The sequence below is a fragment of the Lentzea sp. JNUCC 0626 genome (assembly GCF_043632865.1).
Classification (GTDB): domain Bacteria; phylum Actinomycetota; class Actinomycetes; order Mycobacteriales; family Pseudonocardiaceae; genus Lentzea.
Genome location: NZ_CP171635.1, coordinates 9,283,049 through 9,339,968 on the forward strand (window position 1 = coordinate 9,283,049; position 56,920 = coordinate 9,339,968).

At 68.6% G+C, this 56,920-nt stretch carries 49 protein-coding genes, 1 pseudogene and 2 riboswitches (1 of these 52 only partly in view); of the genes and pseudogenes, 34 read left to right on the forward strand and 16 right to left on the reverse strand.

From position 1 onward, the window contains the following. On the reverse strand, positions 1 to 1,944 hold the 5' portion of the coding sequence (locus tag JNUCC0626_RS43605; protein WP_394616475.1) for an NACHT domain-containing protein. The gene continues 921 nt to the left of window position 1, outside the view; 1,944 of the gene's 2,865 nt are visible here — the first part of the coding sequence; the start codon lies at positions 1,942 to 1,944; its stop codon lies off the left edge, out of view. Between the two features lie 80 nt (positions 1,945 to 2,024). After that, the gene (locus JNUCC0626_RS43610) at positions 2,025 to 3,941 is read right to left on the reverse strand and encodes a helicase-associated domain-containing protein (protein ID WP_394616476.1); all 1,917 of its coding nucleotides are present in this window, start codon (positions 3,939 to 3,941) and stop codon (positions 2,025 to 2,027) included. A 156-nt stretch (positions 3,942 to 4,097) separates the two neighbouring features. On the opposite strand from JNUCC0626_RS43610, the gene JNUCC0626_RS43615 reads away from it, so the two are divergent. Continuing rightward, on the forward strand, positions 4,098 to 5,306 hold the full coding sequence (locus JNUCC0626_RS43615; protein WP_394616477.1) for an RNA-guided endonuclease InsQ/TnpB family protein: 1,209 nt from the start codon (positions 4,098 to 4,100) through the stop codon (positions 5,304 to 5,306). Continuing rightward, positions 5,275 to 5,985: a DUF2461 domain-containing protein gene (locus tag JNUCC0626_RS43620; RefSeq protein ID WP_394616478.1), complete on the forward strand. Its 711-nt coding sequence runs from the start codon at positions 5,275 to 5,277 to the stop codon at positions 5,983 to 5,985. Before JNUCC0626_RS43615 ends, JNUCC0626_RS43620 begins: the two co-directional genes overlap by 32 nt. Positions 5,986 to 6,001: 16 nt before the next feature. Here JNUCC0626_RS43620 and JNUCC0626_RS43625 read toward each other — a convergent pair whose 3' ends face one another. Together JNUCC0626_RS43625 and JNUCC0626_RS43630 are read right to left on the reverse strand one after the other, a co-directional pair. Then, on the reverse strand, positions 6,002 to 7,204 hold the full coding sequence (locus tag JNUCC0626_RS43625; protein ID WP_394616479.1) for an RNA-guided endonuclease InsQ/TnpB family protein: 1,203 nt from the start codon (positions 7,202 to 7,204) through the stop codon (positions 6,002 to 6,004). 55 nt (positions 7,205 to 7,259) lie between these two features. Continuing rightward, positions 7,260 to 7,610, reverse strand: coding sequence for a VanZ family protein (locus tag JNUCC0626_RS43630; RefSeq protein WP_394616480.1), 351 nt, complete (start codon positions 7,608 to 7,610; stop codon positions 7,260 to 7,262). 64 nt (positions 7,611 to 7,674) lie between these two features. Between JNUCC0626_RS43630 and pyk the strand changes: the two genes are divergently transcribed. The 3 genes and pseudogenes from pyk (at position 7,675) to JNUCC0626_RS43645 (ending at position 10,555) form a co-directional block, all read left to right on the forward strand. Next, complete coding sequence (gene pyk, locus JNUCC0626_RS43635) at positions 7,675 to 9,099, forward strand: pyruvate kinase (protein WP_394616481.1); 1,425 nt, start codon at positions 7,675 to 7,677, stop codon at positions 9,097 to 9,099. 9 nt (positions 9,100 to 9,108) lie between these two features. Further along, positions 9,109 to 10,011 carry an acyl-CoA thioesterase II gene (gene tesB / locus JNUCC0626_RS43640; RefSeq protein WP_394616482.1) on the forward strand — a complete coding sequence of 301 codons (903 nt, stop codon included), beginning with the start codon at positions 9,109 to 9,111 and terminating at the stop codon, positions 10,009 to 10,011. 125 nt (positions 10,012 to 10,136) lie between these two features. Further along, positions 10,137 to 10,555, forward strand: a pseudogene (locus tag JNUCC0626_RS43645) (Uma2 family endonuclease). Here the strand turns inward: JNUCC0626_RS43645 and JNUCC0626_RS43650 are convergent. Next, a complete protein-coding gene (locus JNUCC0626_RS43650; protein WP_394616483.1) occupies positions 10,552 to 11,058 on the reverse strand; it encodes an Lrp/AsnC family transcriptional regulator in 507 nt (168 codons plus the stop codon). The pseudogene JNUCC0626_RS43645 and the gene JNUCC0626_RS43650 sit on opposite strands and share 4 nt — an antisense overlap. A gap of 60 nt (positions 11,059 to 11,118) precedes the next feature. Here JNUCC0626_RS43650 and JNUCC0626_RS43655 point away from each other — a divergent pair, with 60 nt between their 5' ends. Next, a complete protein-coding gene (locus tag JNUCC0626_RS43655) occupies positions 11,119 to 11,712 on the forward strand; it encodes a LysE family translocator (RefSeq protein WP_394616484.1) in 594 nt (197 codons plus the stop codon). On the opposite strand, the gene JNUCC0626_RS43660 is transcribed toward JNUCC0626_RS43655, so the two are convergent. Beyond that, complete coding sequence (locus JNUCC0626_RS43660) at positions 11,695 to 11,997, reverse strand: DUF2218 domain-containing protein (protein ID WP_394616485.1); 303 nt, start codon at positions 11,995 to 11,997, stop codon at positions 11,695 to 11,697. The genes JNUCC0626_RS43655 and JNUCC0626_RS43660 overlap by 18 nt on opposite strands. A 120-nt stretch (positions 11,998 to 12,117) precedes the next feature. Between JNUCC0626_RS43660 and gndA the strand changes: the two genes are divergently transcribed. Next, entirely contained in the window at positions 12,118 to 13,548 is a 1,431-nt protein-coding gene (gene gndA / locus JNUCC0626_RS43665) for an NADP-dependent phosphogluconate dehydrogenase (RefSeq protein WP_394616486.1), read from the forward strand. Further along, entirely contained in the window at positions 13,545 to 15,080 is a 1,536-nt protein-coding gene (dacB, locus tag JNUCC0626_RS43670; protein WP_394616487.1) for a D-alanyl-D-alanine carboxypeptidase/D-alanyl-D-alanine endopeptidase, read from the forward strand. The genes gndA and dacB overlap by 4 nt, the downstream gene beginning before the upstream one ends. Positions 15,081 to 15,138: 58 nt before the next feature. Here the strand turns inward: dacB and JNUCC0626_RS43675 are convergent, their stop codons facing one another. Further along, entirely contained in the window at positions 15,139 to 17,352 is a 2,214-nt protein-coding gene (locus JNUCC0626_RS43675; RefSeq protein WP_394616488.1) for a SulP family inorganic anion transporter, read from the reverse strand. 381 nt (positions 17,353 to 17,733) lie between these two features. Then, positions 17,734 to 18,051: a hypothetical protein gene (locus JNUCC0626_RS43680; RefSeq protein ID WP_285639035.1), complete on the reverse strand. Its 318-nt coding sequence runs from the start codon at positions 18,049 to 18,051 to the stop codon at positions 17,734 to 17,736. A 166-nt stretch (positions 18,052 to 18,217) separates the two neighbouring features. Between JNUCC0626_RS43680 and JNUCC0626_RS43685 the strand changes: the two genes are divergently transcribed. From JNUCC0626_RS43685 to JNUCC0626_RS43735, 11 genes are all read left to right on the forward strand, one after another. After that, positions 18,218 to 19,063, forward strand: a complete 846-nt coding sequence (locus JNUCC0626_RS43685) for a helix-turn-helix domain-containing protein (protein ID WP_394616489.1) — start codon at positions 18,218 to 18,220, stop codon at positions 19,061 to 19,063. Between the two features lie 23 nt (positions 19,064 to 19,086). Continuing rightward, positions 19,087 to 19,278 carry a DUF397 domain-containing protein gene (locus JNUCC0626_RS43690; protein ID WP_394616490.1) on the forward strand — a complete coding sequence of 64 codons (192 nt, stop codon included), beginning with the start codon at positions 19,087 to 19,089 and terminating at the stop codon, positions 19,276 to 19,278. A 328-nt stretch (positions 19,279 to 19,606) separates the two neighbouring features. Further along, positions 19,607 to 22,453 carry an AfsR/SARP family transcriptional regulator gene (locus JNUCC0626_RS43695; protein WP_394616491.1) on the forward strand — a complete coding sequence of 949 codons (2,847 nt, stop codon included), beginning with the start codon at positions 19,607 to 19,609 and terminating at the stop codon, positions 22,451 to 22,453. Between the two features lie 157 nt (positions 22,454 to 22,610). Then, entirely contained in the window at positions 22,611 to 22,763 is a 153-nt protein-coding gene (locus JNUCC0626_RS43700; RefSeq protein WP_382439927.1) for a hypothetical protein, read from the forward strand. A gap of 14 nt (positions 22,764 to 22,777) precedes the next feature. Beyond that, on the forward strand, positions 22,778 to 25,747 hold the full coding sequence (locus JNUCC0626_RS43705; RefSeq protein ID WP_394616492.1) for a helix-turn-helix transcriptional regulator: 2,970 nt from the start codon (positions 22,778 to 22,780) through the stop codon (positions 25,745 to 25,747). Positions 25,748 to 25,867: 120 nt separating this feature from the next. Then, a complete protein-coding gene (locus JNUCC0626_RS43710) occupies positions 25,868 to 26,620 on the forward strand; it encodes an ABC transporter ATP-binding protein (RefSeq protein ID WP_394616493.1) in 753 nt (250 codons plus the stop codon). A gap of 6 nt (positions 26,621 to 26,626) precedes the next feature. Continuing rightward, positions 26,627 to 29,143 carry an ABC transporter permease gene (locus JNUCC0626_RS43715; RefSeq protein WP_394616494.1) on the forward strand — a complete coding sequence of 839 codons (2,517 nt, stop codon included), beginning with the start codon at positions 26,627 to 26,629 and terminating at the stop codon, positions 29,141 to 29,143. Positions 29,144 to 29,625: 482 nt separating this feature from the next. Further along, a complete protein-coding gene (locus JNUCC0626_RS43720; RefSeq protein WP_394616495.1) occupies positions 29,626 to 30,888 on the forward strand; it encodes an extracellular solute-binding protein in 1,263 nt (420 codons plus the stop codon). 77 nt (positions 30,889 to 30,965) lie between these two features. Beyond that, positions 30,966 to 31,865 (forward strand): carbohydrate ABC transporter permease, encoded by a 900-nt coding sequence (locus JNUCC0626_RS43725; RefSeq protein WP_394622235.1) that lies wholly within the window; start codon positions 30,966 to 30,968, stop codon positions 31,863 to 31,865. Positions 31,866 to 31,869: 4 nt separating this feature from the next. Further along, a complete protein-coding gene (locus JNUCC0626_RS43730; protein WP_285639049.1) occupies positions 31,870 to 32,694 on the forward strand; it encodes a carbohydrate ABC transporter permease in 825 nt (274 codons plus the stop codon). Continuing rightward, positions 32,691 to 34,109 carry a GH1 family beta-glucosidase gene (locus tag JNUCC0626_RS43735; protein ID WP_394616496.1) on the forward strand — a complete coding sequence of 473 codons (1,419 nt, stop codon included), beginning with the start codon at positions 32,691 to 32,693 and terminating at the stop codon, positions 34,107 to 34,109. The genes JNUCC0626_RS43730 and JNUCC0626_RS43735 overlap by 4 nt, the downstream gene beginning before the upstream one ends. A gap of 78 nt (positions 34,110 to 34,187) precedes the next feature. On the opposite strand, the gene JNUCC0626_RS43740 is transcribed toward JNUCC0626_RS43735, so the two are convergent. Continuing rightward, positions 34,188 to 35,375 (reverse strand): esterase-like activity of phytase family protein, encoded by a 1,188-nt coding sequence (locus tag JNUCC0626_RS43740; protein WP_394616497.1) that lies wholly within the window; start codon positions 35,373 to 35,375, stop codon positions 34,188 to 34,190. A gap of 72 nt (positions 35,376 to 35,447) precedes the next feature. Between JNUCC0626_RS43740 and JNUCC0626_RS43745 the strand changes: the two genes are divergently transcribed. Next, positions 35,448 to 36,470 carry a GNAT family N-acetyltransferase gene (locus tag JNUCC0626_RS43745; RefSeq protein WP_394616498.1) on the forward strand — a complete coding sequence of 341 codons (1,023 nt, stop codon included), beginning with the start codon at positions 35,448 to 35,450 and terminating at the stop codon, positions 36,468 to 36,470. Positions 36,471 to 36,544: 74 nt separating this feature from the next. Further along, positions 36,545 to 37,573: a LacI family DNA-binding transcriptional regulator gene (locus tag JNUCC0626_RS43750; protein WP_394616499.1), complete on the forward strand. Its 1,029-nt coding sequence runs from the start codon at positions 36,545 to 36,547 to the stop codon at positions 37,571 to 37,573. 545 nt (positions 37,574 to 38,118) lie between these two features. Here the strand turns inward: JNUCC0626_RS43750 and JNUCC0626_RS43755 are convergent. Together JNUCC0626_RS43755 and JNUCC0626_RS43760 are read right to left on the reverse strand one after the other, a co-directional pair. After that, the gene (locus JNUCC0626_RS43755; protein ID WP_394616500.1) at positions 38,119 to 38,424 is read right to left on the reverse strand and encodes a hypothetical protein; all 306 of its coding nucleotides are present in this window, start codon (positions 38,422 to 38,424) and stop codon (positions 38,119 to 38,121) included. A gap of 262 nt (positions 38,425 to 38,686) precedes the next feature. Beyond that, positions 38,687 to 39,037 carry a hypothetical protein gene (locus JNUCC0626_RS43760; protein ID WP_191302757.1) on the reverse strand — a complete coding sequence of 117 codons (351 nt, stop codon included), beginning with the start codon at positions 39,035 to 39,037 and terminating at the stop codon, positions 38,687 to 38,689. Positions 39,038 to 39,098: 61 nt separating this feature from the next. Here JNUCC0626_RS43760 and JNUCC0626_RS43765 point away from each other — a divergent pair, with 61 nt between their 5' ends. Next, positions 39,099 to 39,647, forward strand: coding sequence for a DM13 domain-containing protein (locus JNUCC0626_RS43765; RefSeq protein ID WP_394616501.1), 549 nt, complete (start codon positions 39,099 to 39,101; stop codon positions 39,645 to 39,647). Positions 39,648 to 39,860: 213 nt separating this feature from the next. After that, a complete protein-coding gene (locus JNUCC0626_RS43770) occupies positions 39,861 to 40,811 on the forward strand; it encodes an AraC family transcriptional regulator (protein ID WP_394616502.1) in 951 nt (316 codons plus the stop codon). A gap of 1 nt (position 40,812) precedes the next feature. On the opposite strand, the gene JNUCC0626_RS43775 is transcribed toward JNUCC0626_RS43770, so the two are convergent. The 4 genes from JNUCC0626_RS43775 to JNUCC0626_RS43790 form a co-directional block, all read right to left on the reverse strand. After that, a complete protein-coding gene (locus tag JNUCC0626_RS43775; protein WP_394616503.1) occupies positions 40,813 to 40,938 on the reverse strand; it encodes a hypothetical protein in 126 nt (41 codons plus the stop codon). 60 nt (positions 40,939 to 40,998) lie between these two features. Continuing rightward, positions 40,999 to 42,981: a 3-hydroxyacyl-CoA dehydrogenase NAD-binding domain-containing protein gene (locus JNUCC0626_RS43780; RefSeq protein WP_394622236.1), complete on the reverse strand. Its 1,983-nt coding sequence runs from the start codon at positions 42,979 to 42,981 to the stop codon at positions 40,999 to 41,001. Positions 42,982 to 43,047: 66 nt separating this feature from the next. Beyond that, positions 43,048 to 44,250 (reverse strand): acetyl-CoA C-acetyltransferase, encoded by a 1,203-nt coding sequence (locus JNUCC0626_RS43785; RefSeq protein WP_394616504.1) that lies wholly within the window; start codon positions 44,248 to 44,250, stop codon positions 43,048 to 43,050. Positions 44,251 to 44,305: 55 nt separating this feature from the next. Then, positions 44,306 to 44,740 carry a GNAT family N-acetyltransferase gene (locus JNUCC0626_RS43790; RefSeq protein ID WP_394616505.1) on the reverse strand — a complete coding sequence of 145 codons (435 nt, stop codon included), beginning with the start codon at positions 44,738 to 44,740 and terminating at the stop codon, positions 44,306 to 44,308. A 106-nt stretch (positions 44,741 to 44,846) separates the two neighbouring features. Between JNUCC0626_RS43790 and JNUCC0626_RS43795 the strand changes: the two genes are divergently transcribed. The 8 genes from JNUCC0626_RS43795 (at position 44,847) to glyA (ending at position 51,773) form a co-directional block, all read left to right on the forward strand. Beyond that, entirely contained in the window at positions 44,847 to 45,983 is a 1,137-nt protein-coding gene (locus JNUCC0626_RS43795; protein WP_394616506.1) for an acyl-CoA dehydrogenase family protein, read from the forward strand. Next, entirely contained in the window at positions 45,980 to 47,104 is a 1,125-nt protein-coding gene (locus JNUCC0626_RS43800) for a CaiB/BaiF CoA transferase family protein (RefSeq protein ID WP_394616507.1), read from the forward strand. The genes JNUCC0626_RS43795 and JNUCC0626_RS43800 overlap by 4 nt, the downstream gene beginning before the upstream one ends. Before the next feature lie 337 nt (positions 47,105 to 47,441). Next, complete coding sequence (locus JNUCC0626_RS43805) at positions 47,442 to 47,621, forward strand: hypothetical protein (protein WP_266041674.1); 180 nt, start codon at positions 47,442 to 47,444, stop codon at positions 47,619 to 47,621. 164 nt (positions 47,622 to 47,785) lie between these two features. Beyond that, on the forward strand, positions 47,786 to 48,277 hold the full coding sequence (locus JNUCC0626_RS43810; protein WP_382439946.1) for a helix-turn-helix transcriptional regulator: 492 nt from the start codon (positions 47,786 to 47,788) through the stop codon (positions 48,275 to 48,277). 124 nt (positions 48,278 to 48,401) lie between these two features. Beyond that, a complete protein-coding gene (locus JNUCC0626_RS43815; protein WP_394616508.1) occupies positions 48,402 to 48,755 on the forward strand; it encodes a hypothetical protein in 354 nt (117 codons plus the stop codon). 14 nt (positions 48,756 to 48,769) lie between these two features. Next, complete coding sequence (locus tag JNUCC0626_RS43820; RefSeq protein WP_363776122.1) at positions 48,770 to 49,072, forward strand: DUF3817 domain-containing protein; 303 nt, start codon at positions 48,770 to 48,772, stop codon at positions 49,070 to 49,072. A gap of 45 nt (positions 49,073 to 49,117) precedes the next feature. Further along, positions 49,118 to 49,208, forward strand: a riboswitch (glycine riboswitch). A gap of 1 nt (position 49,209) precedes the next feature. Then, a riboswitch (glycine riboswitch) is annotated at positions 49,210 to 49,300 on the forward strand. 99 nt (positions 49,301 to 49,399) lie between these two features. Further along, positions 49,400 to 50,494, forward strand: coding sequence for a glycine cleavage system aminomethyltransferase GcvT (gene gcvT / locus JNUCC0626_RS43825; RefSeq protein ID WP_394616509.1), 1,095 nt, complete (start codon positions 49,400 to 49,402; stop codon positions 50,492 to 50,494). 13 nt (positions 50,495 to 50,507) lie between these two features. Then, positions 50,508 to 51,773, forward strand: a complete 1,266-nt coding sequence (gene glyA / locus JNUCC0626_RS43830; RefSeq protein ID WP_394616510.1) for a serine hydroxymethyltransferase — start codon at positions 50,508 to 50,510, stop codon at positions 51,771 to 51,773. Positions 51,774 to 51,937: 164 nt separating this feature from the next. Here the strand turns inward: glyA and JNUCC0626_RS43835 are convergent, their stop codons facing one another. Continuing rightward, positions 51,938 to 52,615 (reverse strand): COG4315 family predicted lipoprotein, encoded by a 678-nt coding sequence (locus tag JNUCC0626_RS43835; RefSeq protein WP_394616511.1) that lies wholly within the window; start codon positions 52,613 to 52,615, stop codon positions 51,938 to 51,940. A gap of 154 nt (positions 52,616 to 52,769) precedes the next feature. Here JNUCC0626_RS43835 and JNUCC0626_RS43840 point away from each other — a divergent pair, with 154 nt between their 5' ends. The 3 genes from JNUCC0626_RS43840 to JNUCC0626_RS43850 all read left to right on the forward strand — a co-directional run bounded on the left by JNUCC0626_RS43840 (position 52,770) and on the right by JNUCC0626_RS43850 (position 56,891). Next, positions 52,770 to 53,996, forward strand: coding sequence for a class I SAM-dependent methyltransferase (locus tag JNUCC0626_RS43840; RefSeq protein WP_394622237.1), 1,227 nt, complete (start codon positions 52,770 to 52,772; stop codon positions 53,994 to 53,996). Beyond that, positions 53,993 to 54,763 (forward strand): DUF1295 domain-containing protein, encoded by a 771-nt coding sequence (locus JNUCC0626_RS43845; protein ID WP_394616512.1) that lies wholly within the window; start codon positions 53,993 to 53,995, stop codon positions 54,761 to 54,763. The genes JNUCC0626_RS43840 and JNUCC0626_RS43845 overlap by 4 nt, the downstream gene beginning before the upstream one ends. 79 nt (positions 54,764 to 54,842) lie before the next feature. Next, the gene (locus JNUCC0626_RS43850) at positions 54,843 to 56,891 is read left to right on the forward strand and encodes a S9 family peptidase (protein ID WP_394616513.1); all 2,049 of its coding nucleotides are present in this window, start codon (positions 54,843 to 54,845) and stop codon (positions 56,889 to 56,891) included. The last annotated feature ends 29 nt before the right edge of the window (positions 56,892 to 56,920 follow it).

The window sequence follows — 56,920 nt, forward strand, 5'->3', positions numbered from 1 at the left end:
GATCACGTCGGCCTGGTCGAGGCACGCCAGGGCGAGCAGCCGCAGCTTGTCGCGGCCGCGTTCGTCCTTGCGCGTGTCGTCGTTGCCCGCCAGCAGGTCCATCAGCACGCGGGCCCGTTCGCGCGGCCGGGCGTGCGCGACCGCCATCACCACGACGTCGTGCCACTCGTCCAGATGTGCCCTGTCCACCAACAGGTTCAGGTCACCCGCGTCCACGACCTCCTTGGCCGCCAGGTAGTCCCGGAACGTCCGGTGCACGAACTGCACGCGTTCGCCCGACACCTCGCGCAGCAGCCCGGCTCGTTCGAGCAGGCGTTGCATGGCGTCGGCCGGGTCGGTCTCGTGCGAGCGCAACCCGCGCATCGCGTTGCCGAGCCGGTGCACGGCCTCCTCGCGCGGCACCATCAGTTCCCGGTTGCGCACCAGCGAGTACGCGAACCGTTGCAGCAGAACGAGTTGTTCCTCCTTGGAGAACGACGGCAGCGCGAGCCCCCTGTCCTCGTCCCAGCGCACCAGCAGCAGGTCCAGCGCCGCCTCGTAGAGCGACCGCCGATCGCGCGGCAGGTGCATGTTGCGGTCCTGGTGCAACGCGCACAGCAGGCCCGCCAGCAGCGGGCTCGACGCGAGCCGCCGCAGGTCCGGCCGTTTCGCGAGGGTCGCGACCAGCCTGGCCTCGCAGTCGGTGAGCCACACCCGTGCGTCGCGGGTCAGCCCCGGTTCGTCGCGGGCCGCGGTGTGCCAGGCCTCCACGAAGTCCCGCACGCCCTTGTCGCTCAACGCCAACAGGTCGAACGCCGCGAACCCGGCGTCCTCCAGCCAGTCCTCCGGCACGGCGGCGGGCCGCGTCGTGATCGCGTACCGGGCGTCCGGATAGGCCGTGACCAGCTTCTCCAGCCACTGCCGCGCCTCGGCCCTGCGTTCGGACACCAGCTCGTCCACGCCGTCGACGAGGACGAGCGCGCGCCCCTCCTTGAGCCGCGCGGTGACCCAGCCTGCTGGCTTCTCCTCCTCGATCATCGAGGCGGTCGACGAGATGAACTCCTCCGGCTTCGGCAGCGCCGTGTACTGCCGCAGCGGCACGAAGAACGGCACCAGCCCCAGCCACTCGTTGCCCGACGTCCTGGTCTGGCCGAGGGCGTTCATGGCGAGCCAGCGCAGGAACGTCGTCTTGCCCGCGCCCGCACCGCCCCTGATCAGCACCCTCGGGGTGTCCGCGAGCGCCGCGGCCACCGGCAGTCCGGCGCCGGTCAGCTCGTCGGTGTCGCCGACCCGCGCGACCGCCAGCGACACGTACGAGGTGTCGAACGACTGCCGGCGCGGTGCCCGGCCCCGCGACACCCCGAACAGCTCCAGCCCGCCCAGCGCGTGCGCGACCTGGTCGGCGTAGCGGTCCTCGAAGTCGCGGTGTGCTGTCGTGAGTGCCAGTTGTTGCTGGTCAGCGAGCCGTGCCACGGCGTCGGCGGTCGCCCGGCCCATCCGGAACATCTCCACCGCGAGCCGGCGCGCGTACTCCGGCTGCGACCACACGAGCTCCACGACCGCGACGCAGACCCGCAGCAGCAACGCGTCGTACACGGCCGTCGCCTGCTCGGACAGTCCCGCTGCCCGGCGGATGCGGTCGGACTTCGACAACACGTGGGCCCGCAACGACTCGGGCGTCAGCATGATCCGCAACGCCTCGTCGGGCCGCAGCGGGAGGGAGGCCTCGATCGACTCGCGCACCGCGTCCACGGCGGCCTGCCACTCGTGCTGCTCGACGGCGCTGAGCTCGCCGCGCGCCAGTTCCGCGCTGACCCGCTCGACCAGCGGGCCCGGCCTGGTCAGCTCACGTTGGCGCTTCTTGTCCCTGGCGCCCTTGTGCACGACGTCGAAGAGACCGAGGAGCACCCGCTCCAGCACGGTCTCCAGCACCATCAGCAGGCCGGCGGAAAACGGATCAGCCACCACTCCAGTATCGGCACGTGATCAGGTGGTGCCGCAGGACTTCACCAGCTGTTCATCCGGGATGGCCGACCAGGGCCGGTTCACTCGGGGAGGGCGACCTTGCGGACGTGGCCGATCTCGAAGTCCCTGCTCGTGCCGTCGGCGAGGTCCGCGCTGACCACGCCTTCGAGGTGTTTGGTCGGCACGATCACGTGCGTCTCGGTGTTGCGCGGCCCCGTCGCGTACTTGATCTCGACGTGACTGCCGTCGACCAGTGCCGACGACAGCAGCACGACCTCCTCGTCGCGCAGGAAGACGTTCTGGTCGCGCAGCATCCGCGCCGCCGTGGCCCTGGGCGAACCCCGCCCCGCGCTCGGCCGTTCCTGCTCGACCAGCCGGACCGCGAGCTGCGTCAGCTCCAGGTCGTCCATCTCGGTCCGCCAGCGATCGGGCTTGCGTTCGCCCCGCGCGTGCGCCCGCTTGCGTTCGACGGCCTCCACAATGGACTGTTCGCCCGCGTCGAGTCCTGTCGGCGCGTATCCGCAGCGGCGCAACGCGGTGAGCGTCTCGGCCATCGGCTGGGCCGAGGCCAGCACGGTCGGCGCGAGGAACCGCAGCTTCAGCGACGCGAGCCGCTTCGACTTCACGATCTCCTGCAGCAGCACCGGATCGGTGGCCCGCACGCAGCTCGCCACGTCCGTCACCGTCAGATGCCCGTGTCGCCGCGCCACGTCCTGGATCTGGTACTCGATCACCTGCGGCAGCGCGGCCTCGGACACCGCCGCGAGTTTCTGCAGCACCTCGTCAGCGGACAGTCCCGTGTCGAGCGCGCGTCGCACCGACCCGGCCGACATCCGCCACACCCGTGCGGCGTCGTTGTCCTCCAGGTCCGCCACCAGGTTCAGCGTCGCGCTCAGCTCCGGCGACGGCAGGCCGTTCACCACCGCCGTCATGTCCGTCTGGAACGCCGCCTTCTCCGTCGCCGGCGGCATCAACTCGCTCGCGGCGGCCTCGACGTCACCGCCGTCCCGCACCGCCACTCCTAACGGCGTGAGCGCACCCCCGGCCACGATGCCCAGCGATTCCAGTTCGCCGATCACCGCCGCTGTCGCACGGTGATCGTGCACCGCAGGCCGTTCCCACGAGAGATCCGCGACCAGTTCGCTGGTGTGGGTGAACGCCTCGTCAGCTTGGAAGCGCTCCAACGTGCTGCGCCGCAACAGGAGTCCGGCCGCCCCGGTGTAGTCGCGCAACGCGGCCCGCGCCTGGTCCGGTTCCGGCCGCCAGTCCATCCGCTGCCACGCGTGGACCAGCGCCGCGAGCCGCGGCCCCGGCTGCGAGTCGAGCCACGCGTCCCCGCGCTTGGTGGGCAGCAACCGCCCCCGTTCGACCCCGACGAGCTGGGCCTCCGCCGCGAGCTCCAGCCACAACCGCAACACGCCGTCCGAGACCCGCAACGCCCGCGCCACCCGGCGGATCTCCACGGTCGCCACACCGCCGGTGTACCGGGCGTCGAAGTTGTCCTGCTCGCAGTGCGCCAGCAGCCGCGCCACACCGTCCACAGTGGACATGACGGGCACGATCGGCGACACCGCGGACGCCTTGCGCTTGGTGGGTGCCTTGGGCCGCAACGTCAACTTCCCCTGCGCGGCCCCGGTCGTGCGCACCGAGTTGATCGCCGCCAGCCGAGACCCCTCCGGCCACGCCAGCGCACGCTGCTTGAGCTCGCCGAACGCCCGCTCGAAGTCACCGACGGAGCACCGCAGTTCGGCGCAGACCGTGTCGATGGTGCCGGAGTTCCCCTGCGCCACGATCGCTCCGAGCACGTCGAGCGCGCCCTGGTCCAGCGTGTCCTCCCCGGCGTGCACCGAATCGGAGTCGGTCAGCTGCGTGGCGAGGTCCTTCAACGTCCGGATGTAGCGGTCGGCGACATCGCGGCGGTACAGCAGGATCGCGGCCACCTCGTCCGGCTCGAGTTGGAGGAGCCAGGTCGCGAGCGCGTTGATACGGCGTGGCATTCATCGGATTATGGCCTGATTGTGTGCGCTCAAACGAATTTTCACCGGCATGGGCGATCCGCGGGTCACGAGTTCGGAGGGTTGACAGCTTCCACGCGTTGTGCGGTCCGCAGGCCTGAAGCCATCAGTCGAATGGGTGTTCGATAGGATGGGCTCGTGCAAGTCCGCTATCGCTACCGGATTGAACCCGACTTGGTTCAGAGGCAAGTGCTTGCACGGACGTTCGGATGTGCTCGGGTCGTCTTCAACGACGTCATCCGTTGTCAGGACGACGCGCTCCGCGCCGGGGAGAGGTTGTCTCCGTCCGAGGTGCAGCGAAGGGTGATCACGGAGGCCAAGGGCTCCGCGCAACGGGAGTGGTTGGCCGAGGTCGCCAGTGTCGCGCTGGTGCAGTCGGTGCGCGATGCCCACCGGGCTTACCGGAATTTCTTCGACTCGGTGAAGGGCAAGCGCGGCGGCAGAAAGGCCGGTAGGCCGAGATTCAAGTCGCGCAAGGACACGCGTCAGTCGTTTCGGCTGACGCGCAACGGGTTCTCGATTCGACCCAACGGCCGGCTGTACCTGGCGAAGGCCGGTGAGGTGAGGGTGCGCTGGTCGCGAGATCTGCCGTCTGAACCGACTTCGGTCACGATCATCCGAGATCCCGACGACCACTTCTACGCGAGTTTCGTGGTCGAAGTTCAGCAACGACAGCTGCCCGTGGTCGAGCGGGAAGCCGGTGTCGACCTCGGAATCACCACGTTCGCGACCGTTGCCGACAGCCGCGGTGGGCATTGGGGTGTGAGCAACCCGAGACATCTCGCGCACAAGCGGCGCAAACTTGCGCGTCTGGAGCGGGAGAAGTTTCGCAGAGGCAAGGGGACCGCGAACCGGGCCAAGACCAGGCTGAAGATCGCCGTGCGGCACGGCAAGATCGCGCGTGCTAGAAAAGACTTCCATCACAAGCTGGCCCTCGAGTTGATCCGCGAGAACCAAGCGGTCTACCTGGAGAACCTGAACGTCCTGGGGATGTTCAGGAACCGCCGGATGGCGAAGGCCATCTCCGATGCGGGGTGGGGACAGTTCGTCCGGATCGTGGAGGAGAAGGCCGAGCGGCACGGCCGTTCAGTGGTGAAGGTCTCTCGCTGGTTGCCGTCCAGCAAGTTGTGCTCGGGGTGCGGCCATGTGATGGACGGAATGCCGCTGAAGATAAGGGCCTGGCGTTGTCCGATGTGCTGTGAAGTGCATGATCGGGACGTCAACGCTGCCAAGAACATCCTCGCCGCAGGGCTTGCGGAGAGGCAAAACGCCGGTGGAGCCCGGGTAAGTCCTTCTGATGTGGAGGTGCAGGGCGATGAAGCAGGAAGCACTCCCGGCGCGGCGTAGCCGTGCGGGAAGTCCGGACGTTCAGTCCGGGGAGCAGGTCAAGTTCAGCGGTTTCGGCGAGTACGCCATTGACTTCTACGACGGTCTGGTCCTGGACAACTCGAAGGCGTACTGGGACGACCACAAGGAGACCTACCTGCGCGACGTGCGCGCCCCGATGGAGGCGCTGCTGCTGGCGCTGGACCAGGAGTTCGGCGAGGGCAAGGTCTTCCGCCCGTACCGCGACGTGCGGTTCGCCAAGGACAAGACCCCGTACAAGGACCACTGCGGCGGCGTCGTCGAGAAGGGACGCGGCGGCGGCGCGTACTACGTGCAGATCAGCCCGGAAGGGATCATGGTCGGCGGCGGCTCGTTCCACATGCAGTCCGACCAGCTCGCCCGCTACCGCGCCTCGGTGGACGCGCACGGGATCCTGCTGCGCAAGATCGTGGACAAGCTCGTCCGGCAGGGGTGGACGGTCGCGGGGGACGTGATGAAGTCGAAGCCCCGCGGGTTCGCCGACGACCACCCGCACCTCGACCTGCTCAAGCACCGGTCGATCTACGTGCGCAAGGTGTGGGAGCCGGACGACGTGCTGCACGAGCCGGGGTGCCTGGACCGGGTGCGCAAGGCTTGGAGGCAGCTCAAGGATTTCAACGCGTGGTGCGAGGACCACGTCGGCTTGACCCTTCCCCGCTGAAGCGGGGATTTCTGGCTCACGCTGCCTGACCGTCCGGCGGACGGTCAGGTCTTGTGCGATCGGCACCAGCCGGGACGAGACCTGCCCGGTTGAGCATGACGTGTGCGGAGTTCACGTCGCGAGGTTGAGCGTTTCCGCAGGTGTCGCAGGTGTAGATACGTTGACTGAGCGGCAGCGCGTGCTTGTTTCTCGCTCCGCATCGCGCGCAGTCCATGGTCGTGTGGTGCGGATGCACGAGGCGCAGGTCCCGTCCGTGCTTGGCCGCCATCGTGATCAGCTCGCGCTTCGTTGCGCCGATCGAGGCGTCCGCTGCCTTGCGGGCCATCGTGGACTTCGCCATGAACTGAGGCTTGAAGTCCTCGACGGCGATCTGGTCGAAGTCCGTCACCACCCGTTTTGCCCACTTGCGGGCAGTGTCCTGTCGTTGCCGGGCTACCTTCTTCTGGGCTTTGGCGGCTTGGAGCCGGGCTCGCCGGTACCCGTTCGAGGCGGGTTTGCCCTTCGCCGGTCTTCTCCGAGCCATCTGGCGTTGGTACCGAGTCAGCCGTGCGGAAGCGCATTTGCCGTACTGGGGATGAGGCAGGTCGTGCTCAGGACTGGTGGTGGTGGCAAGTCGGCGTATGCCCCAGTCAACACCTATTGCGCGGCAGGTCGGAGGCAAGGGGTGGAGTCGGGCGGCCAGCACGAACGACGCGTACCAGTGACCGAGGCTGTCCTGGAAGATTCGTACGGAAGTAGGACTTTCCGGAAGCTCGCGCGACCACACTGGTCGCACGGATATGCCACCTGCCAGGCACAACTGCTGTTGGGTGAGGCGAAACCCGCGTCTGGTGTAGTTCAGCGTCGGCCGTGTACCGCGCTTCTTCCGGTACTTCGGCATTCCCGTGCGGCGGTGGGGCGGGAGTCCGGCTTTGAGGTCTTTCAGGGCTTTTGCTCGCGCCTGGCCGAAGTCGCGAATCGTTTGTTGCTGAGCCACGCTGCTGCCGTTCCGCAGCCAGGCCGCGCGGCCTCGTGCTTCGGTCAGCATCTTGTCCAGCTCTGCTGGACCACACGTTCGTTTGCGCAGATCAGCTGTCTCGCGCTGGTTGTGGATGTGGGTCTCTCGGGACTTGGCGACGCATTCGTTCCAGACCCACCTGCACCGACCCCATTCCGCCATCAACAGCGTCTCCGCGTGCTTTGGCACGCGCAGACGGTAGGTGTAGCGGAGGTGGTCCACGTAGGCAGCGTAGAACAAGTGTTTGATGTCAAAAGGGGTGCTGCTGCTCGCGCGGTCAGGTCTCGCGGCGAAGTTCTCGTCCTGCTCGCCAGGACGAGAACTTGGTGAAGGTCAGCCAGCCGAGGCCGATGCCGAGCACGTCCACCAGGGCGTCCAGCACGTCGCCGGATCGGTGCAACGGCGTGATCAGCTGCTGGAGCACCTCCGAAAGGCCTGCGTAGAGCACCAGCCACAGCAAAACGCGAGGAATCTTCGCGTATAGGCCGGTGAACGCGAGCAGGGCGAACAGCAGCGTGTGGACCACCTTGTCCGTACCAGGTGGCGAGCTCGGCACACCTGACTCGGGGGTGAACAACACGACGACGCTGGGCAACGCCGCGATCACAAATGGCAGCACTCGACCCATTGTCAGAACATTACCGAGGAGTAGTTCGGGATCGGTCCAGGAACGGGGTCTACTCTCTCTAGACGTGAGTCGACGCGCAAAGATCGTCTGTACCCTCGGTCCCGCCACTGGCACGCCGGACAAGGTCCGCGACCTGGTAGCGGCCGGTATGGACGTGGCCAGGATGAACTTCAGCCACGGCAGCCATGCCGACCACAAGCAGGTTTACGACATGGTCCGCGCGGCAGCCGACGAGTCGGGCCGCGCCGTGGGCATCCTCGCCGACCTCCAGGGCCCCAAGATCCGGCTCGGCCGGTTCGCCGCGGGCCCTGTCGACTGGAACACCGGCGACGTTGTCCGCGTGACCGTCGAAGACGTCGAGGGCACGCATGACCGCGTGTCCACGACGTACAAGGAGCTCGCGAAGGACGCCAAGGTCGGCGACCGCCTGCTCGTGGACGACGGCAAGGTCGGCCTCGTGGTCATCGACGTCGAAGGTTCCGACGTCGTCTGCGAGGTCACCGAAGGCGGACCCGTCAGCAACAACAAGGGCCTCTCGCTGCCCGGCATGGACGTCTCCGTGCCGGCGCTGTCGGAGAAGGACATCGAGGACCTGGAGTTCGCGCTCTCGCTCGGCGTGGACTTCATCGCCCTGTCGTTCGTCCGCTCCCCGGCCGACATCGACCTGGTCCACCAGATCATGGACCGCAACGGCAGCAAGCGCCTCCCGGTGATCGCGAAGATCGAGAAGCCGGAGGCCGTGGACAACCTCGAGGCCATCGTCCTCGCCTTCGACGGCGTCATGGTCGCCCGCGGTGACCTGGGCGTCGAGCTGCCGCTCGAGCACGTCCCGCTCGTGCAGAAGCGGGCGATCCAGATCGCCCGCGAGAACGCCAAGCCGGTCATCGTCGCGACCCAGATGCTCGACTCGATGATCACGAACTCCCGCCCGACCCGCGCCGAGACGTCCGACGTCGCGAACGCGGTGCTCGACGGCGCGGACGCCCTGATGCTGTCCGGCGAGACCTCGGTCGGTCGGTACGCCATCGAGTCCGTGCAGACCATGGGCCGCATCATCGAGGCCGTCGAGACCGAGTCGGTCGTCGTGCCGCCGCTGACGCACGTCCCGCGCACCAAGCGCGGCGTGATCTCGTACGCGGCCCGCGACATCGGTGAGCGCCTCAACGCCAAGGCCCTGGTCGCGTTCACGCAGTCCGGCGACACCGTCCGTCGCCTGGCGCGGCTGCACACGCACCTGCCGCTGCTGGCGTTCACGCCGGAGCCCGCGGTGCGCTCGCAGCTCGCGCTGACGTGGGGCACCGAGACGTTCCTGGTGCCGCGCGTCGAGTCCACCGACGAGATGGTCCGCCAGGTCGACGTGGCCATGATCGAAATCGGCCGTTACCAGGCCGGTGACCTCATGGTGGTCGTCGCCGGATCGCCTCCTGGCACCATTGGGTCGACGAACCTCATCCGGGTGCACCGGCTGGGGGAGGACGACCACGCGTAGGAGTTTGTCGTGACCGAGGCCGCCCGAGCCGCCGCAACCTCGCCTTCGGGCCTGAGCGGACAGTCCGCAGTGGACGACCTGGTCGCGCTGCTCGACCTGGAACGCATCGAGGAGAACATCTTCCGAGGCGTCTCGCCCGCCGAATCGCCAGTGCGCGTGTTCGGCGGGCAGGTGGCGGGCCAGGCCCTGGTGGCCGCCGGTCGCACGGTCCCGGTGGAACGGCGGGTGCACTCGCTGCACTCGTACTTCATCAGGCCGGGCGACCCCCGCGTGCCGATCGTGTACGAGGTGGACCGCATTCGCGACGGCCGCTCGTTCACCACCCGCCGCGTCGTGGCCGTGCAGCACGGCAAGGCGATCTTCACGTTGTCGGCCTCCTTCCAACTGGAGGAGCAGGGCAACGAGCACGCGTCCGCGATGCCCTCCGTGCCCGACCCGGAGACGCTGCCGACGTGGCGCGAGGCGACCGCGGACTTCCCCTTGATGAACGCCAAGTTCCCGCGGCCGATCGACGTCCGGTACGTGTCCGAGCCGCCGTGGGAGTCCCGTGAGGACGGTCCGGGTGAGGCGGCGTCACGGGTGTGGATGAAGGCCGACGGCAAGCTGCCGGACGACCCGATGCTGCACCTCTGCATCATGACCTACGCCTCGGACATGACGTTGCTGGACGGGGTGCTGGCCAAGCACGGTGTCTACTGGGGACTGGACAAGGTGCTCGGCGCTTCTCTGGACCACGCGATGTGGTTCCACCGGCCGTTCCGGGCCGACGAGTGGTTGTTGTACGACACCGCTTCGCCGTCCGCCTCCGGGAATCGGGGGCTGGCCACCGGGCAGTTCTTCACCAGGGACGGGGCCTTGGTGGCGACTGTGGTGCAGGAAGGGCTGATCCGGGTGATCAAGCCGTCCGAGTGATGGCGTGGAGGATCTCCAAGTAGGAAGCTGGTGGCGGAAGGGACTCCATCGGGCCGGAGAAGGGTGATCCCATGACCGCTGAAGCGTGGCCGGATCACCTGGTGAGCCTTGGTGAGTGGGACGCGATGCCAGAGGACAAGAACCTCGAACTCCTGGACGGAGTCCTGCACGTGGTCGCCTCTGGTGTACCCGCACATCAGAAAGCCCAAAGCAGGCTGGCCTATTGGCTCGACGAACAACTTCCGCAGAGCTTGGTCTCCTACCAAGACGTCGACGTGGTGATCGACAACTCGAACCGGCCCACCGTGCGCAGGCCGGATGTCGTCGTGGTGATGGCGGCGGCTGACCGCAACCCCAGGCGTTCGACGCGGAGGACGTGGTCCTCGCGGTGGAGATCATGTCTCCAGGCTCCGAGCGCGATGATCGCGTCACCAAGCCCATGCAGTACGCCAAAGCGGGAATCGCGCACTACTGGTTGGTCGAACTGGATGACCCGATCAGCCTGACGGCTTTCGAGCTCGACGCGCTGATTCGCCGTCGCTAGACACTCCGGCGCCGACGGGTCGGACGCAGGTTCGCGGGCGGCGTCAACGCGCGCGTCTCGACGCGTTCCAGCACCACCGAAGAAGTCAGGTTCCGCACCTCCGTCCGCACCGCGATCTTGTCCATCAGGAACGCCTGCAGGTGCGTCGAGTCGGCCACCGCGATGTGGATCAGGAAGTCGGCCTGCCCGGACACGTGGAAGATCGACCGCGTCTCCGGCTGCGCCATCACGAACGCCCGGAAACCGGCCACCACGGGCCGGGTGTGAGGTCGCACGTTCACCGAGATCACCGCCTCCAGCGGCAGCCCGGTCGTGGCCGGGTCGACCACGGCGTGGCACCCGGTGATCACGCCGAGATCGCGAAGCCGCCGCACCCGTTGCAGGCACGACGAAGGTGCCAGCCCCACGATCTCGGCCAGCGACCGGTTCGGGAGGGTGGCGTCGTTCTGCAACTCCTCCAGGATGTGCCAGTCGACCGAATCCAGTTCGGCTTGTTCGCGCATAACCGAACATCGTACTGAGCTGCTGGAATCCGCACGAACGAACGACAGACGATCTCAACCATGCACATCGCGTGGACGTCGTTCCTGCTGGCACTCGTGGTGATCACGGTCGTGCCCGGTCCGGACTTCGTGTTGGTCATGGGGAACGCGGTCCGGAGCTTCAAGAAGGGCGTCGAGGCCGCGCTCGGCGTGCTCACCGGGCTGGTGATCCACGGCACGCTGGCGACGGTCGGGTTGTCGGCGCTCGTGGCGGCCGCGCCGACGGCGTTGTTCGTCATCAAGGCGGTCGGCGCGGTGTACCTGGCCTACGTCGGGTTCATGACGCTCAAATCAGCCAGCAAGCCGATCGAGGAACAGCCGCAGCAGAAGAACGTGTTCCTGCGCGGCATGTTGTGCGACCTGTTGAACCCCAAGGTGATGCTCACGTTCCTGAGCCTCATCCCGCAGGCGATGGACCCGCACGCGGCGCCGTTGCCCCAGGCGGCGCTGCTGAGTGCGGTGACGGTCGGCGTGTTCGCCGTGTTCTGGGTGATCGTGGTGCCGAGTGCGCGTCAATTGGGCAGACTGCTGAGCAAGCCCAAGACCCGCGCGCACTTCGAACGGGTCTGTGGGACCGCTCTCATCGGGTTGGCCGCGTCAGTTCTCGCTACCTGAGTCCCACGTGACGGACAGCTCGTCACGCGTGCCGAACCGGACCAGGTGCCGTTCCACGACATCGCGAAGACGAGCCACGTCCTCCTCCGACGTGCACGCGACACGCAAGATCAACGCGTCGTCGGCGGCCTCGAACTCGGCCAGGCCGAACGAGAAGCGCACGAAACCGCGGGTGTCCTCCCAGGACCCTTCCACGTCCTTCGCAGTGAAGTGCTTCACCAGCTGTGAGCCGTACCTGGAGGCACGGCCGGTCGCCGAGCGTCCCACGCTCGTGAATTCCGTCATGCAGCCAACTTACGCCTAGCCATACGTACCGGCACGTGACGCGGTTCACCTGGCAAAACGGAGTCTGAGAACACGCTGTGACGTCTCGCGTAAACCTGAAGAACACGGCAGGCTGTGCGCATGACGGAAGGCAAAGCACGTATCGCGGTCACCGGTCTGGCCACCATGGGCAGCAACCTCGCGCGCAACCTCGCGCGCCACGGCTTCAAAACCGCCGTGCACAACCGGACCCCCGCGAAGATGAAGGCCCTGCTCGAAGAGCACGGCCACGAGGGCGACTTCGTCGGCGCCGAGACGCTGCAGGACCTGGTCGACAGCCTGCAGACGCCGCGCCAGATCATCATCATGGTCAAGGCCGGTGGCCCCACCGACGCCGTCATCGACGAGCTCAGTGAAATCCTCGAACCCGGCGACATGGTGATCGACGGCGGCAACGCCCACTTCAACGACACGCGCCGCCGTGAGGCCGCGCTGAAGGAGAAGGGGCTGCTGTTCGTCGGCGCCGGCATCTCCGGTGGCGAGGAGGGCGCGCTCAACGGTCCCAGCATCATGCCGGGCGGCCCGGCGGAGTCCTACAAGCACGTCGGCCCGGTCTTCGAGGAGATCGCGGCCAAGGTGGACGGTCAGCCGTGCTGCGTGCACGTCGGGCCGGACGGCGCCGGGCACTTCGTGAAGATGGTCCACAACGGCATCGAGTACGCCGACATGCAGCTGATCGCCGAGGCGTACGACCTGCTGAGCCGCATCGGCGGGCAGACGCCGGCGGAGATCTCCGAGGTCTTCACGCAGTGGAACTCGGGCGACCTGGAGTCGTACCTGGTCGAGATCACCGCCGAGGTGCTCAAGCACGTCGACGCGAACGGCACCCCGCTCGTGCAGGTCATCGAGGACGCGGCGGAGCAGAAGGGCACCGGCCGCTGGACCGTGCAGGAGGCGCTGGAACTCGGCGTCCCGGTCACCGGCATCGCCGAGGCCGTGTTCGCGCGCAGCCTGAGCGGCCACACCGACCAGCGCAAGGCCGTGCGCGAGGCGTTCGGCGCCAGCGAGGTCGTCGCGAAGCCGGACGCCGACCTCGTCGACGACGTGCGCCAGGCGCTCTACGCGTCGAAGGTCGTCGCGTACGCGCAGGGCTTCGACATGATGCGCGAGGCGTCGAAGAACTTCGACTGGAACATCGACCTCGGCGCGATGGCGACGATCTGGCGTGGCGGCTGCATCATCCGCGCGCAGTTCCTCAACCGCATCCGCGAGGCGTACGACGCCAACGCCGACATCGCGTCTCTTTTGGTGGACAACTACTTCCGCGACGCAGTGCAGAACGCGGAGGCCGCTTGGCGCAGGGTTGTGGTCCGTGCGGTCGAATCCGGCGTGCCGACGCCGGGCTTCGTGTCCGCTTTGGCCTACTACGACGGACTTCGTTCCGAAAGGCTCCCAGCGGCACTTGTTCAGGGACAAAGGGACTTCTTCGGGGCGCACACGTACAGGCGCACCGACAAGCCCGGTAGCTTCCACACGTTGTGGTCGGGTGATCGATCAGAGGTGGAAGCGTGAAGTTAAGGGTTCTGGGGGCGGTCGTCGCTGTGGCGGCAGGGTTCTCCCTGACGTCCAGCGGCGGCGCCGTGGCGGTCGGCAACGAGGCCCTCACGGCTGATCTCGACGCGATCCTCGCCGACAACGCGCTCAAGGGCGCGGATGTCGGCGTGACCGTGCGGGACGCCAACTCGGGCGAAGTGATCTACACCAGGCAGGGCGCCAAGCGGTCCCAGGTGGCGTCCAACCTCAAGCTGCTCACCACGGCGGCGGCGATGGACCTGCTCGGTCCTGACTACCGCTGGAAGACCGAACTGCTGACCAGCGGCACGAGATCCGGCGCGACGCTGAACGGCGACGTGGTGCTGCGCGGCGGTGGCGACCCGACGATGTCGCGGGTTCGCTACCAGGCGCTCGCGGACGCGTTGAAGGCCAGCGGTGTCACGACGGTCAACGGCTCGCTGGTCGTCGACGACAAGAAGTTCGACTCGAACCCGCTCGGCCCCGGCTGGGCGTGGGAGGACGTCCCGTTCTCCTACAGCGCGGAGACGTCGGCTCTCACGCTCTCGCCGGACGCCAAGTTCAGCGCGGGCACGGTGGTCGTGCGCGTCAAGCCGGGTGCCACGACGGGTGCCCCGGTCGTCGTCACGACCGAACCGTCGAACGACCACGTGCAGATCGTGTCGACGGCGACGACCAACGGCAACGCGGGCATCACCGTCCAACGCGAGCAGGGCACCAACCGGATTCTCGTCAGCGGCTCCACGTGGGCCGAGGTGACGGCGCTCACGACGGTCAAGGACCCGACCGGACTCGTCACGTCGGTGTTCCAGAAGGCCTTGCAGGCCAACGGGATCACCGTCACCGGCGGGGTGAAGCGGCAGGAGGCTCCGGCCGGTGCCGCGGTCCTCGCGACGGACACGTCGATGAAGCTCAGCGAGCTCATGGTGCCGTTGCTCAAGGACAGCAACAACATGCTGGCCGAGGTGCTCGTGAAGACCGCGGGCAAGTCGTTCGGCAACGGAGTCAACCAGCTCAGCACCAAGTGGGCCGGTCTCGGCGTCGACCCGAACGTGGTCGAGGTCTTCGACGGCTCCGGCCTGTCGCGGTACGACCAGTTCTCGCCGGACGACCTCACCTCGGTGCTGATCAAGGCGAAGACGAAGCCGTGGTTCTCCGCGTGGCAGGCCTCGCTGCCGGTCGCCGGTGTCGACGGCACGCTGGTGAGCCGCATGAAGAACACCCCGGCGGCGGGCAACGTGAAGGCCAAGTCCGGATCCCTCACGGGCATCTCGGGCCTGTCCGGCTACGTGAAGACCGCGGCCGGTCGTGACCTCGTGTTCTCGGTGGTGCAGAACAACTACGTGCTGTTCAACAACCCGAAGAACATCGAGGACCGCGTCGCGGTGCGGCTGGCGTCGGACGGCGGCAGCTCGATCGCGCCGCAGATCCAGTCGGTGCCGCAGCAGCGCAAGGCTCCGGAGCAGGACCGCGCCAAGGTCCCCGCGCAGGAACGGTTCGACGTGGAGTGCTCGTGGATCGGCACCTGCTGATCTGAGGAGTCCACAGTGGAGCCGCCCCGGATGCGTTCCGGGGCGGCTCTTCGCATTTCTAGGCCGGGGAAGGCACGGGCTCCAGCCCGTTGCGGTCCGGGTCGACCAGGTACACGCGGGCGTTCGAGATGTCGAAGTACATGCCCTTCAACGTCAGCGTGCCCGCCGCGATCGCCTCCCGCACGCTCGGGAAGCCGAGCAGGTTGTCGAGCTGCTGCGCGACGTTCGCGACCGCGAGCCGGTCCGCCACCGGCAGGTCCGCGCAGCCCGCCGCCGTCGGCGCGTGGAACCTGATCAACGACGGTTCGGCGTTGCGCAGCCACGAGTGCAGGTGCGAGCCGCGCGCGGCCGACCCCTTCACCAGCGCCTTCATCGCGCCGCAGTCGGAGTGTCCACACACGACGATCGTGCTGACGTTGAGGATCTCCACCGCGTACTCGATCGCGGCGCCGACCGAGCTGTCGTCCGCGGACGGCATCGGCACCAGGTTGCCGATGTTGCGCACGCAGAACAGGTCGCCGGGCCCGGACGTGGTGATCAGGTTCGGCACCACGCGGGAGTCCGCGCACGTGATGAACAGCTGCTGGGGGCGTTGCCCGTGCACCGCCAGTTCGTGCAGGAACGGTCGCACCAACGGCGCCGAGCGGCGTTCGAACTCGTGCATGCCCCGCAACATCGGATCGCCTTCAAGAGAAGCGCGCTGGGCCGGCAACGTCACGGCGTCCGGCGTGCCCTGCCAGTGCGACCACGGCGCGAACCAGCGCGGCAACGGGCCGGGCAACGTCTTGCGCCGCCCCGGTTTGCCCTGGTTCGCGCGGTCATACCAGGTGTCGTGCACCTCGTCGACGCGCACCCGGCCGCCGAGCCGTTCGTAGCTCTCGCGCCAGTCGTTGATCGCCTCGTAGGAGGCGTGGTCCAGGTAGTCGACGTGCAGTTCCAGCACCACGGTCTGGCCCGGCGGCATCTGGCGCAGCTCCCGCACGAGCCGTCCGACGCCGAGGAACACCAGTGACCCGCGCACGCACACCCGGTTGCCCTCGACCCGCACCGAGCAGTGCGTCAACCGGTACAACGCGCGCAGCAGCGCGACCGCGAGTCCCGCGACCACGCCTTCCAGCAGTCCGAAGAGGACGACACCGAGCGCGGTGGTCGCGTAGACCACGAACTCCCGGTGCTGCACCAGGTTCTTCATCCGCTGCACCGACACGAGCTTCAGCCCGACGACGAACAGCACGCCCGCCAGCGCCGCCAGCGGGATCAGCTCCAGCGCCGGGGCGAACGCCAGCACGGCCACCGCGATCCACACGCCCTGGAAGACGGCCGCGTACCGGGTCTTCGCGCCCGCCGCGACGTTCGTCGAGCTCCGCGCGAGACCACCGCTGATCGGGAACCCGCCGAGTGCGCCCGCGAGCACGTTGCCGGTGCCCTGCGCGATGAGCTCCTTGTCCAGTCGGGCGCGCGGCCCGTCGTGCAACCGGTCCGTCGCGACGGCCGACAGCAACGACTCCATGCTCGCCACCAGCGCCACCGTGACGACGGCGGTCACCACCGCGCCGACACTTCCCTGCGGCATCTCGGGGAACGTCAACGCGTGGCTGTCCGGCAGGTTCACCCGGGCCACGTCGAACCGCAGCAAGAACGCCAGCCCGGTCGCCAATGCGACGGCCACCAGCGGCGCGGGAATGATCGACGCCCGTGGAATCCGGGGCCACAGCAGGAGAACCGCGATCGCCACCGCACCGGCCACGACGGACCCGAGCTGCGCGCCGGCCAGTTCTCCCGGCAGCAGCGCGAGGTTGGCGGGCACCGTCGACGCCGCCGTGCCGCCCAGCAGCACCACGAGCTGCCCGACGGCGATGGAGATGCCGATGCCCGCCAGCATGCCGTGCACGACGGCGGGGGACAGCGACATCACCAGGCGGCTGATCCCGGTGAGTCCCAACGCGAGTTGCAGCACGCCCGCGGCCAGCGTGATCGCCGCCGTGGCCGCCCACCCGAACTGCGCGACCAGCGCGGCCACGATCACCACGAGCCCGGTGCCGGGACCGCTGATCTGCAACGGGGCTCCGCTGATCGCGCCGACGACGACGCCGCCGATGACCGCGGAGATGATGCCCGCCATCAGCGGCGCGCCGGTGGCGTGCGCGATGCCGAGCGAGAGGGGGATGGAGATGAGGAACAGCACGAAGCTCGCGGGCAGGTCGTGCTTCAGGAGCACCGGAGGGCCGTGCGGGGTGTGCTCGCCGGCGTTGGACCTGGGCTGATGGTTCACGGATTTCCCTTTGCTGAATAGCGGCATAGCCCTGTGCGCTTGGTTGCACAGGGCGGGGAGGGGAGCGAGCTGGGAACGCTCTAGACGCGTTCTAAGGGCAGCATTCGGCGCGGCCGGACGGCATCGAGCTCGTCGGCGCGGTCATGCGGGGTCGGCACGGGAACACCTCCGTGTCGGCACAGGCATCGTGGGGCGGGATCAGGCCGCGTCGTCACCAATGATGAGGCCGAGAACGGTGCTGTGACAGATGTTTCAGCCAACCGTGTTGATCTTGGCCCGCGCCGTTACGCCTGGTGATCGCATAGAAGGGCCGGCTCCGGTCGGGGGGTGCGGAGCCGGCCCAAGTCGTGCGGGAACCGAAGAACTATCGAGTTCCGGAAATCAGCCTACCGAGCGCAGGTGCTTGCCGTGCGAAGTCTCCTGGCCGACGACGGTCAGGATCAGCTGCGCCGACAGGTAGGCACGGCACGGTGCGGGCATCCGCCTGGAGAACCAGCCGCGTTTGCAGGTGGCGCACCGGCCGTGCTCGTCGGGCTGGTGCTCGTCGAGCAACGCCTTCACCACCGCGACCACCCTCGGCAACTCAACCCTGGCGAGTACGAGAGCGGTCTGGTCGTCGCCGCGGGCAGCGAGGTCGGTGAGTGTGGCCAGGTGGGAGTGCAGCGACTTGTCCAGTTGGCTGAACACCGTGACGGCCATCAGGCTCAGAGCTCCAGTCCGTGCGTAAGCAACCCATGCAGCCTGGCGCCACCAACCTGCGATCTGCAAGTTGCAGTACACGAATGGATGACGTCTCTTTGCGACGAGCTGGTTTGCTCTCAAACTGGGAACGACCAGGAGGTGCGGATGCCACTCAGGAGGCGTCATGCGGGGTAGCAGCCCGACCCTGCGCAAGCGTCGGCTCGTGAGCGAGTTGCGGCGCCTGCGTGAAGTGGCCGAGCTGACGATCGAGGAGGTCGGGGAGCGCCTGGAGTGCTCCGCCTCCAAGATCAGCCGCATCGAGACGGGCCGGGTGGGGGTGAGCCCGCGCGACGTGCGGGACATGCTCACCGCCTACGGTGCGGACGCCGCCGCCCTCGAAGAACTGGTCCAGCTCGCCAGGGAAGCCCGCCGCAAAGCGTGGTGGGACGAGTTCGGCGACATCGTGCCCGGTCGTTACGTGGGGTACGAGGCCGACGCGGACTCGATCAGGAGCTATCAGGGCCTGATGATCCCCGGCTTGTTGCAGTGCGAGGCGTACACGAGAGCGTTGATCTCCCAGGGCTTGCCGAACGCGAGCGCCGCTGAGATCGAGCGCCGCGTCCGGTTGCGCAAGGCCCGGCAGGCCTTGCTGCGCGAGGACGATCCGTTGCGCCTGCACGCCGTGATCGACGAGGCCGCCCTGCGCAGACTCGTCGGCGGGCGAGGGGTGATGCGCGGGCAGTTGGCGCGTCTTCTCGAGATCGGTGCACTGCAGAACGTCACGATGCAGGTCGTGCCGTTCGACGCCGGTGGTCATGCCGCGATGGACGGCCCGTTCGTCATCCTGAGCTTTCCCGAGCGGCTCGACCCCGACGTCGTGTACATCGAAAGCACCAGAAGCGGCGTCTACCTGGAACAGCAGTCGGACGTCCTTTCCTACGCCGAGATGTTCGAGCGGCTGGTGAGCGCCTCGCTTCCGCAGCGGGAGTCCTTCGCCTTGATCACCGAAGTCGCTCGCACTCTCGCGTGACCGCGACCGGGAGTGAACAGACAGTGGAAAGCTTGAGTTGGCGCAAGAGCAGCCGGTCCTCGGCCGCTGGAGCCGACTGCGTGGAGATCGCGCTCGTCTCGACCGGCGCTGCCATCCGTGACAGCAAGAACGCGGACGGCGCGCGGCTGAGGTTCGGCGACGCGGGGTGGGGCGAGTTCCTCGCCGCCGCGAAGAACGGCTCTTTTGTCAGCTGATCGACAGGTGCACGTGAAGGCCCCGGCTGGAAGATCCAGCCGGGGCCTTCGTCGTTCGAGGTGAAAGGGGACGTGGGCCGGCCGGCGTTCCGCCGCCGCGGGCTGGATGCCCCTTGCACGCCGGCCGACCCACGTCGATCATGGGGAGCAGCGGGTGTTCCGCTGTCCGGTCCAACCTGGTCGGACTCGCTGATCTCCGGTTTCCGTTGATCTCGCGGTCTGTGGTTGGTTGGACACGCTAAGCGTAAGAATGCCTTCTACAGCACGACTGGAGCCCGACTGAAGTGATCTTCAAGCTCCAGGTGGCCCACAGGCGAGGGACAGAGCGGTGACGCACGGCGAGGAACCCCTCCGGTTCGAGGTTCTCGGCCTTCTCCGGGTCGTTCGCGCAGGTCAAGAGGTTGATCTCGGTGCGGCGAAGCAACGCGCCGTCCTGGCGGTCCTGCTGCTCGCGCGCAACACCCCGGTCTCCCGCGGGCAGATCATCGAGGCGGTCTGGGGCGACAACGTGCCCTCCAGCGCCGTCAACCTGGTCCAGACCTACGTCGCCGGACTGCGCCGGGCGCTCGAACCGACCCGCGCCCGCCGCGCGCCCGCCGAGCTGCTGACGTCGGTCGGCGACGGCTACCTGATGCGGATCGAGCAGGGCGCGCTGGACCTCGACGTGTTCGAACGTCAAGTGCTGCTCGCGAACCGCATGCGCGCCGCCGGTGACCTGGCTGGAGCCGCGGTCGAACTGGACGACGCGCTGGCGTTGTTCCGGGCCGAGCCGCTGGGCGGAGTTTCCGGGCTGCACGCCGACGTCGAACGCGGCCGTCTCGTCGAACGCCGCCTCGCGGTGCTGGAGGAACGCGCCGAGCTCGGCCTCGCGATCGGGCAGGGCCCGGAACTGGTGTCGCAGCTGGGTTCGATGGTCGTCGAGCACCCGTTGCGCGAACGCGGCCACGGGCTGCTGATGCGGGCGCTGGTGCAGGCCGGACGGCAGGCGGAGGCGCTGGCCGCGTACCGCGAGGCACGGGCCGTGCTGATCGAGGAACTGGGCGTCGAACCGGGGCCGGAACTGCGCCGCGTGCACCAGGCCGTGCTGGCGGGGGACAGTCCCGAACCGGAACGTGCGCCCGTGCGCGTGCCGCAGCAGCAGTCCGCGCCCGAACCCGCGCCGGTGACGGTGCCGGCCCAGCTGCCGCGCGCGCCCGTCGCGTTGATCGGCCGCGATGCCGAACTGGCGGGGATGGACGCGTTGCTGCGCGGCCACGACGGCCCGGTGCTGCTGGTCACCGGTCCGGCGGGCGTGGGTAAGACCGCGTTGGCGCTGCACTGGTCGCACCGGGTGCGCGAGGAGTTCCCGGACGGCCAGCTGTACGTCGACGTGCACGGCTACGACCCGAACCGCGAGCCGCTCGAGATCGGCGAGGTGCTCAACCGGTTCCTGCGCGCGCTCGGCGTCCCGGCCGGGGAAACCCCTGTCTCCGTGGACGAACGCTCGGCTCTGCTGCGGACGAGGCTGGCCGACCGCCGCATGCTCGTGATGCTCGACAACGTCCGCAGCTCGGCGGATCTCCTGCCGTTGCTGCCTGGTGCGCCGTCGTGCGTGATCGTGACGTCCCGGCGGCGGCTCGTCGGGCTGGTCGCGCAGGTCGAGGCGAAGCTGATCGAGCTGGACATGCTCGACCCCGACGCGGCCGTCGACGTGCTGGGGCGCATCGCGGGCCGGTCCGACATCGAGGCCGGTGCGCTGCGGTCGTTGGCCGAGCTCTGTGACGGACTTCCGCTGGCGTTGCGGATCGCGGCAGCTCGTCTCGCCGTGTCGCCCCGTCTGCGCGTTGCCGAGCTCGTTGAGGAGTTGCAGGACGAGCACGGCCGCTTGGCTGCACTTGGCCTGGAAGACGGCGAAGGCACCGTGCGGGCGGCGTTGGACGCGTCACGTCGTGCGCTGCCCGCCGAACCCTCACGGCTGCTGGCGATCGTCGGCCTGCACCCAGGGGCGGACCTGACCCCGCACGTGGTCGCGGCGATGGGCGACGTCCCGTTGATCGAGGCCCAACGCGCGCTGGACGCGTTGACCGCCGCGAACCTGCTGTCCGTCAGCGAACCCGGCCGCCACTTCGCGCACGACCTGGTCCGCGTCTACACGAAAACGCTGGCGGGGGAACTCTCCGAACCGGAACGCCGCGCCGCGACCGGCCGCATGCTCGACTACTACCTGCACTGCGCGGACCTCGCCGACGGCCTGCTGCCGATCAACCGCGGCAGCGTCCTCGTCGCCCCCGAACACCGCCCGGCCCACGTGCCGCTGATCTCCGGCCCCGCCGACGCGACGGCCTGGTTCGACGCCGAACGCGCCAACCTGATCGCCGCCGCCGAACTGGCGTCCGGTTCCGGCTGGCACGTTCACGCCTGGCAGCTGCCGTACACCTTGTCGCGCTACCTCTGGCTGCGCACCGAACGCGAGACCTCGTTGCGCCTCACCGAAGCCGCCTTGCAGGCCGCGATCGCGCTGAACGACGACGACGCGCGGTTCGTCATGCAGTTCAACCTCGGCGTGGCACTGCTCCAGTTCGAACGCTTCGAGGAGGCGTTGCAGGCTCAGCAGGGTGCGCTGGAAACGGCGCGTCGCAAGGAGGACGTGCACCAGCAAGCCCGCGCGCTGACCACGGTCGCGGGCACGTTGCAGGACCTCGGCCGGCACGCGGAGGCCGAGGAGCACTACCGCGAGGCGATGGAGATCTCCCGGATCGCGGGCTCGAAGTGGGCCGAGGCCAACGCGCACCACCACCTCGGGCTGCTGTACCTGAGCACGCAGCGGTTCGACGACGCGATGCCGTGGCTGCGGGTGGCGCTGCGGATGTACCACGAGGTCGGCGAGCAGTGCGGGGAGGCGGCCTGCCACACCGACATCTCGACGGCGTTGCTGGAGACCGGGGACACCGATGGCGCGCTGTCGGCGGCCCGGACGGCGCTGGCGGTGGCGTGCGACGCGGTGTCGCCGTACCACCAGGCGCTGGCGCACGACCGGCTCGCGGCGGTGTTCGAGCGGTTGAACGCGGCGGGGGCGGCGGCGCACTGGCAGCGGGCGCTGGCGTTGTTCACGGAGTTGGGGGCGCCGGAAGCGGACGGGGTGCGGGCTCGGCTGGCTCGGGCGCGCGCGGTGACGGTGAGCGGCGCGGCCGGGTAGGGCTTGCGTGGTCGCGGTGTGCGGCGCGGCGGGCCAGGGCTGCTGCGGCCTGGGTGGGTAAGGGAGTCGGCGCGGTGCTGCGGGTAAGGGATTCGCGGCGCCGGACTGCGTGATCGCCCGATGCCTTACCCGACCCCTCAGCAGCACTCTGTCCACCATGACCGAGTGGACCCCTGAGGCGATCAAGGCGGAAATCGACTACCGACGTGGCAACGCCCGGTGCAACTGGCAGCGCTCGAACGGCTCCGCGCCGTCGTGGCTGCACCGAGTGATCCACCGCACCTCTGGAAAACCCCGCAGCACCCGGTGATGACATGTGAAAACATGCCACTCGTGGCGCGACTTGGTTCTGGCATTCCGTTGGTCGCGCGCGACCGCGAGCTGGACCGGTTGCGTGCCGCGCTGGCACAGGCAGGAGAGGGCACCGCGGGGGCGGTGCTCCTCGCCGGTGACGCGGGAGTGGGCAAGACGCGGCTGATCGACGAGCTGGCCGCGAGTGCCGACGACACGATCGTCCTCATGGGACGGTGCCTCGACGCCGGCGAGACCGGCCTGCCGTACCTGCCGTTCGCGGAGGCGCTCGGCAAGCTCCAGGACGTGTCGAACCGGCCCGCGCTCGCGATGTTGCTGCCGCAGCTCGCGTTGCCGGCCGCCCGCGAGCCCGGCACCGAGGGCATGATCGCGCCGAGCCTGATCCCCGGCCGCCGGCCGGAGCAGGACGTCGGGCAGCTCCAGCTGTTCGACGCGGTGCTCGGGTTGCTCACCGATCTCTCCGAACGGCAGCGGGTGCTGCTCGTCGTCGAGGACCTGCACTGGGCGGACGCGTCGACGCGGTACCTGTTGTCGTTCCTGTTGTCCCGCCTGCGTTCTCAGCGGTTGCTGGTCGTCGGCACCTATCGCGCGGACGATCTGCATCGCAGCCATCCGTTGCGGCCCTTGCTGTCCGAGCTGGTCCGGCTGCCCGCCGTCGACCGCCTGGACCTGACGCCGTTCAACGCCGCGGACGCGCGCCGGTTCGTCGAGGCGTTGTCCGACGACCTGCCGGAGGACGTCGTCCAGCAGGTCGCGGAACGCTCTGAGGGCAACGCCTTCTTCGCCGAGGAGTTGATCGCGGTCGCGACCTGCGACGACCCGAGGTCGTTGCCGTCCGCGCTCGCCGACGTGCTGCTCAGCCGGGTCGAGCGGCTCAGTCCCGAGGCGCAGCACGCGGTCCGCGTCGCGTCGGCGTGGGGGCGCCGGGTCCGGCACTACCGGTTGCACGAGGTCTCCGGGATGGACGACTTCGCGTTCGACACGGCGGTGCGCGAGCTGGTCCAGCACCACCTGCTCGTCGTGAACGACGACGAGGTCTACACGTTCCGGCACGCGCTCGTCCGCGAGGCCGTCTACCGCGACCTGCTGCCCGGCGAACGGGTCAGGCTGCACGCCGCGTACGCCCGGCACCTGGCTCAGCGGCCCGACGAACGCGGGTCGGCGGCGGGTCTCGCGCACCACGCGTTCGAGAGCCACGACCTGCCGCTCGCGTTGAAGGCCTCGATCCAGGCGTCCAAAGAGGCCGAACGCGCGGGTGCGCCCGCGGAGTCGTTGCGGTACCTGGAGAAGGCGCTCAACCTCTGGAACGCCGTGGCCGAGGCGGATCGTCCGTCCGATGTGGACGAGTCGGTGCTGTTGCGCCGGGCGTCCTGGGTCGCGGGCACGGCCGGGCAGCCCGAACGCGCGGTCGCGTTCGCCCGCAGCGCCACCAAGGCGATCAGCGCCGAGCAGACGCCGGAGGAAGCCGCCGAGATCTGGCTGCGGCTCTCGCAGGCGCTGTCGATCCTCGACGGCAACGAGGAAGAGCACTTCCTGGTGCTGGGCAAGGCACTCGCGCTCGTGAAGGACCGCGATCCGAGCCCGACCCGCGCCCGCGTGTTCGCCGGCAAGGCGTCCTCGTTGCGCCAGCAGCGAAAAGACGCTCAAGCGCGGGAAGCCGCCGAACTCGCGATCGCGGACGGGCAGACGGCGAACGCGCCCGGTGCCGTCGCGGACGGCCTCGGCACCCTCGCGATCCTCGACGACCACGCGAGCCAGCCGGAGCAGGCCAAGGCCAGCTTCGAGCGTGCGATCGAGTGCGCGCGCGAGGTCGGAGCGTTCAACAACGAGCTGAGGGCTTGGTACTACTTCGGCCTGATGCACTACGACCGCGGCGATCTGGCCGAGGCGGCCCGCGTCTACAACCTGGCCGGCAACCGGGCCAAGGAGACCGGCCTGACCTGGAGCATGTACGGCCTGGAGATCCGCATCCTGCAGGTGCTGGTGCACTACTACATCGGCGACTGGGAGTACGCGGCGTGGGCCAGCGAACCGCCCGGCATGGCGGTGTCGTCGACGGTGCTGGCGCGGCTGGCGTCCGCGAGCACGCACCTCACGGTGTCGCGCGGTGACCTGGCCGGGTCCGAACGGGTGATCACGAAGCTGCGCAGCGACTGGCACCGCGACATCCAGATCGCCCTGATCAACGGCGGTACCGGCGCCGAACTCGCGTTGTGGCGCGGCCGTCCCGAACTGGCCGTCGAACGGGTCACCGACGCGCTGGAGTGGGCCCGCAAGCTCGGCGGGCCGTGGATGCTCGCGGGCATCCGGATCGGCGCGGTCGGCATCGCGGCGCACGCGGAGATCGCCGCGAAGGCCCGGCGCAAGCGGGACGCGCAAGCCGAGCAGAACGCTGTTCAGGCTGGTCACGAACTCGCCGAGCACGTGCGGCTGACCGTGCGCAACGGCAAGCCGCGCTCCAGCACCCTCGGTCCGGAGGGCAGGGCGTGGTTCGCCCGCGCGCTCGCCGAGGAGTCGAGGCTGACCGGTGCGGGCGACCCGGAGTTGTGGCAGGCCGCGATCGACGAGTTCGCCTACGGCGTGCCGTACGAGCAGGCGCTGTGCCGGTGGCGGCTCGCGGAGGCGTTGCTCGGCGCGGACCGCAGGGACGAGGCGGCCGACCAGCTCAAGCTCGCCGACGAGGTGGCGACGCGGCTCAAGGCCGTGCCACTGGGGGAGGCCGTGGCCGCGTGCGCGAAGCGGGCCCGCATCACCCTCAGGGCGGACGAACCGGTGCGCGAACAGGTCGACCTCTTCACCCCGCGCGAACGCGACGTGCTCGGCCTGGTGGCCGCGGGACGGACGAACCGCGAGGTCGGCGAGGAGCTCTACATCAGCGAGAAGACCGTTTCCGTGCACCTTTCCCGGATCATGGCGAAGCTCGGGGCGTCGCGGCGCGCGGAGGCCGTGGCGATCGCGTACGACCGGGGTCTGCTGGAGTAGGCCCGGTTGTCATACCTCAGGCTGATGCGCAACGCGTCGCGGAGTTGATGTCCGCGCACTGACCGTCGAAATAGCTTCTTCCTCAGCAAGGAAACACCCCCTGTGAGGAAGGCAAGCCACATGTCTGCACTGGTGTCCGAGGTCGGCACCCGGACCGCCGCGGCGGCCCACAACCTGGTGAAGGTCTACGGCAAGGGTGACACCGCGGTGCGGGCGCTCGACGGCATCAACGTCGCGTTCCAGGCGGGCAAGTTCACCGCGATCATGGGTCCGTCCGGCTCCGGCAAGTCCACGCTGATGCACTGCCTCGCGGGACTGGACACGGTGGACAGCGGTGCGATCCACATCGGACAGACCGAGATCACCAAGCTGAACGACAAGGACCTGACCAAGCTGCGCCGCGACCGCGTCGGCTTCGTGTTCCAGGCGTTCAACCTGCTGCCGACGCTGACCGCCGAGCAGAACATCCTGCTGGGCCTGGAACTCGCCGGCCGCAAGCCCGACAAGCAGTGGTTCGACACGATCGTCAACGTGCTGGGCCTGCGCGACCGCCTGACGCACCGCCCGACGGAACTCTCCGGTGGCCAGCAGCAGCGCGTGGCCTGTGCCCGTGCGCTCGTCGCCCGTCCCGAGGTCATCTTCGCGGACGAGCCGACCGGCAACCTGGACTCCCGCAGCGGTGCCGAGGTCCTCGACTTCCTGCGCATGTCGGTCCGCAAGATGGGCCAGACCGTGATCATGGTGACGCACGACCCGGTGGCCGCGAGCTACGCGGACCGCGTGGTGCTGCTCGCCGACGGCCGGCTCGCGGGCGAGATCCACCAGCCCACCACCGAGTCCGTCGTCAACGCCCTCGCGCACCTGGGGGCCTGACCCATCATGTGGAAGACGATCCTTGCGGGCCTGCGCGCCCGCACGGCGAGGCTGGTGCTGTCCAGCATCGCCATCGCGCTCGGCGTCGCGTTCGTGACGGGCACGCTCGTGCTCGGCGACGCGGTCGGTGAGCAGACCAGGGACAACTTCGCCCGCAGCGCCCGCAACGTCGACGCGGCCGTGCACCTGGCGGACAACGCCCCCGACCGCGAGAAGGGCATCCCGGCCGACTTCCTGCAGAAGATCCGCGGGACGTCCGGGGTCGAGGGCGCCGACTCGCGCGAGTTCGGCAGCGCGGCGCTGATCGGCGGTGACGGCAAGGCCAAGCAGGCCCTGGTGCAGCCGCTGCCGACGACGGAGAAGCTGCGCGACTTCAACCTCAAGGAAGGCCGGTTCCCGGCCAAGGCCGACGAGATCGCGGTCGACACCAAGACCGCGCAGATCGCGAAGCTCAAGGTCGGTGACACGCTGAAGCTGCTCGGCGAGGGGGAGGCCGAGAACAGCTTCACGATCGTCGGCAGCTACCAGCAGGGCGCGAGCAGTCTCTCGATGTCCGGCAGCGACCACCTGATCGTCTCGCCGGAGGGCATGCGCACGCTCGTCCCGGAGCAGCGGATCTACGAGATCGTGGCCGTCGCGAAGTCCGGTGTGTCGCAGCAGCAACTCGTCGACGACATCACCAAGGCCATCGGCCCCGGTTACCAGGTGCAGACCGGTGAGGAGCTGACCAAGGCCACGCTGGCACAGGTCGGTGACGCCGCGAGCGAGATCAAGACGTTTCTGCTCGCGTTCGCCGCGATCTCGCTCATCGTCGCGGGCATGGTCATCTACAACACCTTCACGATCCTCGTCGCCCAGCGCACGAAGGAACTGGCGCTGCTGCGCTGCGTCGGAGCGGAACGCGGGCAGGTGTTCCGGTCCGTGCTCGCCGAGGCGGTCTTCATGGGCCTCGCGGCATCGGTGCTCGGTTTCCTCGGCGGTCTCGGCGTCTCGGCCGGGCTGCAGGCGGTCATCAGCAACTTCGGCGGCCCGAGCGGCGGCGAGTCCGAGATCCGCCTGCCGATCTCGTGGGTGACGATCGTCGCGGCGTTCGGCGTCGGCGTGGTCGTGACCGTGCTGTCGGCCGTGCTCCCGGCCCGCCGCGCCACGCAGGTCGCCCCGGTGGCCGCGCTGCGCTCGCAGCCGGACAGCTCCGACGACGTCGCCCGCACCGGCAAGATCCGCATCGTCGTCGCGACGGTCATCGCGTTGCTCGGCGGCGCGGGTGTCTACTTCGGACTCCAGCAGCAGAAGGAAGAACCGGCGCTGTTCATCACCGGCGGTGCCACGATGGTGCTACTGCTCGCCGTCCTGCTACTCGGCCCGCTCTACGTGCCGCTGGTGAACCGCCTGTTCGGCAAGGCTCTGCGCGGCGTCCCGGCCAAGCTCGCCTCGGCCAACGCGGGCCGCAACCCCAAGCGCACCGCCGCCACGACCGCGGCGTTGATGATCGGCGTGACCATCGTGGCGATGGTGACCGTCGTGGCGGGCAGCGGCCGCGAAACCATGATCAAGAAGGTGGACGAGCGCTTCCCGACCGACTACGCGGTCAAGTCGAGCGTCTACGACCAGCCGCTCACGCAGAAGTTCGCCGACGAACTGGCGAAGGTCCGCAACGTCTCGATGGTCGCCCCGGAACTCAGGGCGTTCGGCGAGTCGCCGAAACTCGAGTACGCCGACGTCACGGGCTACCCGTCCGAGGCTCTCGGTTCGCTGGTCCGCCCGCCGCTGTCGGAGGGCACGCTCACCGGTCTCAAGGACGGCGAGATCGTCATGCGGGACAAGGAGGCCCAGAAGGCGGGCGTCACCGTCGGCTCGACCGTCCCGATCAGCGGCAAGGACTTCAAGGTCGTCGGCCTGATCAAGGACAACAGCTACGGGACCGGCATCGTCACGCTGGCCTCGGCTCAGTCGATCCTGAAGGAACCGGCCAAGGGCTACCAGAACCTGCTGGTCAAGCTCGCTCCCGGCACCGACATCGCACAGGCGCGCACCGACCTGGAACGCGTCATCGCGACCTCACCGGTCGCCGTGCTGAACTCGGCCGCCGAGACCAAGGCGGAGCTGAACGGGCAGATCGACCAGATCCTGCTCTTCATCTGGGCCCTGGTCGGCCTGGCGCTGATCATCGCCCTGTTCGGCATCGCGAACACGCTGACCCTCTCGGTGCTCGAACGCACCCGCGAGTCGGCCCTGCTGCGGGCCCTGGGCCTGACCAGGGGCCAGCTGCGGCAGATGCTGGTCGTCGAGTCGATCCTGATGGCACTGATCGGCGCGGTCGTGGGCGTGCTGCTCGGCGCCGGGTTCGGGTGGCTGCTGGTCGAGGCGATCTCCAACCCGGAGTTCCCGATCAGCTTCGCCATCCCGTTCGGTCAGATCGGCGTCATGCTCGGCCTGGCCGTGGTCGCGGCGATCATCGCGGCGGCCCTGCCGGCCCGGCGTGCGGCACGGAACTCCGTGGTCGCGGGCATGGCGGAGGCGTAAGGACACCCCGCCTGTCCCAGCTGTCGGGGGCCACGGGCAGGCGGGTTCGGGAGTGCGGGAAACAGGGGCCCGCACGACCGGGGGATCGGTGGAGGTCCGGTGCTGTCGGGGCACCGGGCCTCCGCTGTGCGTTCACGGGGATGAACCGGGCGGGTGCTACCCGCTCCGATCGAGCTCAACCGGAAGTTCGCGAAAAAACTTTGGGAGCGCGCGTCACTTTTGGCCCGCAACCCCCTCTACCTGGTGTGGAGGGACGACCGGAGCGAGGGCCCGGTCGTCCCTCCTCTTCGTTTCGCGGGTCCGGGCGGCGCCGCGAGCTCACCCATCCGAGACGCTCGGAAACTTTGGCAAAGGTTTTTGTTGCCGGACTCCACAAAGTTACGGAACGATGTCGACCGCTTGACACCCGCGCATCTCCCGTCGAGTGTGAGAGCGCTCTCATCACAGTTAAGCGCCGCTCACGGCGTCGTCGAGGAGGACGGATGAGCAAGAGGCTGGTCGGCAGCGCTGCTGCGGCCATGGTGATGGTCATGGTCGCCGGTTGCGGCGGGGGTTCCCAGGCTGACGGCAAGATCGAGCTGTCGCTGGGCCTCTTCTCGGACTTCGGGTACGACAAGCTCATCGAGGAGTACCAGGCCTCGCACTCGAACATCAAGATCGAGCAGCGCAAGGTCAAGATGGAGCAGCACAACACGCAGCTCGCGACTCAGCTCGCGGGTGGCCGTGGTGCCGCGGACATCGTCGCTCTCGAGGAGGGCGTGGTCTCGCAGTTCCGCGCCTCCAAGGACAAGTTCGTGAACCTGGCGGACTACGGCGCCAAGGACCTGAAGGACCAGTGGGCCGGCTGGAAGTGGAACCAGGGCACCGCCGACAACGGTGAGTTCGTGCTGGGGCTGGGCACGGACATGGGCAGCCTGGGTCTCTGCTACCGCCGCGACCTGTTCGAGGCCGCCGGCCTGCCGACCGACCGGGCAGAGGTCGCGAAGCTGTGGCCGACGTGGGCGGACTACGCCAAGGCCGCGGACACGTTCGCGGGCAAGACGCCGAACGTGAAGTTCGTCGACACCGCCCGCAACGTCTACAAGGCGATCCTCGACCAGACCGAGGAGGGCTACTTCGCGAAGGACGACTCGTACATCGCGGAGAAGAACGACAAGGTCAAGACGGCGTTCGACCAGGCGGCGGCCCTGGGCACCAAGCAGCAGACCGGTGCTCTCGAGCCGTTCAGCCAGGACTGGAACGTCGCGCTGAAGCAGGGTTCGTTCGCCACCACCACCTGCCCGGCCTGGGCGCTCGCGCTGATCAAGGCGGGTGCCGGCGACGCGGCGGCCGGGAAGTGGGACGTGACGACGGCGCCCGGTGGCGGCGGCAACTGGGGCGGTTCGTTCCTCGCCGTCCCGAAGCAGGGCAAGCACCCGAAGGAGGCCTACGAGCTCGCCAAGTGGCTCACGGCCCCCGAGCAGCAGAAGCGGATCTTCAAGGAGACGGGCAACCTGCCGTCGCAGCCGAAGGTCTACCAGGACGCCGAGGTGCAGGCGACCGTCAACGAGTACTTCAACAAGGCTCCGGTGGGCCAGATCTTCGCGACCTCGGCGGAGTCGCTGAAGCCGACCTACCGCGGCACGAAGGACTCGAAGGTCGGCCCGGTGTTCGGCACCGCGCTGACCCGCGTGGAGCAGGGCAAGCAGTCCGCGGCTGACGCGTGGACGCAGGCCCTGAAGGAAGCGACGGACGCCGCCAAGTGACGGTGACTCGTCCAGAGACCGAGGCGGCCCCGGCCGCCTCGGTTTCGTCTTCCGCGCCTCCGCCGAAGCGCTTCCGGCTGAGCAACTGGGACGCCAGGTACACGCCGTACCTGATCATCGCGCCGTTCTTCCTGGTGTTCGGGGTCTTCGGGCTCTACCCGCTGATCTACACGGCGTGGGTGTCGCTGCACGACTGGCAGCTGATCGACGGTGACCAGGGGTTCATCGGTCTCGACAACTACGTCAAGTTGTTCGGTGACGCCAACTTCTGGAACGCGCTGTTCAACACGCTGAGCCTGTTCGTGCTCTCGACGGTGCCGCAGCTGCTCGCGGCGCTCGGCCTCGCCGCGCTGCTGGACCGGGGCCTGCGCGGCAGTGCGTTCTGGCGCGCGGGTGTGCTGCTGCCCAACGTCATCTCGGTCGCCGCGGTGGCGCTGGTGTTCGCGCAGTTCTTCGGCCGCGACTTCGGCATCGTGAACTTCCTGCTCGGCTTCGTCGGGATCGACCCGATCGACTGGCGCGCCGAGACCTGGGCCTCGCACCTCGCCGTGTCCACAATGGTCATGTGGCGCTGGACGGGCTACAACGCGCTGCTGTACCTGGCGGCCATGCAGTCGGTGCCGAAGGACATGTACGAGTCGGCCACTTTGGACGGTGCCGGGCGCTGGCGGATGTTCTGGTCGATCACCGTGCCGTCGATCCGGCCGACGATCCTGTTCACCGTCGTCACCTCGACGATCGGCGGTCTGCAGCTCTTCGCCGAACCCGCGTTGTTCGACCCCGCCTTCGCCACGAGCAACTCCACCGGTGGCTCGGACCGCCAGTTCCAGACGCTGGTGCTCTACATGTACGAGAAGGGCTTCCGGTTGTTCGACGCCGGCTACGCGGCCACCGTCGCGTGGATGCTGTTCCTGGTCGTCCTGCTGGTCGCGATCGTCAACTTCACGCTGACGCGGCGCATCGCGGGCAAGGAGTGATCGCATGAAGAACGCCAAGGCAGGGCCTCTGCTCTACGGGTTCCTGGTCGCCGTGCTCGCCGCGTCGATCTTCCCGCTGTACTACTCGTTCATCGTCGCGTCGAAGGACAACTCGGTCCTCGGCGAGAAGGTCCCGCCGCTGATCCCCGGCGGCAACCTGGTCGAGAACATCACCCGCGTGTTCGACACCGTCGACTTCTGGCTCGCCATGCAGAACTCGTTCATCGTGGCGTCGACCGTGGCGATCTCGAACGTCGTGCTGGGCACGCTCGCCGGGTTCGCGTTCGCGCGGCTGCGGTTCAAGGGCCGCGACTCGCTGTTCCTCGTCGTGCTCGGCACCGCGATGGTCCCGACGCAGCTCGGCGTGATCCCGCTGTACATGCTGATGTCGGACCTCGACTGGTACGGCACGCTCCAGGCCGTCATCGTGCCGGTGCTGATCGGCTCGTTCGCGGTGTTCTGGATGCGCCAGGCGTGCGAGGAGACCGTGCCGTACGAGCTGATCGAGGCCGCGCGCGTGGACGGCTGCTCGGTGCTGCGGACGTTCTGGCACGTCGGCTTCCCCGCCGTCCGGCCCCAGGCCGCCGTGCTCGGCATGTTCACGTTCATGACCGCGTGGAACGACTTCTTCTGGCCGTTGATCGTGCTGGACCCCAACGACAGCCCGACGGTGCAGGTCGCCCTGTCGACGCTGGCCAGCGGCTACTACACCGACTACTCGTTGATGCTCGCCGGCGCCTCCATCGCGGTGCTGCCGGTGATCGCGATCTTCGTCCTGCTGTCCCGCCAGATCGTCGGCGGCATCATGCAGGGCGCGGTGAAGGGATGACGGAATTGACGACCGACTCGGACGTCGAGGTCGGGCGCGAGGTGCTGACCTTCCCGCCGGACTTCCTGTGGGGAGCGGCCACCGCGGCGTTCCAGATCGAGGGCTCGACCACCGCGGACGGTCGCGGTGCCTCGATCTGGGACACGTTCGCCGCGACGCCCGGCAAGGTGCTCGCCGGCGACACCGGTGACCCGGCCTGCGACCACTACAACCGGTACCAGTCCGATGTGGATCTGATGGAATCCCTCGGGCTCGCGGCCTACCGGTTCTCCATCGCGTGGCCCCGGATCCAGCCGAGCGGCAGCGGCAAGGTCGAGGAGCGCGGGCTCGCGTTCTACGACCGGCTGGTGGACTCGTTGCTGGAGAAGGACATCCAGCCGCTCGCCACGCTGTACCACTGGGACCTGCCGCAGGTGCTGGAGGACTTCGGCGGCTGGCGCAACCGCGACACCGCCTACCGCTTCGCCGAGTACGCGGCGATCGTCCACGAACGACTCGGCGACCGGGTGCAGGCCTGGACGACGCTGAACGAGCCGTGGGTGTCGGCGTTCCTGGGCTACGGCAACGGCATCCACGCGCCGGGCATCACCGACGCGGTGGCGTCCCTGGAGGCCGCGCACCACCTGCTGCTGGCCCACGGGCTCGCGACCCAGGCGTTGCGCGCCCAGGCACCCGAGTCGCACCGGCTGTCGATCGTGCTCAACTTCAGCACGGTCTGGGGCGACGACGCGGAGGCCGTCCGCAAGGTCGACGGCCTGCAGAACCGCATCCTGCTCGACCCGGTCCTCGGCCGCGGCTACCCCTTGGACGTCCTCCAGGACACCACCTGGCTGGGCGACTGGACGAACGTGGTGCGCGACGGGGACATGGAGACCATCGCGACCCCGGTCGACTGGATCGGCGTCAACTACTACAACCCGACCCGCGTGGCTCCGACCGCCGACCCGGACTTCGTGACGCCCGGTCCGCACGCGGGCCTGCGTGGTGTCGAGTTGCAGCCGCCCCAGGGCGAGCTGACCGGGTTCGGGTGGGAGCAGAACGCCGACGCGTTCACCGAGCTGCTGGTGCGGCTGTCGCGGGACACGGCAGGGGTGCCGCTGGTCGTGACGGAGAACGGCTCGGCGTTCCCGGACGTCGTGGACCCCGCCGGGCGCGTCAACGACGTGCAGCGGACGAAGTACCTGCTGGACCACGTGCGCGCGGTGCACCGGGCGATCTCCGAGGGTGCCGACATCCGCGGCTACCTCGCGTGGTCGCTGCTCGACAACTTCGAGTGGGCGGCCGGGTACTCGCAGCGGTTCGGGATCGTGCACGTCGACTTCGAGACGCAACAGCGCACGATCAAGGAGAGCGCGGTCGCCCTGTCCCGGATCATCGGGCAGAACGGGCTTTCCGCGCAGGGCTACACCGTTTAGCCGACAGACGGGCCGAGGGGGCCTTCGAGCGCTCTCACCTGCGGATACTCGTGTCCACAGGTGAGAGCGCTCTCTTGTCTAGCGCCTGCCGAGCACGCGCGGGTCGGCGTGCAGGTTCTCGGCGAGCTTGATGGTGATGAACTCGTTGTTGTCCGGCTTGCCCGGGGTGCGGCCCGACGACGACGGGAAGTTGTTGTCGTTGAGCACCGCGATGGTGCGGTCGTCGAGGATCGTGACGTCCTCGATGGTGACGAACGGGAACTTGAACGGGTCCGCCTGGCCGCCGACGTGCTTCGGGTTCGCGAGGTTCAGCAGGTCCGCGACCACCTTCTTGTCGAGCTTGCCGTCGCGGTCGCGATCGCGCTTGTCGGCGAGGTAGACGCGCTTCACGATCGCGTCGACGCCCTGGGCGCTGTCGCGTTCGATGATCAGCAGCCGGTTCGCGTCGACCGCGATGGCGTCCCCGATCGCGAAGTTCGGGTCCTCCAGCTGGTAGCGCCAGGTCTTGCCGGTGAAGCGGTTGGACGCGATGTCGAACTCGTTGAGGCGCAGCGTGCCGGGGGTGTCACCGGTGACCGTGCCCTCCAGCAGAGCGTTGATCGTCCTGCCGTCGGGGGAGAGCGTGATGCCCTCGAAGCCCTTGCTGCCGCCCAGGTTCGGGTTGCCCTCGGGATTCTCCGGCGCGCGCACACCCGGCAGCGGCGCTGGCGGTGCCATCAGGCGTCCCGCGCGGTCGAAGTGCAGCAGGTACGGGCCGAACTCGTCGCCCATCCAGTAGGTGCCGTCGGCGCCGCGGGTGACCGACTCGACGTCGATGTCCGCGCCGGTGATCACCCGGTCCGGCCGGGTGAGCGGGAACGGGATGTGGCCGTTCGGGTCGGTCAGCGTGATGCCGCCGAGCACGTCGACGGTGTTCTTCCGGAAGTCCGGTGCGATGCGGTGGATGCGCAGCAGGAAGTCCGCGCTGTTGGCCTTCGTGCCGTAGCCGTTGTCGGAGATGGCGTCGAACGTGCCGTCGCTGTTGCGGACCAGGCCGCTGAAGCCCTGGATCGGCTGGTCGGCGAACGGCGGCGTGACCCCGTTGATCGGGGTCGTCCCCAGTGCCGCGCCGCTCGGTTCGCTACCGGGCAGGAAGGTCTCCGCCGGGAGGAACGCGAAGTTCGTCAGCGTGGCCTGCTTCGGCGCCTTCTGCGGGGCGGCGGTGGTGGGCGTGGCCAGCGCGGTGACGGTGAGCAGGGTGAGGCCTACAGCCAGTGTTCTCCTCATGGCGCGACCCTATGACGATCGTTTTACCCATGGTTCGCGTCGCGGCAACAAGTTCCATGAACTCTTGACGTCATGACGACGACCTGGCGCATGCGCTTCGAACTCAGCGACAGCCCCGGCGCGCTCGCCCGCGTCACCGTCCGCCTCGCCGCGGCCGACTGCAACGTGCTCGCGCTGCACGTGATGCCCGTGCCTGGCGGTGTGCTGGACGAGATCGTGGTGCGGGCAGGTGCCGGCGTGCTGCCTGCCGACCTCGTCGAGGCGGTGCGGGCCGAGGGTGGGCGTCGCGTCGGGATCACGCCTGCCGACGTGCGCGACCTGGTGGACGTGCCGACCTCGGTGCTGCGCGCGGCCCGGCAGGCGCTGGGCGACCCGAGCCAGGTGCCGTCGGCGTTGCGCTCGGTGCTGGCCGCGGACTCGGTGGTCGTGGGCGAGGCGCGCGACGGTCAGGTCCAGTTGGGAGAGTGGGTCGTGCGGCGCGGCTGGGCGTCGTTCACGGACGTGGAACTCACGCGCGCGCAGGCGTTGATCGATCTCGTGTCGGCGCCGGGCCCGTCCCTGCGACCCGTGCTGAGCGAGGACGGTTTCGCTCTGGTCCTGCGCCCCGGTTCCGCGCTGGATGAGGACGCCGTCGCCGCGCTGCACTCGCGCTGTTCGATGAGGACGATGTTCAACCACTACCACTCGGGCATGCGCACGGTCCCGCGCCGCTGGCTGCACCGCCTGCTGAGCCCGCCGCGCGGCACGACGGTGCTGGCGCAGTGCGGCGACCAGGTGGTGGCGCTGGGGCAACTCATCCACACCGGAACCCCGGACTGCGCCGAGGTCTCGCTGTTGGTCGAGGACGCCTGGCAACGTCGGGGCGTGGGCGCGGCCCTGCTGGGAGCGTTGGCCGCCGACGCCCGCGCGGCCGGATTTTCGGAGCTCGTCGCCTGGTGCCTGCCCTCGGAAACCGCGCTGGTCCGCACTGCGGTCCGGGCTGGTCTTTCCGCCACGACACGCCGGGAGGACGGCCTGCTCCGCGTTTCGATCAAGCCCTGCGGACAGGCGCGAACGGCACCGATCACCGCGACGGTCGCCGAAAAATCACGATGAACAGCGCGGAAACCCTCCTCGGAGATCGCTTGGGGCTAAGCTCTTAGCGACTCAAAGGTTTTCATCGAGGAGTGGTGGTGCTCGTGTCCAACCACGCGCGTCCGACGTTGGAAGACGTTGCCGCGAGGGCAGGGGTTTCCCGAGCCACGGCGTCACGAGTGCTGAACGCGTCCCCACGCGTGAGCCCGGAAGCGCTGGAGGCCGTCAACGCCGCCGTCACGGCCCTCGGCTACCAGCCGAACCGAGCAGCGCGAGCCCTGGTCACCCGCAGAACAGGCGCCGTGGCCGTGCTGTTCTCGGAGCCCGAGCCCAAGATCTTCGATGACCCGCACTTCGCCCGCCTGATCCGCGCCGGCGCGCGAGCCCTGGCGGACGTCGACGTGCAGATGGTGTTGATGCTCGTCCACTCGCCCGACGACCAGGCGCGCGCGCACCGGTTCCTGGCCGGCGGTCACGTCGACGGTGCTCTGGTGTTCGCGCCGCACCGCAACGACGAGCTCGTGTCGATCGTGAAGAAGCTGCCGCTGCCGGTGGTGTACGCCGGCAAGCCCTGGGGGTCGTTGCGGGGGATGCACCTCGTGGACAACGACAACGAGGGTGGCGCGGTTCTGGCTACCGAGCACCTGAAGTCGCTGGGGCGTCGGAAGATCGTCCATGTTTCCGGGCCGTTGGACGAGTTGTCCGCCATTGATCGGTTGAACGGGTTCCGGTCTGCGTTGTCGTTGGACGACAAGGCCGTGGCTCGGACTACCGAGGACGGTGGGTTCACCCGGGAGGGTGGGCGGAAGGCCATGTCCGCGTTGTTGGCGCGGGTGCCTGCGTTGGATGCGGTTTTCGTGGCTTCCGACTTGATGGCGGCTGGGGCTTTGGAGACGTTGGCGGAGGCTGGGCGGCGGGTGCCTCAGGATGTCGCTGTGGTCGGGTTTGACGATCATGTGGCGATTGCCGAGCACACTTCGCCGCCGTTGACTTCTGTGCGGCAGGACTCGGATGAGCAGGTCAAGGTGATGGTTGAGCACCTGATGAAGCTGCTTCGGGATGAGACTGTGAAGAAGAAGCAGCAGATGCTGCCTACCGTGTTGGTGCCGCGCGAGTCTGCCTGATTCGTCTGGGTGGGGCGGGTTCCGTTGGGTTGGTTGCGTTCCAGCGGGGTTGGTCGCGTTCCTGGGGGTCGGTCGCCTTGCGAGGGTGGTCCATCAGGCAGTGACGAAGAGCGGGGTTGCGATTGGGGCTTGACCTTGAGCCTCTGGCGGGATGCATTCGCGGCCTCAAAGCCGGGGTTGAAGTACGCCCCGGCCGGACCGAACAGGTTGGCATCCCGCCCACTCAAGGTAAAGCCCCAATCGCCATGAACGGCGGAACCGGTTCCCAACGTGGTAGCAGCCCGTTCGGGCTCGCTTCGCTTCGCCACGCCAGGTTTCGTAGGTGGTGGGGTTGCGTTGGTGGCTGGCGGTTGGGAGCTCGCGCCGAAGCCAAGACGGTGGTCACCTTGCGTTCGCGACTGCGGTCGAGTCCGTGCCCGGGTTTTGTTCGGAGCTCGGCTGCGCCATCGCGATGCCTACGCTCTGACGGGCTCGCCTTCGGCTTCGCATCCCCTCAAGCCACTGTGGCCGAACGCATCGCTGCCTTGCGCTCAGCTGCCGGGCGCTCAGCCTGCCTTGCGCTCAGCCTGCCTTGGCAGCGCGCCCGTCAGCCCAGGTTCTTGCAGGTGGGCGGCGGTAGCGGGTTCAGCGGGCTGCACGGCCAGCCGGAAGAAGAAGGTGCGGTGGTCGTCGTTTGTGCCGGCGGGGGTGGTGGGGCCTCGGGGTTCGTCACCGCTGGGGGTGGCGTGGTCTTCTTCGGCTGTTGCTGGGTGCTCGACGGCGCGCTGCTCTCGCTCGAAGACGATGGTGCGCTGCTGGGCGTCGAGCTGTCGGCGGTGCTCGGTCTGGTGCTGGTGGTCGAGGTGATCCACGTTGATGACGGGGTTCTGCTTTGCGGGTCCTCGCCTGCTGCTCCGTGGAACGCCATGCCCACGAGCACACCTAGCAACGCTGACCCGAGCACAGCGGAACCACCTGCGGCCCACAGTGCGCGCACAGCGGTCCTCCTCTAGATGCTCACGGTATGAAGTCGGGCGGTCACGCTCCCGGCACCGTACCGGTAGGCCGGATGCAGGAGAAGGCTCGCCCTGATGCCTTATCGGTTCCTTGATGGCCCCGGTTGAGTGATCGCCGTCACTGAACTGTGATGCGGGCGAGTACCAAACTGGCCCCGGAAAGGCCTGCCACCAGCACGGTTCCGGTGAGATGCCACGTCGGAGCGTCACCCGAGCAGGTGAACACCTCGGTGAAGCGTTCTGTGGAGCAGGTGACGAACGGGACCGAGGAGAGGGCGATGGAGGCGGCGGCCACGCCGCCTAGCAAGGCGCTGCCGAAGGTGCGCATCAACGGGAATGCGGCGTTGGCTGTGCCTACTGCTGCGATGGCGAAGAGGAGTGGGACGGGTCTGGGGAAGAGGCCGGTCAGCGCGCAGCCGACCATCAGGACGCCGAGCACGGCCTGGCCGATCCTCGCCTGTGTCGCCACGGCGAGGACCCTAACAACTCCGTAAGCTCTTTTCGGTCCGGTTTGCGCCAGTATTTTCGGTATGCGCCAGCGTCGTTTCCTGATTCCCGTCTCAGTTCTCGTGGTCGTCGCACTCGGGGTGGGGTTGTACCTCTTCCAGCCGTGGCGGCTGCTCACGGTTCGCGAAACGCATGAGGCGTTGCTCGTGCCACCGGCGGCCGCCCAGACCACCGCCCAGAGCACCACTCAGAGCGCCGCGCAGGTGCCCAGCAGTGCGCCCGTCGAAACGCCGAAGGAGGTCGCTGCGGGCGAGTGGCGTTCGCTCGAACACGCGACCACCGGTAAGGCGAGCCTTATCAAGCTGCCTGGTGGCGCGCATTCGGTCCAGTTCGCCGGACTGAACACCAGCGACGGCCCTGACCTGTACGTTTACCTGTCCCCGCACGCGTCGAGTTCGGCGGAGAAAACGTTCGGTCAGGGATTCACCAGCCTGGGCAAGCTGAAGGGAAACCGTGGCGACCAGGTGTACGAAATCCCCGCCGCGGTGGACGTGTCCGCCATTCGGAGTGTTGTCATCTGGTGTCAGCGGTTCAGTGCCGGCTTCGCCGTTGCACCGTTGGAACAAGCCTGAAACACAGGCGCGAGAAGCTAAAGCACAGGTATTGACTTTCCTGGTCTAGACCACATAGCGTCTGCGCTCACAACACCACATCGTCCCTTGCCGATGGGCGTGCGGAAGCCCCGTTGGCAAGGAGTACGGCTCACTGGGTGGGCCACACCGGCGGTGACGCGACTCCAACTCTCCCCGGAGCCGCGCCACCGCCGGTGGCGTTTACTGTGGGTCGTGCACTCCAGGACGGTGGCGATCCACTACGTGCGCGCGGCGCTGCGCGCGTGCCCGGAGCCGTCCGCCGTGCTGCTCGGTGCGGGGATTCCGGCCAGCCTGCTCGCGGACGACCGTGCGCGCGTCACGCCCGCCCAGTACACGAAGTTCATCCAGACGCTCTGGGAAGTCCTCGACGACGAGTTCATGGGCTTCGGGCCGCGACCGTCCAAACGCGGCACGTTCGCGATGATGTGCCTGCTCGCCGTGCACTGCCCGGACCTCGAGTCGGCGCTGCGCAGGGGACTCCAGTTCTACGCGCTCTTCGACCAGCCGCTGGATCTCGAACTCGACGAAGGCCGCTTCACGCTCGACGTGCCGGGCGACCCCGACCACTTCCTCACCGAGTCGCTGCTCGTGCTGTGGCACCGGCTCTCGTCGTGGCTCATCGGCCGCCGCATCCCCTTGCAGAGCGCCGAGTTCGCCTACGCGGAACCCGCGCACGCCGCCGAGTACCACCTGATCTTCGGGTGTCCGCTGCGGTTCGGGAGCACGCGGACGACCATCGAGTTCGACCCGAAGTTCCTGCGCATGCCGGTCGTGCAGGACGAGGCGGCGCTCAAGCGGTTCCTGCGGCACTCGCCCGCGGAGCTGTTGTCGCGCAGGGACCACGGCGCCGACACGGCCGGGCACGTGCGCAGGCTGCTGGGCCGCGGCGTCACCGGGCTGGAGGCGGTGGCGGCGCAGCTGGGCGTCTCGGCGCCCACGCTCAGGAGAAGGTTGGCCGGGGAGGGGACGTCGTTCCGCGAGGTGCGCGAGCAGTTGCTGCGCGACCAGGCGGTCGCGTCACTGGTGCGCGGCGGGGAGTCGGTGGAGGAACTGGCGCTGCGCCTCGGGTTCTCCGAGGCGAGCGCCTTCCACCGGGCCTTCAAGCGGTGGACCGGCTCGTCGCCGGGCTCCTACCGCGCCTGACTCACCAGTCCCACGAGTCGCCGGCGACCGTGTCGGTGGTGGGCAGCAACGTGTCGATCGAAGCCGGGCCGGCCAGGGCGAGCATCACGGCCGCGGCGGACACCAGTGTGGCGAAGAACTTCTTCATGCCGACGAGCATGCGGCCGCCCCGAGGACGGCCGCAAGCTCTTCAAAACGTCCCAAAACCTCAGAACTTGTCGCGCTCCCGCAGCGAAGCCGGCGGACGGAACCGCTCGCCGTACGTGTCGGCGAGGTAGTCCGCCCGCTCCACGAACGCCTGCACGCCGTAGGAGTTGACGAACTGCAACGTGCCTCCACTCCACGGCGCGAACCCGAACCCGAAGATCGAGCCGATGTTCGCGTCCGCCACGGACGTCAGCACGCCCTCGTCCAGGCACCGCACGGTCTCCAGCGACTGCACGAACAGCAGCCGGTCGCGCACGTCCTGCTCGGACACTCCCGCGTCGGCCTTCGCGAACCGAGTCGTCAGCTCCGGCCACAGGAACTTCTTCGAGCCGTCCGACGGGTACTCGTAGAAGCCCGCCCCCGTCGACTTCCCGCTGCGCCCCAACGACACGAGCTCGCGGATCAGGTCGTACGCCGGGCTGTCGCCCACCAGTGACGGGTCGTCGGCGAGCGTCTGGTCGTGGATCTTCAGCTGCAACGACAGCGTCACCTCGTCCGAGACGGCCAACGGCCCGACCGCCATGCCGGACTTCTTGGCCACGTTCTCGATCAACGCCGGCGCCACGCCCTCGGCCAGCATCGTGATCGCCTCGATCACGTACGTGCCGAACGTCCGCGAGGTGTAGAAGCCGCGCGAGTCGTTGACCACGATCGGCGTCTTCCCGATCTGCCGCACGTAGTCCAGAGCGCGCTGGAGAGTCTCCTCGGACGTCTTCTCGCCCCGGATGATCTCCACGAGCCGCATCTTCGGCACCGGCGAGAAGAAGTGCAGACCGATGAACCGCTCCGGCGCCGTCACCGCCGACGCGAGCCCGGTGATCGGCAGCGTCGAGGTGTTGGACGCGATCACGGCGTCTCCCAACGCCTTCGCCTCCGCGGCCGGCAGCACCTTGTTCTTCAGCTCGCGGTTCTCGAAGACGGCCTCGATGATCAGGTCGCAGCCCTCGAGGTCGTCGTCGGAGTCGGTCGGCGTGATGCCTTCCAGGCCCTGAGCGCCCTTCTGAGCGCCTTCGAGGCTGACGTCCTTCAGCACCACCTCGATGCCCGCCTTCGCGGACACCTCGGCGATTCCGGCGCCCATCATGCCCGCGCCCAGCACGCCGAGCTTGCTCACGCGGCGGCCGGTGGCGGACGCACGGCCGTTGACCTCGTTGAGGTTGAACCAGAACGCCGTGATCATGTTCTTGGAGACCTGACCGGAGGCCAGTTCCACGAAGTAGCGGCCCTCGATCTTCAACGCCGTGTCGAAGTCGACGTAGGCACCCTCGACGGCGGTCGCCATGATCTTCTCCGGCGCCGGGTACACGCCGTGCGACTTCTTGCTCAGCACGGCCGGAGCCGCCGCCAGCAGGCCGTAGCTGTTGGGGTCACCGAACTTCAGGTCCGGCACGCCCGCGCCCTGCACGTCCCACGGCTGCGCCGGCGCCGGGTTCGCCTTGATCCACGCGACGGCCTCGGAGAGCAGCTCCTCGCGGGTGTCGACCACCTGGTGCACGATTCCGGCCTGCAGCGCGCGTTCCGGCCGCAGCTGCTTGCCCTCCATGAGCAACGGCAACGCCTTCTGCACGCCGAGCAGCCGCACCATGCGCGTGACGCCGCCGCCACCGGGCAGCAGGCCGAGCGTCGCCTCGGGCAGGCCGACGCGGATCTTGTTGTCGTTCAGCACGATCCGGCGGTGCGAGGCGAGCGCGATCTCGAACCCGCCGCCGAGCGCGGACCCGTTGATCGCCGCCACGACCGGCTTGCCGAGCCTCTCCAACCGGCGGAGCTGCGACTTGAGCTCCTCCACGCCCTCCAACGCCTGCGCGGCGTTCTCCGGCGTGATCGCGATCAGCACGTTCAGGTCGCCGCCCGCGAAGAAGGTCTTCTTGGCGGACGTGATGATCACACCGGTGATCTCGTCGGCTTCGAGCTTGGAGACCGCGTCGCCCATCAGGTCGCGGTACTCGTCGTTCATGACGTTGGCGGAGCCGGACATGTCCATCGTCAGCGTGACGATGCCGTCGGAGTCCTTCTCATAGTGGAAGGTGCCAGATGAATTAGACACAGCTCAGACCCTCTCGATGATCGTCGCGATGCCCATGCCGCCGCCCACGCACAACGTGGCGAGCCCGCGGCGCAGGTCCCGGCGCTCCAGCTCGTCGAGCAGGGTGCCGAGGATCATGCAGCCGGTGGCGCCGAGCGGGTGGCCCAGCGCGATCGCGCCGCCGTTCACGTTGACCTTGTCCTCGGGGATGTCCATGTCCCGCAGGAACTTCAGCACGACCGACGAGAACGCCTCGTTGACCTCGAACAGGTCGATGTCCTCGACCGAGAGCCCGGCCTTGTCCAACGCCTTGCGCGCGGACGGCGCCGGTCCGGTCAGCATGATCGTCGGCTCGGTGCCGACGACCGCGACGGACACGATCCGGGCGCGCGGGGTCAGGCCGAGGGCCTTGCCTGCCGCAGCGGACCCGATCAGCATCGCGGCGGAACCGTCGACGATCTGCGACGAGTTGCCCGGCGTGTGCACGTGCGAGATGCGTTCGACGGTGGGGTAGCGGTCGATCGCGACGGTGTCGTAGCCGAGGTCGCCGTGGAACTGGAAGCTCGGCTTGAGCCTCCCGAGAGACTCCACAGTGGACTCGGGACGGATCGTCTCGTCCTCCTTGAGCACCACCGTGCCGTTCTGGTCGACGACCGGCACGACCGACCGTTCGAACCAGCCGTTCTTCTGCGCCTCGAACGCGCGGGCGTGCGACCGGGCGGCCCAGGAGTCGACGTCGGTGCGGGAGAAGCCCTCCAGCGTCGCGATCAGGTCGGCCGAGACGCCCTGCGGCACGAACGACAGGTCGAAGTTCGTGGCGGGGTCGATCGCCCACGCGCCACCGTCGGAGCCCATCGGCACGCGCGACATCGACTCGACGCCGCCCGCCACCACCAGGTCCTCGAACCCGGACGCGACCTTGGCCGCGGCGAGGTTCACCGACTCGAGGCCCGACGCGCAGAAGCGGTTGAGCTGCACCCCGGCCGGGCGCTGGTCCCATCCGGCGGCCAGCACGGCGGTGCGGGCGATGTCGCCGCCCTGCTCACCGAGCGGGGACACCACGCCGAACACGACGTCGTCCACCGCGGAGGTGTCGAGGGAGTTGCGTTCGGACAGCGCGCGCAGCACACCGGCGGCCAGATCGACGGGCTTGACGCTGTGCAGCGACCCGCGCTTCCCCTTGCCGCGCGGCGTGCGCACCGCGTCGAAGATCAAGGCTTCGCTCATGACACCACGCTAGGCCTGGCCGGGAGAGCTGGCCATGACCGTAGAGGGTGACCGATTAGCTCACCCGGAACTCCATGTGCTGCGGCTCGTCGACGTCCACGAACCCCAGCCGCCGGTAGAGCCGCCGCGCCGGCAGGTTGTCGTCCCAGACCTGCAGTCGCACGACCTTCCAGCCCTCCTCCGCCGCCCACGTCAGCACGGTCCTGACCAGGGCTTCCCCGACGCCGAGGCCGCGGTGGGAGTCGCGCACCCACATCGAGTAGAGGTAGAGGCCCTCCGGCTTGGCGGTCGCGGCGACCAGGGCCACGGGCTTCGGGTCGAGCGCGACGAGCTTCAGGCCTTCCCCGGCCCGTTCCCGCCACTCGTCCTCGGTGTAGGCCTGTTCGCGGGCCAGCGTCGACCCGAACTCCGCGGGGTCGCTTCGCAGCGCTTCCAGGCGGACGTCGCGCCAGAGCGCCCACTCGTCCGGCTCGACCTGGTGGATGTGCATACCGGTCAGTCTGGACGACCGGGGTGGGAATTTCGCTCAGTTTTCGGCGGTCGCACTGGCGCGGCGGTCATGGCGTGGATCACCTCCCGGTGGTTTCGTGGACCGCATGGCAGAGCGTCGATCGCGGTGGATGGACAGCGACCTGGACCAGTTGCGCCAGCTCGCGCGCACGTTCTTCGAGAAGGAGGTCACGCCGAACGTCGAACGCTTCGCCGAGCAGAAGCAGGTCGACCGCGACCTGTGGCGCAAGGCCGGTGAGCTCGGGCTGCTGTGCCTGAGCATCCCCGAGGAGTACGGCGGTGGCGGCGGCACGTTCGCACACGAGGCCGTGTTGTTGGAGGAGCAGGCACGGGCGGGCGACAGCGCGTGGGGCAACAGCGTCCACAGCGGCATCGTCGCCCACTACCTCAACTCCTACGGCACCGAAGAGCAGAAGCTGCGCTGGTTGCCGAAGCTCGCGTCCGGTGAGTACGTCGGCGCGATCGCCATGTCCGAACCCGGTGCGGGTTCGGACCTCCAGGGCATCCGGACGAAGGCTCTCAAAGACGGCGACGAGTACGTCATCAACGGCTCGAAGACGTTCATCACCAACGGCGTGCACGCGGACCTCGTCATCGTCGTCGCCAAGACCGACCCGACGCAGGGCGCCACCGGCATCTCGCTGCTGGTCGTCGAGAACGACATCCGCCGCGGCCGCGTGCTCGACAAGGTCGGCATGAAGGGCCAGGACACGGCCGAGCTGTTCTTCGACGACGTGCGCGTGCCCGCCGCGAACCTCCTCGGCGGGCAGGAGGGGCTCGGGTTCGTCCAGCTCATGCAGCAGCTGCCGCAGGAACGCCTGATCATCGGCGTCTGCTGCATCGCGGGCATCGAGGCGGCCACCGAGCTGACGTTGAAGTACGTGAAGGAGCGCACGGCGTTCGGCAAGGAGCTGATCAAGTTCCAGAACACCCGGTTCAAGCTCGCCGAGTGTGCCACCGAGGCGGCCGTGACCAGGGCGTTCATCGACGAGTGCATCGAGAAGCACCTGCGCGGCGAACTGGACGTGCCGACCGCGGCGATGGCGAAGTGGTGGGCGAGTGACCGGCTGAGCAAGGTCGTCGACGAGTGCGTGCAGCTCTTCGGCGGCTACGGCTACATGACCGAGTACCCGATCGCACGGGCCTGGTCCGACGCCCGCGTGCAGCGGATCTACGGCGGCACGAACGAGATCATGAAGGAAATCATCGCGAGGTCCTTGTGAGCGGCCCGCTGGCAGGACTGCGGGTCGTCGAACTCGCCGGACTCGCGCCCGCGCCGTTCGGTGCCATGGTGCTGGCCGACCTGGGCGCGGACGTGATCCAGGTGCACAAGCCGGGGAGCCGGTCGACCGTCCCCGGCGACTTCCTCACCCGCTCGCGGCGGTCGATCGCGGTGGACACCCGCAAACCCGAGGGCGCCGAGCTGGTCCTGGCCCTGGTCGAACGCTCGGACGTGCTGATCGAGGGGTTCCGGCCGGGCGTCACCGAACGGCTGGGCATCGGCCCGGCCCAGGCCCTCGCCCGCAACCCGCGCCTTATATATGGGCGCATGACCGGCTGGGGCCAGGACGGGCCGCTGGCAGACCGGGCGGGACACGACATCAACTACATCGCCGTGGCGGGCGCGCTGGAGCCGTTGGGACGGGCCGGCGGGCCGCCGTCGTTCCCGATCAACCTGCTCGGCGACTTCGGCGGGGGAGGCCTGCTGCTGGCCCTCGGCGTGCTCGCGGCGCTGTATGAAAGGGAACGCTCCGGGCGTGGCCAGGTCGTGGACGCCGCCATGGTCGACGGGGCGGCGTTGCTGACGACGTTCCTGCACGGCATGCGGTCCGCGGGCATGTGGTCCGGCGGGCGCGGCGAGAACATGCTCGACGGTGGAGTGCCGTTCTACGACGTCTACGAGGCGGCCGACGGGCGGTACGTCGCCATCGGCGCGTTGGAGGAGAAGTTCTACGCCGACCTGGTGCGCGTGCTCGGCCTGGAGGACGCACCTTCACGCAACGACCCGGCGAACTGGCCTGAGCTGCGCGAACGCATCGCGGCGGCGGTGAAGACCCGGCCCCGGGACGAGTGGGCGGACCTCGCGCGGGACACGGACGCGTGCCTGGCGCCGGTGCTCACCCCGGCCGAGGCGGTGAATCACCCGTACAACGCAGCCCGCAACACTTTCGTGGACGTGTCCGGTTCGTCGCATCCGGCCCCCGCGCCCCGGTTCGACCGCACTCCTGCGGCGATTCCGACGGCACCTGTTTCGACCGGAACGAACACCGACGAAGTGCTTGCCGACATGGGTGTGGCGGACGAGCGAATTATGGAACTGCGGCGGTCTGGAGTAATTGGATGAATGCTCGGGTGCGCATTAAAGGCGCCACGAAGGCGTGACGGTGCGTGATGGGCCGTGTTCGGCATCCGGGTGAGCCCCGGTGCAACAGTCCTGCTTCCAAGCTGTGGGATGCGAGGGAGTCCGTGTTCACCTCGTGCCCAGGACATCGGCGCAGTTGAGGCCTGTCTTTAGCCGCCATTCGGGTGACGTTGGCCGCTGTGCAGGCGTGTGCCGCAGGCAGAACCCGGGGAGAGTTTGGCGTGGTCGTTGTTCATCGGCCGGGTGAATGAGGGACCATGACGGGTGACACGGGCGGTCCGCCGCCTGACCGGTGAACCACACGGACGGAGAGGTACCTGTGAACCTCAAGAAGGTGCTAGTGCTGGCGGGCGTCGCGCTGGTGCTGTTCCTCCTGATCACCCAGCCCGAGCAGTCCGCTTCGGCGGTCCAGCAGGTCCTCGGCTGGCTGCGTCAGGGCGCGGAGTCGATCATCACCTTCGTCAGGAGCCTCTTCGGGACGGCCACCCCGCTCAGCTAGTGACAGTCGGTGATCCTCGACCGTCTGCGTTGAGCCGGACGGGTGGAATGCGACCAATCACGCACTGGTAACGGGTGTTCTGGGGATTCAGGGTCTGGCGATTGTCAGACCTACCGAATACCTTCCGCTGCAATGGCCGATCCCCGACCGACGAGGAGGCACATATGGTCGAGGACTCCGGGGTCCACGAGCTGTTGCAGCAGTGGGCGGCTGAACGGTCTGATGACGCAGAGATGCAGGAGGTGAACCGGATCAAGAACGCGTGGCTCGCGGAGGCTCCCCCCTCGGCGCCTGGCATCCCCGTCCAGCGGGGCGGCAGGAGTGGGTCGCGTGGCTTGGTCAAGGTCGACTCGGCGGATCCGGCCTACGTGGCCGCGATGCGCAAGCGGGCGCCGGAGGCACCCGAGGCGATGCTCGCCGCCGCGGCGAGCTACTGGCAGTTGGTGGGCGACGTCGCCGAGGCCGAGCAGTGGTGGGACGCGGGCATCAGCCCGTTGGACCAGCGCGCGCTCGACTACCGCGCGGCCGGCCTCACGCCTGCCGATCTCGGGAGGCGCCTGGGACCGATGACGGTTCTCCAGCACCTTCGTCGTGGCTCTGCCGCGGCCTGGTGTGTTGCTCGTCTGCGGAGGCAGCGCCGGGACGGCGTGGCGTAGTTGGGAAACGGGCTGTCGGAGGCGGCAGCCCCGTAACCAACACCCCTCAAACGGGCGGCCTCCGTGCGGGAGGCCTCACCCAAGTAGTGTGGAGGTCGTGCGCGGCCTCCTTACTCCCCAACGTGTGCTGATCGCGTTCGCCTGTCTGGCGGCGCTGATCGTCTGTTGCGGGCTCGCCTGGTGGCAGTGGCAGCGCTTCGAGTCCGCCAGCGGCACGTTCCAGAACCTGGGCTACGTGCTGCAGTGGCCGCTGTTCGGCCTCTTCCCCCTCTTCATGGTCTGGCGCTTCCGCAAGCTCGCGCGCGAACGCCGTGACGAGGCTCTCTCACCCGAGCCGGTTGCACCCGCTCCCAGGCAGGAAAGTACGGTTGTCGCCGTCAAACCCGCGCCTGTCGAGCACTTCGACGATGACGAAGACGCGGAGCTCGCGGCCTACAACCGCATGCTCGCGGACCTCAACGCGCGGGACGGTCGTTGAGCGAAGGCGGGCAGATGAAGGGTGCGTTGACCCGGTTCAGGGTCATGGCTTACGTGGTCGGAGTCTTCCTGCTGCTCCTGGTCGTGGCGATGGTGCTCAAATACGCCGCGGACATGGGCGGCGCGATGAAGGTCGTCGGCCCGGTCCACGGCTTCCTCTACGCCATCTACCTGGTGATTTCCGTCGACCTGGCGCTGAAGCTGCGCTGGTCCATCAAGGGCACGGCGCTGGTGCTGCTCGCCGGCACGATCCCGTTCCTGTCGTTCTGGGCGGAGCGCAAGGTGGTCGAGAAGACGGCGCAGGGCGTGCCGCTGTGACGTTTGGCCTGCTAGCGTCTGGGGCTACCAACTGAACACGGCCGTCGATGTCGCGCGGGAGAGTCCCCTTCAGCGGGGACACCGTAGGAGCAACTCCTCCCCGGAATCTCTCAGGTACAGGTACCGCGCGACGCAGGCAACTCTGGAAAGCAGGCTCCCCGGGAGCCTCGCCCACGGTGCAAGCCACGCTCGTCGTGGTGAAGCTCTCAGGCTCATGACAGAGGGGGAGGCTCGCTCTAGTGAGGAGTCTCCGATGGACCGTGTCATTCTTCTGATGCCTCAGCCGGCCGCGTCCGGCTCTTCGGCGCACCCTGGAGGAGCGTTCTGATGTCCCGCCTCACGCCTCTGAACGCCGAGCACGAGCAGCTCGGCGCGATGTTCACCGACTTCGCGGGCTGGCGGATGCCGCTGCGCTACTCGTCCGAACTCGCGGAGCACCACGCCGTGCGCCAGACCGCCGGACTGTTCGACCTCACGCACATGGGTGAGATCGTGCTGACCGGTCCGCAGGCCGGCGTGGCCCTCGACTTCGCGCTGGTCGGCCACATCTCCGCGCTGGCCGTCGGCAAGGCCCGCTACACGATGATCACCCAGGCCGACGGCGGCGTGCTCGACGACCTGATCGTGTACCGCCTCGGCGACGAGGAGTTCATGGTCGTCGCGAACGCCTCCAACGCTTCAATGGTGGCTGAAGCGCTGGTCGAGCGCGCCGCCGGGTTCGATACGGTCGTGACGGACAAGTCGACGGACTACGCGTTGATCGCGATCCAGGGCCCGAAGTCGGTCGAGATCCTGTCGGGGCTCACCGAGACGGACCTGGCGACGGTCAAGTACTACGCCTCGTACCCGTCGAAGGTCGCCGGCGTCGACGCGCTGCTGGCCCGCACCGGCTACACCGGTGAGGAGGGCTTCGAGCTGTTCGTCGCGCCCGCCGACGCCGGTGCCGTCTGGGCGGCGTTGCTGGAGGCCGGCGAGGCGCACGAGCTCAAGCCGTGCGGTCTCGGCTGCCGCGACACGTTGCGCCTCGAAGCCGGGATGCCGTTGTACGGCAACGAACTCACCACGTCGCTCACGCCGTACCACGCCGGTCTCGGCCGCGTCGTGAAGCTCGACAAGCCCGGCGACTTCGTGGGCCGCGACGCGCTGACGAAGGTGTCGGAGTCCGATGTGGACTCGGTCCTGGTCGGACTGAAGACGCCCGAACGTCGTGCCCCGCGCCACGGTTACGCGGTCCTCAACGGCGACGACGTCGTAGGCGAGGTGACGTCGGGCGCGCTGTCCCCGACCCTCGGCTACTCCGTCGCCATGGCCTACGTGAACAAGGCCAGTGCCGAGCCCGGCACCCCACTGCTGGTCGACGTCCGCGGCAAGAAGCAGCCGGTCGAGGTCGTCGCACTTCCGTTCTACAAGCGCGCCAAGTAGGGAGATCTTTCCGATGTCCGACCAGTTCAACGCTTCCCTCGCGGAGTACGACCCCGAGGTTGCGCAGGCCGTGGCGGCCGAGCTGGCGCGCCAGCAGGGCACGCTCGAGATGATCGCCTCGGAGAACTTCACCCCCGTGTCGGTGCTCCAGGCCCAGGGCTCGGTGCTCACCAACAAGTACGCCGAGGGCTACCCGGGCCGTCGCTACTACGGCGGCTGCGAGCACGTGGACGTCGTCGAGCGCCTCGCCATCGAGCGCATCAAGTCGCTCTTCGGCGCGGGCTTCGCGAACGTCCAGCCGCACTCCGGCGCCCAGGCCAACGCGGCCGCCATGTTCGCGCTGCTCCAGCCCGGCGACACGATCCTGGGCCTGGACCTCGCGCACGGCGGTCACCTGACGCACGGCATGCGCATCAACTTCTCCGGCAAGCTCTACAACGTCGTGCCGTACCACGTCTCCGACGGTGACGGCCGCGTCGACATGGCCGAGGTCGAGCGCCTCGCCCAGGAGCACCGCCCGAAGCTGATCGTCGCGGGCTGGTCCGCCTACCCGCGTCAGCTGGACTTCGCCGAGTTCCGCCGCATCGCGGACTCGGTCGAGGCCTACCTGATGGTCGACATGGCGCACTTCGCGGGCCTCGTGGCCGCGGACCTGCACCCGTCGCCCGTGCCGCACGCGCACGTCACGACGACCACGACCCACAAGACCCTCGGCGGTCCGCGTGGTGGCGTGATCCTGTCGAACGAGGCCGACATCGCCAAGAAGATCAACTCGGCGGTGTTCCCCGGTCAGCAGGGCGGTCCGCTGGAGCACGTGATCGCGGCGAAGGCCGTGGCGTTCAAGCACGCCGCGTCGCCCGAGTTCGCCGACCGCCAGCGCCGCACACTGGAAGGCGCGCGCATCCTGGCCGACCGCCTCTCGCAGGCCGACGTGGCCGCGGCGGGCGTGAAGGTCCTCACCGGCGGCACGGACGTCCACCTGGTCCTGGTCGACCTGGTGAACTCCGAGCTCGACGGCAAGCAGGCCGAGGACGTGCTGCACCAGATCGGCATCACGGTCAACCGCAACGCCGTGCCGAACGACCCGCGTCCCCCGATGGTGACGTCGGGTCTGCGCATCGGCACGCCGGCGCTCGCGACCCGCGGGTTCGGCGAGGTGGACTTCACCGAGGTCGCCGACGTGATCGCGGAGGCCCTCAAGCCGGGTGCCGCGATCGACGAACTGCGGGCCCGCGTCGAGGTTCTCGCGGCCAAGCACCCGCTGTACTCCACGCTCTGATCTGCTCTCAGACGAGAAGGGGCGCCACCCGCGGTTCGGGTGGCGCCCCTTCTCGTTACCCCGGAGCGAAAACGACGGGAACCCCGGCCCCTTCCCCAGGGCCGGGGTGTCACCGTGTCAGGGTGTGTCTTTCAGATGGACCGTCCTAACGGGACTGTGGGGTGTTACGCAGCGGGCGCCACGACCGTTCCAGGCGGGAGGCACTCCACGTTGCGCTTGCCGTCGGGCTGAATCACGAACCAGGTGTTGCCGATGCCCTGGCCGGCCCACTTACCGGGAGCCGGGTCCTTCGAGTAGGTGTAGAGAGCCCAGCCGTCGATGGCGACCTGCTTCTTGCCGTCGGCGCGGGTGATCAGCGACACCAGCTTCGAGTCGACGCCTTCGAGCTGCGGAACCGTGTCCGACAGCACCGGCGGCCACGTCACGGCGCACTGGTCGTTGCAGTTGGACTTGCCTTCGGGCTTCGGGACGTCCTTGTCGAAGCGGTAGAGGGTCCGGCCGTCGCCGTCCTGGACCACGTTGCCCATCTTCTCGACGGCCTTGCCCACCAGCTTGATCGAGCTCACCGGCGCTGCGGCCGGGGGCTGCGCCTGCTGCTGCGCGGGAGCTTCCGGGGCCTGCTGCTGCACCTGGGTTTCGGGCGCCTGCGCGGGCTCCTGGAGTACCGGGGGCTGACCCACGTCGCCGTAGTCACCGAGGACGCCCAGGTCGGTTTCGGTCTGTGCCACCGGCTTGGAGTTGCTCGAGCCACTGCCCGTGGCGCTCCAGACACCCAGACCCAGCACAACTGCCAGTCCCGCGGCGAGCCCGATGGCGATGCGGTTACGTCGGATCACACTCATGTCCTCCTTGTCCATCCGTTCGCTCTATCGAGGCCATACGGCCGGGGTTGCGTCTCGGTTCAGAAACGAACCGAACCTCTTGCTGTCTCGAACGTCAGGCGGAGTCAGGTCACGCAGGAGGTGCAGGGTGGTCGTCGCTGGTCAGCTGGCGGGAATGGCCGAACGGGTGCTGGGCGCGCCGTTGCCGATCGGAATTCGGGCGTGGGACGGGAGCGTGGCGGGTCCGCAGGACGGGACGGTCCTCGTGATCCGCTCCCGCGACGCGCTGCGGCGGCTCGTGTGGAGTCCGAACGAGCTGGGCCTCGCGCGTGCGTACGTGAGCGGGGAGCTCGACGTGGAGGGCGACCTCGCGTTCGGTCTCTCGCAGGTCTGGGGCCTCGTGCGCCGAGGCGTCACGCGCCGGCCGAAGTTGTCGGAGGTCGTGAAGCTCGCGATGAAGCTGAAGGTGCTCGGGCCCAACCCGGACGCGCCGAAGGAGGAAGCCCGGCTGAGCGGGGCGCTGCACTCGAAGGGTCGCGACCGTGATGCCATTTCGCACCACTACGACCTGAGCAACGACTTCTACCAACTCGTGCTCGACCCGAGCATGGCCTACTCGTGCGCGTACTTCACTTCCGCGGACGAGCCGGTGGCCCAGGCCCAGCACAACAAGCTCGACCTCGTCTGCCGCAAGCTCGGCCTGGAACCGGGCATGCGCCTGCTCGACGTGGGCTGCGGCTGGGGTTCGATGATCATCCACGCGGCGAAGCACTACGGCGTGCACGCGACCGGTGTGACGATCTCGGCCCAGCAACGCGCGCACATCCTCAAGCGCATCGAGGCCGAGGGCCTCACCGGCCGGGTCGAGGTGCGCCTGCAGGACTACCGCGAGGTGCAGGACGAGCCGTTCGACGCGATCTCCACGATCGAGATGGGCGAACACGTCGGTGAGAGCAACTACCCGACCTACGCCGCCACCCTGCACCGGTTGCTGAAGCCCGAGGGACGCCTGCTGCTGCAGCAGATGTCGCGGGGCCACAACGCACCCGGTGGCGGCGCGTTCATCGAGTCCTACGTGGCCCCGGACATGCACATGCGTCCGGTCAGCGCCACGACCGGCTTCCTGGAGGCCGCCGGACTGGAGATCCGTGATGTGCACGCGCTGCGCGAGCACTACGTTTGGACCGTGCGCGCATGGGCCGACACCCTCGAAGAACGCTGGGACGAGGTCGTCGCACTCGTGGGCGAAGGCCAGGCACGAGTCTGGCGCCTGTACCTCGCGGGTGGCGCGCTGACGTTCGAGGAGGGACGGATGGGCGTGGACCAGATCCTCGCGGTGCGCCGCAGCGAGAACGGCCGCAGCGGCATGCCGCGCGTGCGCCGTGAGCTGGTGGCCGGATGAGCTTCCTGATCACGCTGATCGCCGTCCTGGCGTTGCTGAGCGGGCTCTTCCTCTACGCGGACTCCCGCAAGCGCTACGACCTCATCGACTCGGTGTGGGGTCCCGGCTTCGCCGTGATCGCGGTGCTCACCCTGGTGCTCGCGGACGGCGACCTGACCCGGCAGCTGGTCGTCACCGCGCTCACGGTGATCTGGGGCGTGCGCCTGGGCGTGCACATCCACTCGCGCAACCGGGGCAAGGACGAGGATCCGCGCTACCAGGACATCCTGAAGCGGGCCAAGGGAAATCCGCGTCTGCGGATGTACCGGGTCTACCTGCTCCAGGCCGTTCTGATGTGGATCGTCTCGCTCCCCGTCCAGGCCGCGCAGCACCTCGACGCACCTTTCGGGGTGCTGGACGTCCTGGGCGTCGCGCTGTGGGTCGTCGGCTTCGTCTTCGAGGCCGTGGGGGACTGGCAGCTCTCGCAGTTCCGCGCGGACCCGGCGAACAAGGGCGCCGTCATGGACCGCGGGTTGTGGCGCTACACCAGGCATCCGAACTACTTCGGTGACTCGGTCGTGTGGTGGGGCCTCTACCTGTTCGCACTGCACTCGTGGCTGGGCGCGGCGACGATCATCGGCCCGCTGGTCATGACGTGGCTGCTCGCGAAGGGCAGCGGGAAGCCGTTGCTGGAGAAGGACATCGTGTCGCGGCGGCCCGGCTACGCCGAGTACGTGCGGCGCACGAGCGGGTTCTTCCCGCTGCCGCCGAAGAGCAAGGTGAGCTGATCGGGTGCCGGCGGCGGGTGACTCCTGCCGCCGGCGCACGTCACAGGTGCCGCGTGCCTGCGCGGGTTAGTGTGGCCGGGTGGGCAATGACATCTCGTTTCCGCGCCAACAGGCGCGCACCCAGCGGTTCACCGTCGGCGCACCGAGGACCTTCGCGGTGTCGGCGGACGGCGGCCGCGTCTTCTTCCTGCGCCCGGCCACGGCCACGAGCCGTGCGAACGGGCTGTGGGAGCTGAACACCTCCACCGGGGTCGAGCGGTTGCTCGCCGACCCGGCGGCGCTGCTGTCCGACCCCGAGGACCTGCCGGCCGAGGAGAAGGCGCGCCGCGAGCGCACTCGGGAGTCCGGCGCGGGCATCGTCGGGTACGCGTTGTCGCGGGATGCCTCGGTGGCCTCGTTCGCGTTGTCCGGGCGGCTGTTCGTGGCCGATCTGGTCGACGGCACGGCCCGGGAGTTGCCCACGCGGGGTGGTGTGATCGATCCGCGGGTCGACCCGACCGGGCAGCGCGTGGCGTACGTCACGCGCGGCACGCTCCGGGTGGTCGAGCTCGCGTCGGGTGAGGACTACGCCGTCGCGGTGCCGGACGGTGAGGACGTCACGTTCGGGCTGGCCGAGTTCATCGCGGCCGAGGAGATGTCGCGATACCGCGGGTACTGGTGGGAGCCGAACGGCACTCGTCTCATCGCCGCGCGCGTCAACAACTCCGAGGTGCAGCGCTGGTACATCGCCGACCCGGCGAACCCCGGCACGGCGGCCACCGAGATCGCCTACCCGGCGGCGGGCACGGCCAACGCCGAGGTGTCGTTGCACGTGGTGTCGCTGGACGGCACGTTCGTGCCGGTGCTGGTCGAGTTCGACTACCTCAACGACGTGCACTGGTCGTCCGGTGGTGCGCCGCTGATCGTCACGCAGACCCGGGACCAGCGCACCCGTCGCATCTACACCTTGACGCCCGACACGGGTGCCGTCACCGAACTCGCGGTCGAGACCGACCCGGTGTGGCTCGAGGTCACCGACGGCGCCCCGGCCTGGACGCCGGACGGCAGGCTCGTGCGGATCGTCGCGAACGGCGACGAGTACGCGCTCCAGGTGGGCGACGACGTGGTGACGTCCGGCCTGCAGGTGCGCCGGGTGCTCGACGTCCAGGACGACTCGGTCCTGATCGCCGCGTCCGAGGACGACCCGACGCAGACGCACGTCTACGAGGTCGGCCAGAAGACCGAGCGGCTGTCCACTGAGGACGGTGTGCACTCGGCGATCCGGGGCGGTCGAACGGTTGTCAGGGTGTCGGCCACTTTGGACACTTATGGCGCGAGGGCTGAGGTCAACGGCCACGTGATCGAGTCGTGGGCCGACACTCCGGTCATCAAGGCGAGCCCGCGCATGCTCACGCTGGGGGAGCGGGAACTCAGGGCCGCCCTGCTGCTGCCGAGCGGTCACGTCCAGGGGACCAAGCTGCCGGTCCTCATGGACCCGTACGGCGGCCCACACGCCCAGCGCGTCGTCTCGGCCCAGAACGCCTTCCTGGCCTCGCAGTGGCTCGCCGACCAGGGGTTCGCGGTCATCGTCGCGGACGGTCGCGGCACGCCGGGCAGGGGCCCGAAGTGGGAACGCGAGATCGCGTTCGACTTCGCCGGCGCGACGCTCGAAGACCAGGTCGACGCCCTCGAAGCGGCGGCGAAGATCGAGCCCGACCTCGACCTCACCAGGGTCGCGATCCGCGGCTGGTCCTACGGCGGGTACCTGTCCGCGCTGGCCGTCCTGCGCCGCCCCGACGTCTTCCACGCGGGCATCGCGGGCGCCCCGGTGACCGACTGGCGCCTCTACGACACGCACTACACCGAGCGCTACCTGGGCCACCCGGACGACAAGCCCGAGGTCTACGACACGAACTCGCTCATCGACGACGCGGGCAAGCTCTCCCGCCCGTTGATGATCATCCACGGCCTCGCCGACGACAACGTCGTGGCCGCGCACACCCTGCGCCTGTCGAGCGCCCTGCTGGCCGCGGGCCGCCCGCACACCGTGCTGCCGCTCTCGGGCGTCACGCACATGACCCCGCAGGAACAGGTGGCCGAGAACCTGCTGCTCCTGCAGGTCGACTTCCTCAAGCAGTCACTGGCGTAAAGAAAACGGGGCGCTTCCCCGAGAGGAAG

Excerpts from the sequence above, each read along its gene's own strand:
- JNUCC0626_RS43610 (WP_394616476.1), bottom strand. The coding sequence starts at position 3,941 with ATGCCACGCCGTATCAACGCGCTCGCGACCTGGCTCCTCCAACTCGAG.
- JNUCC0626_RS43620 (WP_394616478.1), top strand. The coding sequence starts at position 5,275 with ATGAAGCAGGAAGCACTCCCGGCGCGGCGTAGCCGTGCGGGAAGTCCG.
- JNUCC0626_RS43630 (WP_394616480.1), bottom strand. The coding sequence starts at position 7,610 with ATGGGTCGAGTGCTGCCATTTGTGATCGCGGCGTTGCCCAGCGTCGTC.
- JNUCC0626_RS43650 (WP_394616483.1), bottom strand. The coding sequence starts at position 11,058 with ATGCGCGAACAAGCCGAACTGGATTCGGTCGACTGGCACATCCTGGAG.
- JNUCC0626_RS43655 (WP_394616484.1), top strand. The coding sequence starts at position 11,119 with ATGCACATCGCGTGGACGTCGTTCCTGCTGGCACTCGTGGTGATCACG.
- JNUCC0626_RS43660 (WP_394616485.1), bottom strand. The coding sequence starts at position 11,997 with ATGACGGAATTCACGAGCGTGGGACGCTCGGCGACCGGCCGTGCCTCC.
- gndA (WP_394616486.1), top strand. The coding sequence starts at position 12,118 with ATGACGGAAGGCAAAGCACGTATCGCGGTCACCGGTCTGGCCACCATG.
- JNUCC0626_RS43680 (WP_285639035.1), bottom strand. The coding sequence starts at position 18,051 with ATGGCCGTCACGGTGTTCAGCCAACTGGACAAGTCGCTGCACTCCCAC.
- JNUCC0626_RS43685 (WP_394616489.1), top strand. The coding sequence starts at position 18,218 with ATGCGGGGTAGCAGCCCGACCCTGCGCAAGCGTCGGCTCGTGAGCGAG.
- JNUCC0626_RS43700 (WP_382439927.1), top strand. The coding sequence starts at position 22,611 with ATGACCGAGTGGACCCCTGAGGCGATCAAGGCGGAAATCGACTACCGA.
- JNUCC0626_RS43705 (WP_394616492.1), top strand. The coding sequence starts at position 22,778 with ATGCCACTCGTGGCGCGACTTGGTTCTGGCATTCCGTTGGTCGCGCGC.
- JNUCC0626_RS43710 (WP_394616493.1), top strand. The coding sequence starts at position 25,868 with ATGTCTGCACTGGTGTCCGAGGTCGGCACCCGGACCGCCGCGGCGGCC.
- JNUCC0626_RS43715 (WP_394616494.1), top strand. The coding sequence starts at position 26,627 with ATGTGGAAGACGATCCTTGCGGGCCTGCGCGCCCGCACGGCGAGGCTG.
- JNUCC0626_RS43720 (WP_394616495.1), top strand. The coding sequence starts at position 29,626 with ATGAGCAAGAGGCTGGTCGGCAGCGCTGCTGCGGCCATGGTGATGGTC.
- JNUCC0626_RS43730 (WP_285639049.1), top strand. The coding sequence starts at position 31,870 with ATGAAGAACGCCAAGGCAGGGCCTCTGCTCTACGGGTTCCTGGTCGCC.
- JNUCC0626_RS43735 (WP_394616496.1), top strand. The coding sequence starts at position 32,691 with ATGACGGAATTGACGACCGACTCGGACGTCGAGGTCGGGCGCGAGGTG.
- JNUCC0626_RS43740 (WP_394616497.1), bottom strand. The coding sequence starts at position 35,375 with ATGAGGAGAACACTGGCTGTAGGCCTCACCCTGCTCACCGTCACCGCG.
- JNUCC0626_RS43745 (WP_394616498.1), top strand. The coding sequence starts at position 35,448 with ATGACGACGACCTGGCGCATGCGCTTCGAACTCAGCGACAGCCCCGGC.
- JNUCC0626_RS43765 (WP_394616501.1), top strand. The coding sequence starts at position 39,099 with ATGCGCCAGCGTCGTTTCCTGATTCCCGTCTCAGTTCTCGTGGTCGTC.
- JNUCC0626_RS43775 (WP_394616503.1), bottom strand. The coding sequence starts at position 40,938 with ATGAAGAAGTTCTTCGCCACACTGGTGTCCGCCGCGGCCGTGATGCTC.
- JNUCC0626_RS43780 (WP_394622236.1), bottom strand. The coding sequence starts at position 42,981 with ATGGACATGTCCGGCTCCGCCAACGTCATGAACGACGAGTACCGCGAC.
- JNUCC0626_RS43785 (WP_394616504.1), bottom strand. The coding sequence starts at position 44,250 with ATGAGCGAAGCCTTGATCTTCGACGCGGTGCGCACGCCGCGCGGCAAG.
- JNUCC0626_RS43790 (WP_394616505.1), bottom strand. The coding sequence starts at position 44,740 with ATGCACATCCACCAGGTCGAGCCGGACGAGTGGGCGCTCTGGCGCGAC.
- JNUCC0626_RS43795 (WP_394616506.1), top strand. The coding sequence starts at position 44,847 with ATGGCAGAGCGTCGATCGCGGTGGATGGACAGCGACCTGGACCAGTTG.
- JNUCC0626_RS43810 (WP_382439946.1), top strand. The coding sequence starts at position 47,786 with ATGGTCGAGGACTCCGGGGTCCACGAGCTGTTGCAGCAGTGGGCGGCT.
- JNUCC0626_RS43820 (WP_363776122.1), top strand. The coding sequence starts at position 48,770 with ATGAAGGGTGCGTTGACCCGGTTCAGGGTCATGGCTTACGTGGTCGGA.
- gcvT (WP_394616509.1), top strand. The coding sequence starts at position 49,400 with ATGTCCCGCCTCACGCCTCTGAACGCCGAGCACGAGCAGCTCGGCGCG.
- glyA (WP_394616510.1), top strand. The coding sequence starts at position 50,508 with ATGTCCGACCAGTTCAACGCTTCCCTCGCGGAGTACGACCCCGAGGTT.
- JNUCC0626_RS43835 (WP_394616511.1), bottom strand. The coding sequence starts at position 52,615 with ATGAGTGTGATCCGACGTAACCGCATCGCCATCGGGCTCGCCGCGGGA.
- JNUCC0626_RS43840 (WP_394622237.1), top strand. The coding sequence starts at position 52,770 with ATGGCCGAACGGGTGCTGGGCGCGCCGTTGCCGATCGGAATTCGGGCG.
- JNUCC0626_RS43845 (WP_394616512.1), top strand. The coding sequence starts at position 53,993 with ATGAGCTTCCTGATCACGCTGATCGCCGTCCTGGCGTTGCTGAGCGGG.